We start from the raw sequence: 57129 nt of genomic DNA on the forward strand, positions 1-57129 counted from the left end.
GTTGGTCAACGTCGAGGTCCTCGGAACGAACGGTTGCTTGGTCGCTACCGATCATCGAGGACCTCGACCCATACCCGCCCTCAACTACCGCCGCGAGTCCCGCTCCCCACCAGAAGTCCGAAGAGCCAGATTAAGGTGCGCCCTCGAATCGCAGCTGTACTCAACTGAGCGTCCCGTCTACCGCCAATAGCGCGTTTCAGCGCCCAGAAGGACGTGCATGTGGTAACTCTGGCGCAATGTTGTCCGCGCCGTTCGAGTGCAGGGGGCGAGACAGCGCGGTGATCCTGCGATTGAGTCGGACCGCTGCTCTAGCCTCGTACCTGTGACCGACACACTCCTCCGCTCGCTGCGTGAGCTGATGCTTGACGAGTCCGAGCCGCTCGCAGGTCTCCTTCGTAAGTGCCTCTTGCTAGGTGCAGAGACCGGCTCTGACTCACTTCGACTGTGGGCGCGCAGCGAACTCAACGGATACGATGGCAAGGACGAGGTCCCGGAGTATCGCAAGGTCTATAACGTCCCGATCTCGATGGACTCAATCAGCGGCAACACCTGGACGAAGAATCAGGTCATCAGCCGCCTCCAGCTTCCTGAGGCGGCAAGGGAGTACGTCTCGGACGAGTTTACGTTCCGCCACCCCATGGAGGAGCTCGAACAACTCGCCGCTCACAAGTCACTTTCCTTCAGCTCACCGGGCCTGAGCATGGCAATGACTATCTGGAATCAGCAACTCGACATGTTCCAGTCCGTGGTCAACATGCACTTTGTGATGTCGGGTTCTACCGTCGCCGGAATGCTGGGCCAGATCCGCACGAAGCTCGTAGATGTCGTCGCGGACCTCACTGCTGACACACCTTTGTTTGAACTCCCCAAGAAGGATCAGGTCGACGCCGCCGTGAACCACCGCATCGGAGACATCTACAACACCGCCATCCACGCCGCTGATGGACCGGTCGCCATCGGCAAGGCGGCACACTCGAGCCAGGGCCTCAGCGCGGATGACGCCCTGCGCCTTCTTGAGCAGGTCCAGAAGGTCGCAACAGAGGATGTCGCCGACAACGAGCGCGCAGAACTCCTGGAGGCAGTAGCCGAGCTGCGAGCCGCCGTGGAGCGGGAGTCCCCTGACACCGGCGACGTGGTCAAGAAGGTGGGCAAGTTGCGCGCTATCGCGGAGAAGGTCGGAGTTGCCTCTGTAACGGCGGCCACGGGCAGCGCCACCCAGGTCCTCACGGAGCTGGCCGTCAACGGTGCCTTCGGATGAAGCTCGTGGACGCAATCCCACTGCTTCTGTCCGGCGGCTCGCTCATCGTCGCGATCACCGGGCTGGTGCTCACCTACCGGCGCTCGGGCCAAGCTGTCCGGGAGTCGCAGAAGGCAGCCGCCAGCGCTTTGTGGTCCGGAGTGCAGCAGGCGGTGCAGCAATTCATTGGATTCGACCCGTCTACCGAGCCCGTCGGCGGCCGGCTCGCGAACTTTCGGATCGCCACGATCGCCCTCGTTGACGAGTTGGACGACTGGAAGGGTCTTGACACGTGGCTGGAAACAGAGCGCAATCTCGGAACGGTCCTCGCCCGGCAGGTCATGGAGGCGGCGCAGCCGGGTGACTCGGTGGACGAGCGGCTGGCCAACCTCGACCCGTATCAGCGGTGGGCTCAGGTGCTCAGCCAGAACCTGCGGTATTTCCGCGCGGTCGGCTTCGATGCGGACAAGGCACAGGAACTCCAGGCGTCCGCCGAGAGTCAAGCCAGGGCCATCTACGAGAAGCACGGCTGGGAACCGCCGCCGACCACGATCCCCGGCGTAAAGACGCTCCGTTGAGCGATCCGTCATTACCAGCACCGACGCCCCTGAGGGCCGTTGCGCGTTCGGCCGGTGACTCAGATGTCGGTCAGTCCGCCACGACCTCCCGTCCCTATGGAGACCTCCGGCTATGTCTGATGGCTTCATTAGGGGACTCACCCAAGCGGCCCGGCCTGCAGGTGCGTGACGAGTCCGACCCGAGCAGCTCCTCGCCACCTCAAACGGCCATCGGCTGTCCAAACCCCAAGGCCAGGGGGTCAGGCCAGGTCCACCCACACCATCAGATCCGACTCGACTTTCTCGCCCGTGCCCAGACGGGCGACCGCGCGGACCCCGAGCACCGTGAACCCGGCTGCGCGAGCCACCTGCATGATGCCTCCGACCGTCTCCAATTTCGTCAGCCACCGCACCGCGTCCCCGTCCTCGAGGCGGTGTGGCAGACGCGGGTTTGAGTGGCCGAAATCGTTCCTTCCCATCAGCGTAAACGCGGAACCGTCCTTCTCCACCTCACCGATCACCACCCACAGATCAACGCCTTCCACGCTGACGGGCAAGGTTCCGGTGTTGCGAATGTTCGCGATCAGGACCTTTGGCTGCTCGGTCAGGTGGGGGTTGACCTCGAGGATTTTCCCCATGCCAGCCATGGTGCCCATCGCGGCGATGTCGGTCGGAGACATCACCAGCCCGGGATCTAGGTCGACCTCGACCTCTCTCCTTGGGCTGACCTGCGCGACGATCTGCTCCATGACCGTATCGAGCATCTCATCGGTAAGGCCGGCAGATGCAAGCGCCTCGATCCCGTCAGGCGGTTCATTATCGCGCTTCCAGTGCTCGAGAAGATCGGCCGGAAATTCATGCCGCCGTCGGCCGTCAACCAGCTTGTGGTGAGGCCCGCAGAGAAGAATCAGGTTGCCGAACGCCCGACGTTCCTCGTCGGTCATGGACGCGTCGTACCGGGCTGATCCCGGGTTCGCGCCGTAGATGTGCGCAATGTCCACCGCGACCATCGGCTCGCCCTCGACCACTTCGATGATCCGGCGCGGACAGTCCGGAAAGTAGCAGGTGCCCCTGGACAGTCGGTACAGCGCCTTTTCCACTCCGGACCCGTATGCCCGAGGTCCCCCCGCCATCTGATCACCTCACATCCAACCCGACGCCCGCTCCTGTGCCGTCGCCGAACCATACGCGCGCACCCCCGGGCACCCAAAGACACGCGAGCAGGATGTTTGTCTCGTGCCAGTGCCCCTGGACCGATGCCGGCCAGTTCCTGCTCACGCGACCCGAGCGGTCCCATGCCTAGTACCGGAGCAGGGCCACGCCGATGAGACCTAGCACCGTCGACACGATCGGGCACAATCCGCGCAGATCCACAGCGGAATCACGGGTGCGTCACTTCACCTTCGGGTCACGCCACAGATGTCCACAGAGGAGGTCCGAGCCTGGAGACAGTCGTCAGAGACAGCCTGATCGAGCCCTGCCACTGGACCGCTTGCGGACCGTTTGCGGACTGGGACGCCCCCACACCGCTCCGACCTGCGCAAACGCGCCGATTCAGACGTTGAAGCGGAACTCCACGACGTCGCCGTCCTGCATGACGTAGTCCTTGCCCTCGATGCGGACCTGACCCTTGGCCTTGGCCTCGGCCATCGACCCGGCGGCGACGAGCTCGTCGAAGGAGACGATCTCGGCCTTGATGAAGCCGCGCTGGAAGTCCGTGTGGATGACGCCAGCGGCCTCCGGGGCGGTCGCGCCCCTGGGGATCGTCCAGGCGCGGGTCTCCTTGGGGCCGGCGGTGAGGTAGGTCTGCAGGCCCAGGGTCTCGAAGCCGACGCGGGCGAGCTTGTCCAGGCCGGCCTCCTCCTGGCCGGCGTCGGCGAGCATCTCGGCCGCCTCCTCGGGCTCGAGCTCGACGAGCTCGGACTCGAACTTCGCGTCGAGGAAGATCGCCTCGGCCGGGGCCGCGAGCGCCCGCAGCTCGGCCTGCATCGCGGTGTCGGCCAGGCCCTCGTCGTCGGTGTTGAAGACGTAGATGAAGGGCTTGGCGGACAGCAGCTGGAAGGAGGCAACGTGCTCCATGTCGAGCCCCGCCTTCGGCGCGCCGGTGGAGACCGCCGTGCCCTCCTCAAGGAGGGCGAGGACCGCGCGCGCGGTGTCGAGGACAGCGGCGTCGGTCTTCTTGCCGCGGACCTCCTTCTCCAGCCGCGGGATGGCCTTCTCCACGGTCTGCAGGTCGGCGAGAACGAGCTCGGTGATGATGGTCTCGATGTCGTCCGCGGGAGCGACCTTGCCCTCGACGTGGACGACGTCCGGGTCGCCGAAGGCGCGGGTGACCAGGCAGATCGCGTCCGCCTCGCGGATGTTGGCGAGGAACTGGTTGCCCAGGCCCTCCCCCTCGGAGGCGCCGCGGACGATGCCGGCGATGTCGACGAAGGAGACCGTCGCGGGGAGGATCTTCTGCGAGCCGAAGATCTCGGCGAGCTGGTCCAGCCGCGGGTCGGGCAGCGGCACGACGCCGACGTTCGGCTCGATCGTCGCGAACGGGTAGTTCGCGGCGAGCACCGTCGCGCGAGTCAGGGCGTTGAAGAGGGTCGACTTGCCGACGTTGGGCAGTCCCGCGATTCCGATGGTGAGGGCCACGGGCACCGAGTCTACGTGCCGGTGAGCAGGGCGGCCGGTGTCCTCCCCCACCCCGCGGCTCCGCAGGACCCGGGCGCTACCCCCGGACGGTCACCCGCAGCCGGTTGAACCCCGCGATGCCGCCGATCTCGGCGCCGACGTCCACGACCTCGTAGTGGTAGAGCCAGTCGGCGATGTCCTCGCGGTGCGGCAGCTGCGCGATCGCGTCACGCATGGCCTCCTGCAGGTCCCAGCTGGTGGAGTACCCCACCGCCTCACTGCGCTCCGTCTGGGGCAGCTCGACGGGCGGCCGGCCTCCTGGCACCACACCGAGCCGCTCAGCGGTGTCCAGCTCCGTGACGTCCACTGACAGCTCACCGCCCGCGTGGTGCAGCAGGACGTTCTCCCGGTGCACCCCGACCCGGAACGCCTGGGCCACCTCGAAGCTCGCCTCCACGTCCGCGCACCTGGCCCGCGGGTCGATGCTCATCCGCGCGACGAAGCCCGGGGGCTCCACGTCGGTGAGCGTGCGCTCGAGGTTCACCAAATGGCAGGCGGTGGGGCGGGTGCCCGACACCTGCAGCAGCAGCACGTCGTCGACCTGGTAGGCGCGTGCCTGGTCGACCGTTGCCAGCTCCGACTCGACGATCCTCATGGCGGCTCTCCCTGCTCGCTCGTCCCCGATGACGGTCCGAAGATCATGGCAGCGTCCGACGGCGTGGACAAGGCCCTCCGCTACCGCACCGGCACCCGCTGTGCCACGGTGGGGGCACCCGTTCGCTCCTCAGGAGGACCGATGCCCGACCTCATGCCGCTCGTCAGCTCCCACATGCAGGCCGCCCGCGCCGACGAGCACGGCCGCAGCGCCGAGCTCGTCCTTCGCGACGGCGTGCTGCGCCAGTCCATCCTCGCGCTGCGCGAGGGCGCCGAGCTGGCCGAGCACAACGCCCCGCACGCCGCCAGCCTCCAGGTGCTCGTCGGGCGGGTCCGGGTCACCGGCGAGGACGAGCCGGTCCTCAGCGCGGGTGAGCTGCACGCCCTCACCCACCAGCGGCACGCCGTCGTCGCCCTCGAGGACTCCGTCTTCCTCCTCACCACCGTCACCAGCCAGCCCGGGGAGCCCCCGCAGGACCAGTGACCGGGTACCGGCGGGTGCCTGGGATGATGTGCCGGTGCAGCCCGCCATCGTCTTCCGCGCCGCCGCGAGCCGCGGCTACGCCGTCGCCACCTGGGTGGTCGCCGCAGCCGTGCTCGCCGCCTTCGCTGCCAACGGGGGCGCGGCCGAGGTGCTCCGCTACGGCGCCCTGCCGCTCCTGCTCGCCGTCCTCGGCTGGGCCGGGTTCTGGCGCCCCGTCGTGCGCGTGGAGCGCGACGGCGTGCAGGTGGTTAACGTCATCAGCACCACGTGGCTGCCCTGGGCCGCCATCACCGGCGCCCGCACCCGCTGGGGCCTGGAGCTCACCACCCACGGGCGCCCGGTCAGTGCGTGGGCGCTTCCCGCACGGAGTGCACTGAGCCGCTGGACCACCGGCCGGCGCGAGTCCCCCGTGCCGCCGCCGCTGCGCACCGTCGAGGTCGACGTGCCCGGCGGCAGCGACCCGCTCGTCGCGGCCCGCGTGATCGAGGAGCACCTCAGGCCGGGCTCGGCACGTCCCGAGAAGCGCCTCGAGATCGTCCCCGCAGGCCTCCTGCTCGCCACCGCGGGCCTGGCGCTCGTCTCGCTCCTGCTCTGACCTCCCGGCGATGTCAGTGGCCCCTGCCACGCTGGGGGCATGGACACGACGACGGCGATCCTCCTGGCCGTAGCCACCCTCGCCATCGGCCTCGTGCTCGGTTCGCTCCTGGGCCGGGTGCGCGCCGAGGCGGCCACCTCCCACGCCCGGCAGGAGGCTGCCGCCGCGCGGGCACGGGCCGAGGCGCTGGCCGAGGAGTGCACGGACTTGCGCGAGCGCGCCAGCCGCGACCACGACGTCCTGCGCGCCCTCGCCCCGGTGCGGGCGACCCTCGCGCAGGTCGGGGAACACGTCGCCGAGCTCGAGCGGGAGCGCACCGAGCAGTACACGGTGCTCGCGGAGCGTCTCCACGCCGCCCAGCGCAGCGACGCCGAGCTGCGCGCCACCACCGCGAGCCTCGCCGGCGCGCTGCGCTCGGGCACGGCCCGCGGCCAGTGGGGCGAGGTCCAGTTGCGCCGCGTCCTCGAGGCCTCCGGCATGCTCCGGCACGTCGACTTCCTCGAGCAGTCCACCGTCGCCTCGCTGCCGGGGGCACGCGCGGGCGCCGGGGCGGGCCGTCCGGACGTCGTCGTGCGGCTGCCCGAGGAGAAGTACCTCGTCATCGACGCCAAGGTGCCCTTTGACGCCTACCTCGAGGCCAGCGCCATCACCGCGGTCGACGACCCCGAGGCGTCCGACCGTCGCGAGCGCCTCCTCGCCGCCCACGCCCGGGCGCTGCGCGGGCACGTCGACGCCCTCGCCTCGCGCCGCTACCACGAGCAGCTCGCGGGCAGCCCGGAGCTCGTCGTCATGTTCGTTCCCTCCGAGGGCCTGCTCGCCGCTGCCCTCGAGGCGGACCCCGTGCTGCTCGAGCACGCCCTGCGCCAGGGGGTGGCCCCGACGGCACCCTCCTCCCTCCTGGCGCTGCTCCGCACGACGGCGACGATCTGGTCCTCCGCCTCGGTCACCGAGGACGCCAAGCGCCTCCTCGAGCTCGGCCGCACGCTCTACGAGCGGCTGGGCACGGTAGCCGGGCACACCGCGCAGCTCGGCCGGACGCTGGAGAGCGCCGTGCAGCACTACAACAAGCTGGTCGGCTCGGTGGAGTCGCGCCTGCTCGTCACCGCCCGCGGCTTCGAGGGCCTGGACCCGGGCGGCCTCGAGGTGCGTGAGGTGGACGCCGACCGCGTCCAGGTGCGCCGCTTCACCGCGAGCGAGCTCACCGACCCGCTCGCCGGCGAGCTCCCCGAGCAGCTCCCGCTCGGCCGCTGAGGGCGCGCGGCCCCCGCCGCGCCGCCGCCGGGCCCGCGCCGCCGCTCGCCCGGCCCCCGCGGCCCTCTCCCTCCACCCGCCTGGCCAGGGCCCTGCGCTCCTGACGCTGCGTGGCACTGCGGACACATCAGCCGCGCGGATCCGTTTCAGCCGCGGGGTGCGGCTGGGCCTGTGCCGAGGTCGAGGTGGGCGCCGGGGATCGCCCCGAGCAGCTCGCGGGTGTAGGGCTGCTGCGGCCGCTCGAAGACCTCGTCCGTCGTCGCCATCTCGACGATCTTGCCCTTCTCCATGACCGCGACCGTGTCGGCGATCTGCCGGACCACCGCGAGGTCGTGGGTGATGAACAGGTAGGTGAGGCCGAGCTCGTCCTGCAGGCGGCCGAGCAGCTCGAGGATCTGTGCCTGGACGAGCACGTCCAGCGCCGACACCGCCTCGTCGCAGACGACGAGCGAGGGCTCCAGCGCCAGCGCCCGGGCGATCGCGATGCGCTGCCGCTGTCCTCCGGAGAGCTCCCCCGGGTAGCGGCGCATCGTCGAGCGCGGCAGCGCGACGAGGTCGAGCATCTCCGCGACCCGGGCGGCACGTTCCTTGCGGCTGCCCACGCCGTGCAGGCGCAGCGGCTCCTCGATCGTCCGGAAGATCGAGTACATCGGGTCGAGGGAGCCGTAGGGATTCTGGAAGATCGGCTGGACCTTGCGGCGGAAGTCGAAGAGCTCACGCCGGGACAGCGTCGAGAGGTCGGTCCCCTCGAAGGTCACGCGCCCCGACGTCGGCTCGAGGAGGTTGAGGAGGATGTTGGCCACCGTCGACTTCCCCGAGCCCGACTCCCCCACGAGCGCCATCGTGGCGCCGCGCGGGACGGCGAAGGAGACGTCGTCGACCGCTTTGAAGGTGCTCCCGCCCCCGGGCAGAGCGCCCCGCAGCGAGAACTCCTGGACGAGGTTCTCCGCGACGAGGATGTCCGGCCGCCGGCTGACGTCCCCGTGCGTGAGCTCCTCCCCGCTCTCCTCGCCGCGCTCGTGGGCGCTCTGGATCCGCCGGGAGGTCAGGGACGGCGCGGAGTCCACGAGCCGGCGCGTGTAGGGGTGGCGCGGCTCGGTGAGGATCTGCGCCGCCGGCCCCGACTCGACGACGAGCCCCCGGCGCATGACGACGAGGTGCTCGGCCCGCTCGGCCGCGAGCCCGAGGTCGTGGGTGATGAAGAGGACCGCGACGTTCCGCTCCCGGGTGAGGCGGCCGAGGTGGTCGAGGATCCGCCGCTGGACGGTGACGTCGAGGGCGGAGGTGAGCTCGTCGGCGATGAGCAGCCGCGGGTTGCCCGCGAGCGCCACCCCGATGAGGGCGCGCTGGCGCATGCCCCCGGAGAACTCGTGGGGGTACTGCCGCGAGCGCCGCTCGGCGTCGTCCAGCCCCGCCTCGGCGAGCACCTCGTTGGCCCGCGCCCTGGCAGCCTTCCCCGTGGCGACGCCGTTCGCGGCGAGCGCCTCGCGGACCTGGAAGCCGATCTTCCACACCGGGTTGAGGTTGGTCATCGGGTCCTGCGGGACCATGCCGATCTCCCGGCCGCGCAGCCGCTCCATGTCCTTGCGGCTCGCCCGGGTGATGTCGCGGCCCCCGAACGAGATGGACCCGCCGGTCACCTTGCCCGTGCCGGGCAGGAGGTCGATGACGGCGTTCGCGAGCGTCGACTTGCCCGAGCCGGACTCCCCGACGATGGCCACGCTCTGGCCGGGGTAGACGGTGAGGCTTGCGCCGCGCACGGCGGACACGGTGCCCGTGGTGGACCGGAAGCTCACCTCGAGGTCGCGGACCTCGAGCAGCGGCTCGTCGGGGCGCTGGTTCTCGCTCATCGGCCACGCACCCTCGGGTCCAGGGCGTCACGCACGGCGTCGCCCATCATGATGAAGCCGAGCACCGTGAGCGCGAGCGCGCCGGACGGGTAGAACAGCACTCCGGGCCGGCTGCGTAGGGACGCCTGCGCCTGGGAGATGTCCCCGCCCCACGACACGACCGAGGGCGGCAGGCCGACGCCGAGGAAGCTCAGGGTCGCCTCCGCGACGATGAAGGTGCCCAGCGCGACCGTCACGTAGACGATGATCGGCGCCGCCGCGTTCGGCAGGATGTGGCGCAGCAGGACGGTGGAGCGCCCCGCCCCCAGGGCTCGGGAGGCGGTGACGTAGTCGTTGTTCTTGACGTTCATCACCGCCCCGCGCGCGATGCGGGCGACCGGTGGCCAGCCGAAGACGGCGAGGACGAGCGCCACGGTCCAGATCGTCCGGCTCGCGGTCACCTGCATGAAGACGATCGCGGCCAGGACGAGCGGGATCGCGAAGAAGATGTCGGTGAGGCGGGAGAGCAGCGTGTCGAACCAGCCGCCGAGGAAGCCCGCGAGCGCCCCGATGGTGGTGCCGACGACGAAGACGATCGCCGTCGTCACCACGCCCACCGTCACCGAGGACCGCGCCCCGTAGATGACGCGGGAGTACAGGTCACAGCCCTGCCGGTCGAAGCCGAAGGGGTGGCCACCGCCCGGGCCCTGCAGGGAGCGGGCGAGCTCGCAGTACCGCGGGTCCTGGGAGGTGAACAGCGAGGGGAACAGCGCCACCGTGCACACGAGGAGGATGAGGGTCGCGGAGGCCCAGAACAGCGGACGACGGCGCAGCTTGGACCACGCCTCACCCCACATCGTCGACGGCGCACCGGAGTCGGCGACGGCGTCGACGGCACCGAGACCGGCCTCGTCGAGCTCGGCGAAGAAGTGCTCCTGCCCGCGCCGGGTGGCACGCGCGGAGGGACCGCCCGCGGGAGGGAGCTCAGCCATAGCGGATCCTCGGGTCCAGGGCGGCGTACAGCAGGTCGACGAGCAGGTTGGCGAGGATGTAGACGACGACGAGGACGGTCGTGAGGGAGACGACGGTGACGTTCTCCCCCTGGATGATCGCCCGGAACAGGGTGCCCCCCACCCCGTTGATGTTGAAGATGCCCTCGGTGACGATGGCCCCTCCCATGAGAGAGCCGAGGTCGGCACCGAGGAAGGTGACGACCGGGATGAGCGAGTTCCGCAGGACGTGGACCGAGATCACGCGGTTGCTGCCCAGGCCCTTGGCCCGGGCGGTACGCACGTAGTCGGCGCTGAGGTTCTCCGCGACCGACGTCCGTGTCAGCCGCAGCACGTAGGCGAGCGACACGGCACCGAGCACGGCGGCGGGCATGAGCAGGGACCGGAAACCGGGGTCGCTGCCCGCCGTGACCGGCAGCCACCCGAGCTGGACCCCCACGACGAACTGCAGCACAAAACCGATGACGAAGGTCGGCACCGCGATGACGAGCAGGCTGAGGACGAGCACCGTCGAGTCGAAGATCCCGCCGCGGCGCAGGCCCGCCACCAGGCCGAGCACCACGCCGAGCACCGCCTCGAAGGCCAGCGCCATGATCGCCAGCCGGAAGGTCACCGGCAGGGCGTCCCGGATGACGTCGAGCACCTCCCGGCCGGAGAAGGTGACGCCGAGGTCGAGGGTGAGGATGCCGCGCAGGAACAGCAGGTACTGGACGACGAAGGGCTCGTCGAGGTTGTACTGCTCCCGGATCTGCTGCTGCACGGCCTCCGGCAGCCCCCGCTCCCCGCCCAGCGCCGCCACCGGGTCCCCCGGCAGCGCGAAGACCATCGCGTAGATGAGCAGCGTGGCGCCGAGGAACACGGGAACGAGCTGGAGCAGCCGCCGCCCGACGTACCTGACCATCCCGTCGTCGCTTCCGGGCGTCAGCCCTTGGTGACCTGGGGCAGCTCGACCTGCCGGTTCCAGGCGAACTCGACGTTGTCCACGGCCTCGGAGTGGCCACCGACCGCGTTCTCCACCCACAGCGGGATGCCGGGCAGATCCTCGAAGAGGATCGCCTGCGCCTGGGTGACGAGCTCGTTGGCCTGCTCGACGGACTCGGCGGCGTTGATCTGCCGCATGAGGTCGTCGAACTCGGGGTTGGAGTAGAAGGCGTCGTTAGAGCCCGCGCCGGTCGAGTAGATCGGGGCGAGGAAGTTGACGAGCGAGGGGTAGTCGGCCTGCCAGCCCGCGCGGAACACCCCGGAGATCTCCTGGTTGTCGCGGGCGTCGAGGAACTCGGAGAACTGCGGGTAGGCCTCGAACTCGGCCTCGATACCCAGGGTGTTGCGGATGGAGTTGGCCACGGCGTCGATCCAGGCCTGGTGGTCGCCGTCGGCGTTGGAGCTGATGGTGAGGGTGCCCTCCCACGGCTCGATCGCCTCCGCCTGCGCCCACAGCTCGGCCGCGCGCTCGGGGTCGTACTGGACGAGGTCGTTGCCCGGCACGTCCGGGGTGAAGCCCTCGATCGACGGGACGGTGAAGTCGGCCGCCGGCGTCACCGCGCCGGAGAAGATCGTCTCGGCGATCTGCTCACGGTCGATGGCCAGCGAGATGGCCTGCCGGCGCAGCAGGCCGGCCTCACCCGCGAGCTGCGGCAGGTAGGACGGGACGGACAGGCTCTGGTTGAGCGCGGCGGGCTGGTTGACGGCGCGGTCACCCAGCTCCTCCTCGAAGCTTCCTAGGGCCGAGGACGGCATCTCGTCCATGATGTCGAGGTTGCCGGCGATGAGGTCGTTGTAGGCGGTGTCGAGGTTGTCGTAGAAGACGACGCGCACGCCGTCGTTCTGCGCGGGGGTGCCGCCGGTGTAGGACTCGTTGGGGACGAGGTCGATCTGGACGTTGTGCTCCCAGGCGCCCTCCTCGGCCAGCTGGTAGGGACCGTTGCCGACCGGGTTCTCCCCGAAGGCCTCCATGTCCTCGAAGGCCGACTCGGGCAGTGGGTAGAAGGCGGAGTAGCCCAGCCGCTGGGGGAAGTCGAACTCCGGCTGGGACAGGCGGACGGTGAAGGTGCGGTCGTCGACGACCTCCAGGCCGGTGAGCTCGGCGTCCTCTTCCGCGGAGTAGCCCTCGATGCCCTCGAAGAAGTAGCTGCTGTTCTGGGCGTTGCTCAGCAGGGCACCGTAGTTCCACGCGTCGACGAAGCTGCTCGACGTGACGGGGGCGCCGTCGGAGAAGGTCCAGCCCTCGGCGAGGGTGATCGTGAAGTTCTGGTTGTCCTCGGTCTCGATCGACTCGGCGACCTCGTTGACGACGGTGCCGTCGGTCTCGTAGCGGACCAGTCCGGCGAAGAGGAGGTCGAGGATGTCGCCGCCGCCCACCTCGTTGGTCGCGGTGGGGATCAGCGGGTTCTGCGGCTCGGTGCCGTTGATCGACACGATCCCCGCGCCGGCGGCCGGGTCGGCGGAGGTGGCGTCACCGTCGCCGTCGCCGTCCGACCCGGAGCAGGCAGCGAGGACGAGTGAGACGGCAAGGGCCGCCGCGGCGGTGCGGCAGGCGCGGATCCTGGTCATGAAGAGCCCCCGAGGGTCGTGGTTGCTGACGCGTGACGCGGGTCACGTCCGTCGCACGATATGCCGGGGAGCCTTCCGGTGTGAAGCCTTTGGGCCTCAGGAGGGCTGGCGGGAGCGGAGCAGCTGCTCGCGGACCACCCGGCGCAGCACCTTGCCGAGCTGCGAGCGGGGCAGGTCCTCCAGGACGGTGACGGCACGCGGCATGGCGTAGGCGGAGACCCGGTCCTCGGCCCAGCGGCGCACCGCGGCGAGGTCGACGCTCGCGCCCGGCTCGAGCACGAGGGCGGCGACGACGCGCTCACCGCGCGGGCCGTCGGGGACGCCGACGACGGCGACGTCCCGCACCCCCGGCATCGAGCGAACCGCGTCCTCCACCTGCGAGGGGTAGACGTTGAAGCCGCCGGTGATGATGAGCTCCTTGCGGCGGTCGGCGAGCGTGACGAAGCCGTCCGCGCCGAGCCGGACGAGGTCACCGGTGCGCAGCCACCCGCCGTCGAGCATGACCTCGGCGGTGGCCTCCGGGTTGTCCCAGTAGCCCGCGAAGACCTGCGGCCCGCGGATGAGGAGCTCACCCACCTCGCCGGTGGGGACCTCGACGGCCGGCTCCTCGGGGTCCACGACGCGGATCTCCGTGCCGGGGAAGGGCAGGCCGAGCGCGCCGGGGCGCCGCTGCGGGCTCAGCGGGTTGCCCAGCGCCACGGGCGAGGTCTCGGTCATCCCGTAGCCCTCGATGATGAGGCCATCGGTGACGCGCTCCCAGTGGGCGGCCACCTCGGGGGCCAGGGACATCGCGCCGGAGATCGCGAAGCGCACCGCACCGAGGTCGACGTCCTTCTCCTCCGCGGCCGCCGCGAGCCGCGCGAACATCGGCGGCACCCCGCCGAAGAAGGTGACGGGCCGGCGGCGCACAGCGGCGAGGACCATGTCCGGGTCGAAGCGCGGGAAGACGAGCTGGGCGGCCCCCAGCCGCACGGCGGTGGTGAGCGAGAGCGTCATCCCAAAGGCGTGGAAGAAGGGCAGCACGGCGGAGAACACCTCGCTGCCGTAGCGCAGCTCGGAGATCCACGTCGCGTTCTGCGTGACGTTGGCGATGAGGTTGCGGTGGGTGAGGACGACCGCCTTGGGCGTGCCGGTCGTCCCGCCCGTGTGGAGGAGGACGGCGGTGTCGAACGGCTCGGGCCCGGGGGCGCCGGCGGGCAGCGGGGTGGCGCGGCGCAGCTCGCGCTCCCAGCCGAGCACCCCGGCCGGGACGGGCCCGCGCATCTCCGCCCGCTGCGCCCGGGCGGCCGGGACGGGCAGACGGAGGAGGAGGCGCGAGCGGCGGGGCAGCGCGGCGGTGAGGTCGACGGCGAGCACGGTGCGGCCCTGGAGGTCGCCGTCGGGGCACACCTTGGCCAGGGACTTCTCCCACGCGACGACGACGTGGGCACCGTGCGCGTCGAGCTGGGCGCGGATCTCGGCCGGGGACGCGAGCGGGTTGTGCTCGGCGACGACCGCGCCCAGCCGCAGCGCGGCGTAGAAGGCGACGACGTGCTGGGGGCAGTTGGGCAGCACGAGGGCCACGCGGTCCCCGGCGCGCACGCCTGCCGCGGCGAGCACCGCGGCGGCGCGGTCGACCTGCGCCGCCAGCTCTCGGTACGTCGTCGTCGCGCCGAGGAAGTCCAGGGCGACGTTGTCGGGAACCCGGCGGGCGGCGTCGGCGAGGAGGTCCGGGACGGTCATCTCGGGGACGGTGAAGTCCTCAGCGGCCATCAGTCCTCCTTCGTTCGCGCGGTGCTCCGGGTCAGTCCCTACGCCACCGTAACCTACGGGTGCGTAACCTCGCGCGACGGGAGTCCCTCAGAGCTGGACGGGCAGGGACCGGCGACCGCCACGGCGGGGAGGGGCCAGCTGGGCGCCGGTGGCCTTGAGGTCCGCGCGCAGGTTCTTCGGCAGGGAGAAGATGATGTCCTCCGTCGCCGTGCGCACCTCCTCGACCTCGCCGTAGCCGAGCTGCCCGAGGTGGGTGATGACGTCGCGCACGAGGATCTCCGGCACGGACGCGCCGGAGGTCAGGCCCACCGTCGTCGCCCCCTCGAACCACGAGTCGTCGATCTCCTGGGCGCGGTCCACCCGGTAGGAGGCACGGGCGCCTGCCTCCAGGGCCACCTCGACGAGCCGCACCGAGTTCGAGGAGTTCGCCGAGCCGACGACGATGAGGACGTCGCAGTCCGGCGCCATCTTCTTCACGGCGACCTGGCGGTTCTGGGTGGCGTAGCAGATGTCGTCGCTCGGCGGGTCCTGGAGGGCCGGGAAGCGCTCACGCAGCCGGCGGACCGTCTCCATCGTCTCGTCGACCGACAGCGTGGTCTGGGAGAGCCACACGACGTTCTCGGGGTCGCGCACGACGACCTTGTCGACCTCGTCCGGGGAGTTGACCACCTGGATGTGGTCCGGCGCCTCGCCCTGGGTGCCCTCGACCTCCTCGTGGCCGTCGTGGCCGATGAGGAGGATGTCCATGTCGTCGCGCGCGAAGCGCACGGCCTCCTTGTGCACCTTCGTCACGAGCGGGCACGTGGCGTCGATGGTCGCGAGGTTGCGGGCGGCCGCGGCGGCGTGGACGGCCGGGGAGACGCCGTGGGCGGAGAAGACGACGCGGGCACCCTCGGGCACCTCGTCGGTCTCGTCGACGAAGATCGCGCCGCGCTCGGTGAGCGTCTCGACGACGTACTTGTTGTGGACGATCTCCTTGCGCACGTAGATCGGGGCGCCGTAGTGCTCGAGCGCCTTCTCGACGGCGTCGACGGCGCGGTCCACGCCCGCGCAGTAGCCGCGTGGCGCGGCGAGGAGGATGCGCCGGCCGGGGACGGCGGCGGCTCCAGGCGTGCGCGTGGGCACGGCATCGGGGAAGGCGGACGCGCCGGCGAGGGACGGGACCTCGCGGCGGTCCGGCGCCTGGGCGCCCAGGGAAGCGTCAGAAGGCACAGTAGTCACGTTGACAGGCTACGTCGCGGGGACGGGAACGTCTGCCCCCGGTGGCATGCTGTGAGCGATGCGACCCGACCTGTCCCTCGACGAGTACCGGCCGGCCGACCGAGCCGCGCTCTACGAGGTGTGCCTACGCACCGGAAGGCTCGGGGCTGACGCGGGGCCCGAGCACGAGGACCGCGAGCTCCTCGGGCACGTCTACCTCGGCCCCTACCTTGAGCTCGAGCCGGAGCTCGCCTTCGTCGTCCGGGCCGACGGCCACCCCGAGCCGCTGGGCTACGTCGTCGGGACGGCCGACACGCTCGCCTTCGAGGCCGCCTGCGAGGAGCGCTGGTGGCCGCCGCTGCGCGCCCACTACCGCGCTCACCCGCCGCGTCCGGGCAGCGCCGACGAGCGCGTGGTCCGCCTCATCGAGGAGGGGATCCACAGCGAGGGCGAGTGGCTCGCCGAGTACCCCGCCCACCTCCACGTCGACCTCCTCGAGGACGTCCGCGGGGCCGGAGCCGGGCGCGCACTCCTCGACCGGCTCGCCACGGCGCTTGAGCAACGCGGCGTGCCGGGCCTCCACCTCGTGGTCGCGAGCGCCAACGAGGGCGCCGTCGCCTTCTATCGGCGTCTGGGTTTCGCGGTCGTCGCGGAGCGTCCCGGGAGCCTGGTCATGGCACGCCGGCTCGCGCCCGCGGCAGCGCCGGTGGTCCGGTGAGCGCTGCCCCCCTGCCGGAGCGCGCGGCCCAGACCTCCCCGGACCAGCCGTGGCCGCTGCGGCTGCTCTCGGCGAAGATCGCCGAGTACGTCGCCCGGATGTCTCCCGTGTGGGTCGAGGGCCAGATCGTCCAGCTCAACCGCCGCCCCGGCGCCGGGATGGCCTTCCTCACCCTGCGCGACGCGGACGTCGACATGTCGATGACGGTGAAGATCTTCGCCCGTGACCTGCCCGACGTGGCCGAGGGCTCACGCGTCGTCGTCCACGCCAAGCCGGACTTCTACCAGAAGAACGGCTCTCTCTCCCTGCACGCCCGCGAGGTGCGCGCCGTCGGGCTGGGGGAGCTGCTCGCGCGGATCGAGCACCTCAAGGGCGTGCTCGCGGCGGAAGGGCTCTTCGCCGCCGAGCGCAAGGTCCCGCTGCCCTTCCTCCCCGGGGTCGTGGGCCTCGTGTGCGGGCGCGAGTCCAAGGCCGAGCACGACGTCGTCGTCAACGCCCGTGCCCGGTGGCCCGGGGTGCGATTCGAGATCCGGGAGGTCGCCGTCCAGGGGCCGGGCACGGTCGCGCAAGTGAGCCGCGCGATCGCCGAGCTCGACGCCGACCCGTCCGTCGAGGTCATCGTCGTCGCCCGCGGTGGCGGCTCGGTCGAGGACCTTCTCCCCTTCTCCAACGAGCAGCTCGTGCGCGCGGCCGCGGCGTGCCGCACCCCGCTCGTGTCCGCCATCGGGCACGAGACGGACACCCCGCTGCTCGACCTCGTCGCGGACTACCGTGCCTCGACCCCCACCGCGGCCGCCAAGCGGGTGGTGCCGGACGTGGCCGAGGAGCGGCGCGGGCTGCTCGCCACCTGCCAGCGGCTGCGGGCCTCCGTGGCGGGGCGGCTGCACAGCGAGCAGGTGCGGCTGGACGCGCTGCGCTCACGCCCGGTCCTCGCCGACCCGACGACGATGGTCACCGTCCGCGCCGAGGACGTCTCCCGCCTCGTCGGCTCCCTGCGGAAGGCGACGACGGCCGGGCTGGCCAGGGACACAGCCGCCGTCGAGTCCCTGCGCGGCCACCTGCGGGCACTGTCACCGCTCGCCACCCTCGAGCGCGGCTACGCGGTCCTGCGCACGGCCGACGGCGCGGTGGTGCACGACCCCGACGCCGTCACCACCGGGGACGTGCTTGACGCGCGCGTGGCCGGCGGCCGCCTCGAGCTCGAGGTCCGGGCGGGCCACCCGCACCCGTGAGTGCGGGCGGCCCCCCCGCCGTCAGACGAGGGCCTGCGCCTCCACCGCGAGACGCGCCTCCCGCACCTGCGTGAAGGAGGTGCCGTGGTAGGCGGCCGCCATGAGGTCCTTCATGTCCTCGAGCATCGGCATGCGCGGGTTCGCCGGGGCGCACTGGTCCTCGTAGGACCGCATCGCGAGGTCGTCCAAGCCCTCGAGGAAGGCACGCTCGTCGACGCCCTGCGCCGCGAAGGACGCAGGAATCCCGACCGCGGCCCGCAGCTCCTCCACCGCCCGGGCGTAGGACTCCACCCCCTCCTCGGCGGTCCGGGCCGGCAGCCCCAGCGCCTCGGCGATCTCCCGGAAGCGCTCCGGCGCCACGTAGGACTCGTACTTCGGCCAGCTCGTCAGCTTCGTGGGGACCGTCCCGTTGTACCGGACGACGTGCGGGAGCAGGGTCGCGTTGGTCCGCCCGTGCACGAGGCCGAAGGTCGAGCCGACGGTGTGCGCCATGGCGTGGACGATGCCGAGGAAGGCGTTGCCGAAGGCCATGCCGGCGATCGTGCCGGCATTGTGCATCTTCTCCCGTGCCTCGGCGGCCCGCGGGCCGCCGTTCACGGACTCGGCGAGGTTGGCGAAGATGAGCCGGATCGCGTGCAGCGCCATCCCGTCGGTGAAGTCGTTGGCGTAGACGGACACGTAGGCCTCGGTCGCGTGGGTGAGGGCGTCGAAGCCGGAGTCCGCGGCGAGCGAGGCGGGCATCTCGCCGGTGAGGGCCGGATCGATGATCGCGACGGTCGGGGTGAGCGCGTAGTCGGCCAGCGGGTACTTCACCCCCGTCGCCGGATCGGTGATGACGGCGAAGGGCGTCACCTCCGCGCCGGTGCCCGACGTCGTCGGGATGCACACGAGCTTGGCCTTCTCCCCGAGGGCGGGGAACTTGAAGGCCCGCTTGCGGACGTCGAAGAACTTCTCACGGATGTCGGTGAAGACGACGTCCGGGTGCTCGTACTGCAGCCACATGACCTTGGCCGCGTCCATCGGTGAGCCACCGCCGAGCGCGATGATGGTGTCGGGCCGGAACTCCCGCATCGCGCTCGCCCCCCGCTCGACCGTGGTGATGGACGGCTCCGGCTCGACGTCGTCGATGATCTGGAGGGCGACCTTCCCGGGCCGGCGGCCGAGGACGTCCAGGACCCGGTCGACGAAGCCGAGGCGGGTCATCGTCGCGTCGGTGACGACCGTGACGCGGTGGACGTCGGGCATGTCCTCGAGGTAGCGGATGGCGTTGGCCTCGAAGTACGTCTTGGCCGGCACCTTGAACCACTGGAGGTTGTTGTTCCGCCGGCCGATCCGCTTGATGTTGAGGAGGTTGGCCGCCGAGACGTTGCCCGAGACGGAGTTCGCGCCGTAGCTGCCGCAGCCGAGGGTGAGGGAGGGCAGGAAGGAGTTGTAGATGTTGCCGATGCCGCCGAGGGACGCCGGGGAGTTCCAGATGACCCGCACGGCCTTGACCCGCGAGCCGAACTCCTCGACGGTGGCACGGTCCTCGGTGTGCACGGCGGCGCTGTGGCCGAGACCGTCGAGCTCGACCATCTGCTCGGCGAGCGTCATGCCGTGCTCCCGGTCCGCCGCGCGGAGCACGGCGAGCACGGGGCACAGCTTCTCGCGGGTGAGGGGCTCGCGGGGCCCCACACCGGTGACCTCGGCGAGGATGATCGAGGTGTCGGCGGGAACGGTGAAGCCCGCCTGCTCCGCGATCCACTGCGGGCTGCGACCGACGACGGCCGCGTTGAGCCGCGCCCCGGAGCAGGCCGCCTCCCCCGCTTCCTCGCCGAAGATGAAACGCTCGAGCATCGCCTTCTCGGCCGGGGTGGCGCGGTAGGCGTGGAGCCGGGCGAACTCCGCGAGCGCGGCGTCGTAGACGGAGTCGTCGATGATGACGGCCTGCTCCGAGGCGCACACCATGCCGTTGTCAAAGGCCTTGGACAGGACGATGTCGTTGACCGCCCGGGGCAGCTTGGCGCTGGCCTCGATCCACGCCGGGACGTTGCCCGCGCCCACCCCGAGGGCCGGCTTCCCGCAGGAGTAGGCGGCCTTGACCAGCGCGTTGCCGCCGGTCGCGAGGATCATCGCCACGCCGGGGTGGTGCATGAGCTCGCGGGTGGCCTCGAGCGAGGGCTCGCTCACCCACTGGATGCAGTGCTCCGGCGCCCCGGCGGCCACCGCGGCGTCCCGCACCACCCGCGCGGCCGCCACCGAGGACTCCTGGGCGGCCGGGTGGAAGGCGAAGATGATGGGATTGCGGGTCTTGAGCGTGATGAGGGCCTTGAAGATCGCCGTCGAGGTCGGGTTGGTCACCGGGGTGATCCCGGCGACGACGCCCACGGGCTCGGCGATCTCGACGATGCCGTTGAGCTCGTCGCGGCCGACGACGCCGACCGTCCGCATGCCCGACATCGAGTTCGTCACGTGCTCGCAGGCGAAGATGTTCTTCACCGCCTTGTCCTCGAACACACCACGGCCGGTCTCGGTCACGGCGAGGCGCGCGAGGACACCGTGCTGGTTGAGGGCCGCCACCGACGCCTTCTTGACGATGCGGTCGACGTCCTCCTGGGTGAAGGACTCGTAGGCGGACGCGGCCAGCGCCGCACGGGCGACGAGCCGGTCGATCTGCGGGCGCGGGCTGCTGCCCGTGTCCTGCTGTGCTGCGGGGGTCGTGTCGATGCTCACCGTGGGCTCCGTGGTCTCGGACTCATGTGCTGGCCGGGTCCGCGTCGACCCAGTTCCCACGCTACGGACGGGAACCTGACGGCTCCAGAGGCGAAGGTCCCGACGGTCGCCCGGGGCACAGCGGCGGCTCTGCCAGACTTGGGCGCATGACCACCCCCGACGTCGAGTCACTCAGCTACGAGCAGGCCCGCGAGGAGCTCCAGGACGTCGTCCGGCGCCTCGAGACCGGCGCGGCCACGCTCGAGGAGTCGATGCGCCTGTGGGAGCGCGGGGAGGCGCTCGCCGCCCGCTGCCAGCAGTGGCTCGACGGCGCGCGCGAGCGCCTCGCCAAGGCGCAGCAGGCAACGGAGGAGGACAAGTGACCGCGCCCCTCCTCGTCCTCGGCGAGAGCCTCATCGACATCGTCGAGCGCACCGGTGAGGAGCCGGTCGAGCACGTGGGCGGCAGCCCGGCCAACGTCGCGGTCGGCCTGGCCCGGCTCGGGCACGACGTCGAGCTCGCCACGTGGTTCGGCCGCGACGAGCGCGGGGAGCGGATGCGCGCCCACCTGGAGCGCGACGGCGTGTCCGTCGCCCCGGGGTCCGACGGCGCCTCGCGCACCTCCACCGCCCTCGCGCGCCTCGACGAGGCCGGGGCCGCCGACTACGAGTTCGACATCACCTGCGACCTGCCGGACCTCGCCGGGCGCGCCCCGCGCCTCGTCCACACCGGCTCGATCAGCGCCGTCCTCGAGCCGGCCGCCGCGCGCACCGCCCGCCTGCTCGACGCCGTCGCGAGCACGGCCACCGTCACCTACGACCCCAACGCGCGCCCCGCGATCATGGGCTCCGCGGCCGAGGCCCGGGCGCGGGTCGAGGCGCTCGTCGCGCGCTCCGACGTCGTCAAGGTCTCCGACGAGGACGTCGCCTGGCTCGCGCCCGGTGAGCCCGTCGCCGACGTCGCGCGCGCGTGGCTGGCCCTGGGGCCTGCCGTCGTCGTCGTGACGAAGGGCGGCGAGGGCTCCGAGGCGTACGCGGCCGACGACCTCGCCGTGAGCGTCCCCGCGCCGCGCACGACCGTCGTCGACACGGTCGGTGCCGGCGACTCCTTCATGGGCGGCATCATCGACGCCCTCGTCCGCGCGGACCTCGTCGGCGCGGACCGCCGCGAGCGCCTGCGCGCCGTCGACGCGGCAACGCTGCGGACGGTGCTCGAGCGGGCCGCCGCGGTCGCCGCCGTCACCGTCTCCCGCGCGGGCGCGAACCCGCCCACCGCCGCCGAGCTCGAGTAGCCCCCGCCCCGCCCTTTTTCGCGCCGAGAGCTGAGTCGTTCCGGGCTCGACTAACCCCAGCCCCGCCCCTCCTCGCGAGGGGCGGGGTGAGGATCAGATGACGGGCGATCCCTCCTCGAGGACCTCGGTGACGAGGGCGGCGATGGCTGAGCGCTCCGAGCGGGTGAGGGTGACGTGCGCGAAGAGCGGGTTGCCCTTGAGCATCTCGACGACGGCCGCGACGCCGTCGTGGCGCCCCACGCGGAGGTTGTCGCGCTGGGCGACGTCGTGGGTGAGGACCACCTTGGAGTTCTGCCCGATGCGGGAGAGCACCGTGAGCAGGACGTTGCGCTCGAGGGACTGCGCCTCGTCGACGACGACGAAGGCGTCGTGCAGCGACCGTCCCCGGATGTGGGTGAGGGGCAGCACCTCGAGCATCCCCTGGGCGAGCACCTCGTCCAGGACGTTGCGGTCCACGAGCGCCCCGAGGGTGTCGAAGACGGCCTCGGCCCACGGACCCATCTTCTCGGCCTCGGTGCCGGGCAGGTAGCCGAGGTCCTGGCCGCCGACGGCGTAGAGCGGGCGGAAGACGACGACCCTGCGGTGCTCGCGCCGCTCGAGGACGGCCTCCAGGCCCGCGCACAGCGCGAGGGCCGACTTGCCGGTGCCGGCGCGGCCGCCGAGGGAGACGATCCCGATGCCGGGGTCGGTGAGGAGGTCGATCGCGACGCGCTGCTCCGCGCTGCGTCCGTGGACCCCGAAGACCTCCCGGTCACCGCGGACGAGACGCAGCCGGCCGTCCGACGTCACCCGGCCCAGGGCCGAGCCGCGCCCGGAGTGGAGCACGACGCCCGTGTGGCACAGCTCCTCGGTGAGGTGGTCCGCCAGGGCGAGGCCCGCCGTCTCGAGCTGCTCCTCGCCCCACAGGGTGGCCATCTCCTCGTCGGTGAGGTCCGCCGTCGTCATCCCCGTCCAGCCGGAGGCGACGACCTGCTGGGCGCGGTACTCCTGGGCCGGGATGCCGAGCGCGGAGGCCTTGACCCGCATCGGCAGGTCCTTGGAGACGACGGCGACCTCGTGGCCCTCCGCGGCGAGGCTGGCCGCGACGGACAGGATGCGGGTGTCGTTGTCGCCCAGTCGCAGGCCCGAGGGCAGCACCTCGGGGTCGGAGTGGTTGAGCTCGACGCGCAGCGTGCCGCCGGCGGTGCCGACGGGGACCGGGACGTCGAGGCGGCCGTGGCGCACGCGCAGGTCGTCCAGGAGGCGCAGCGCGGTCCGGGCGAAGTAGCCGAGCTCGGGGTGGTGGCGCTTGCCCTCGAGCTCGGTGACGACGACGACCGGCAGCACGACGTCGTGCTCGGCGAAGCGCCCGATGGCGTGCGGGTCGGAGAGCAGGACCGAGGTGTCCAGCACGTAGGTGAGGCGCACGGCGGTCTCGGACAGCTGCGCCTGGGCGAGGTCCGCGAGCGGGTCCGGGTGGGTCAGGGTCATGACGGTTCCCTCCGGCGCACCGGCCGTGGCCGTGCCGGGCGCGGCGAGTAGGGCGAGCGGCCTGCCGGCGGGGCCGGCGGCCCCTGCGAACGTCACGTCCATCGGTGGCCTCCCGGAGGGCGGCGGGTGTGCTGCCCGTCACACCCGACGCTAGGCCCGCAGGCGCGGCGCGGGCCCCGCGACACACCCAAGGTCAGCAGAAGTCCACCGAGACTCCACCCGCCCCCCACCCCCGCATATGCGGGATTGATGCGGTGGGAATCGGCGAAAGACTGCCGATATCCCGCATATGCGGGGTTTGTGCGGGGGGTGGGGCGGGGTCAGCGGCCGAGGCGGCGCTCGCGCTGGGTGTAGTCACGCAGGCCGCGCAGGAAGTCCACCCGGCGGAAGTCAGGCCAGTAGGCCTCGCAGAAGTAGTACTCGCTGTGGACGCTCTGCCACAGGAGAAAGCCGCCCAGCCGCTGCTCGCCGGAGGTGCGGATGACGAGGTCCGGGTCGGGCTGGCCCTTGGTGTAGAGGTGCTCGGCGATGCTCTCGACGCTCAGCGCCTCGGCCGCCTCCTCCAGGCTGAGCCCCTGCGCGGCGTAGGAGTGGAGCAGGGAGCGCACGGCCGCGGTGATCTCGTACCGACCGCCGTAGCCGACGGCGACGTTGACGTGCAGGCCGCTCACGTGGGCCGTGCGCTCGACGGCGCGGGCCAGCCGCTCGGCCACGGCCTGCGGCAGCAGCTCCAGGGCCCCGACGACGCGCAGCCGCCACCGGCCGGAGTCGGCGAGCGTGTCGACGGCGGAGGCGATGATCTCGAGCAGCTCGGCGACCTCGTCGGCGTCGCGCTGGAGGTTGTCGGTGGACAGCATCCACAGGGTGACGATCTGCACGCCGGCGTCCTCCGACCAGCCGAGCACCTCGGTGATCTTGTCCGCGCCCCTGCGGTGGCCGTGGGAGGCAGGGTTTCCCAGCGCCCGTGCCCAGCGGCGGTTGCCGTCGAGGATGACCCCGACGTGCCGCGGGGTGGCGGACCGGTCGAGCCGGCGGGCGAGACGGCGCTCGTACAGTCCGTACAGCAGGCGGTGGGGCCGCATGTCCTGGGGCACTCCTGACGACGGGGCGGGACGACGGGCCCAGGCTACTCCGACGGCGGGTAGGGCACGGTGGTCCCGTCCACTACGCTGGCGTAAGTTACGGCAGCGTAGGTTGTCGCTCCGTCCCACCGGAAGGAGGTGCCGGTTGGCACCCGACACTCCCCCTGCCCGTCGTGCCGCCGAGGAGATCGCGGACGTGGCCGAGGCGGTCACGGAGGCCGTCAAGCCGCGGCTGCGCGGCTGGGTCCACGCCGGGACGGCGCCCTTCGCCCTCGTCGCGAGCATCGTCCTCGTCGCCCTCGCGCCGCCCGGCGCGGCAACCGTCTCGACGGCGGTGTTCGGGATCTCCGCCGTCCTCCTGTTCGGCACGAGCGCGGTCTACCACCGCGGCACGTGGTCCCCGCGCACCGCCGCGGTGCTGCGGCGCCTGGACCACTCGAACATCTTCCTGCTGATCTCCGGCACCTACACCCCGCTGGCGGTCCTCCTGCTCCCGGCCGACACCGCGCGGGTGCTGCTCACGGTCGTGTGGGTGGGCGCGATCGCGGGCATCCTCATGCGGGTGCTGTGGCTGGGCGCCCCGCGCTGGCTCTACGTGCCGATCTACGTCGCCCTGGGGTGGGTGGCCGTGTGGTTCCTGCCGGACTTCTCCCGCGCCGGCAGCCCGACGATCATGTGGCTCGTCATCGCCGGCGGCGCCTGCTACACCCTGGGCGCCGTCGTCTACGGCACGAAGCGACCCAACCCCAGCCCGCGCTGGTTCGGCTTCCACGAGATCTTCCACGTCGGCACGGTGGGCGGCTACGGGTGCCACTACGCCGCCGTCGCGCTCGCCGTCGCTGCCGTCGCCTGACTCAGCGGCCCGGGCCGGCCTCCCGCTCCTGGGCCTCGCGCTCCGTCCGGCGCCGGCCCTCGTGCTCGACCTTGCGCACGTGCTTGGTGAGCGAGCGGAAGAGCAGCCAGCCGATGAAGGCGAGCACGAAGAAGGCGATGAAGCCGGCGATGCCGGGCGTGACGGTGTAGATCGTCATCTCCGGGTCCGGCGCGGGCGGCGTGGGGGTCTGCGCGCTCAGCGCGAGGAGGAGCGGCGTGAGGAGGGCGGGGGTCACGCGCTCAGCCTACGCAGCCCCGCGAAGAGGTCGTCCTCGGGGATCTCCACCGGCACGCGGACCTCGGCGAGCTCGAACTGCTCCACCGGCCACACCTCCCGCTCGATGTCCCGGGGCACCTCGAAGAAGAAGCCCTCGGGGTCGATCTGCGTGGCGTGGGCCCGCAGCGCCTCGTCGCGGCGGTCGAAGTAGTCCTCGCAGCGCACGCGGGTGGTGACGGTGCGCTGAGGGCGGGTCGCCGCCCGCTCGAGCCAGTCCTCGAAGGGCGAGACGAGCCCGCGCGCGTGCATGGCCTCGGAGATCGCCTTGATCCTGTCGAGGGAGAATCCGACGTCGTAGTAGAGCTTGGACACCTCCCACGCCGGTCCGGCATCGGGGAACTGCTCCGGGTCGGCGGCCGCGTGGAAGGCCGCCACGGAGATCTCGTGGGTGCGGATGTGGTCGGGGTGGGGGTAGCCCCCCTCCTCGTTGTACGTCGTCATCACATGCGGGCGGAAGGTGCGGATCTCCCGCACGAGCGCCTCGACCGGCACCTCGAGCGGCTCGAGCGCGAAGCAGCCCTCGGGCAGCGGCGGGAGCGGGTCCCCCTCGGGCAGCCCGGAGTCGACGAAGCCGAGCCACGTGTGCTCGATCCCCAGCGCCTCGGCGGCCGCCGCCATCTCCCGACGGCGGTAGGCGAGCATGTCGGCGAGGATCGACTCGTCGTGGGCGAGCTTGGGGTTGAGGATGTCGCCCCGCTCGCCGCCGGTGCACGTCACCACCCGGACGCGGTGGCCCTCGGCCACGTACCGCGCCATCGTCGCGGCACCCTTGCTCGACTCGTCGTCGGGGTGTGCGTGCACCGCCATGAGGCGCAACTGCTCGCTCACTGTGTCTCCTCCTGATCTGGACCGGCATCGATTCTCGCCTGCCGCGACGCCCGGGGGCAACGCAGGTGACGAGAGCCATGGATGACAATGGGAGCGTGAGCACCCCTGACGACGAGCAGCGCGCCGCCCTCGAGGAGCGTTACGGAGCAGCGCCCGACGCCGCGACCCTGCGCCGTCGTCGTCTCCTCCTGGCCGTCCTGGCCGTCCTCGCCGTGGGGGCGTTCGTCGTCCTCGCCGTCGTCTCGACCGACGAGGCGGTGCGTACCGAGGGTGCCGCCTTCACCGTCGTCGACGACTCCGCCGTCGAGGTCACCTTCGTGGCCCACATGGAGCCCGGCACGACGGCGGAGTGCACGGTCCTGGCACTCAACGGGTCCTTCGCCCAGGTGGGGGTGGCACGCGTGCCCGTGGGCCCGGCGCAGGAACGGACCACCCTCGTCACCGCACGTGTCGCCACGACCGAGCCGGCCACGGGCGCGCGGGTGTCCGGCTGCCGCGAGACGGGCTCCTGAGGTACGAGAACCGCCACGTCCGGTGTCCGCCTGACGGGATTTGCTATCCTGACGCCATCGCCCCGCACGGCGAGCAGCGCAGCGTCGCCCGTCGCGGCGAGCGCGTACCCCCGAAAGCCTCGGCCCGACCAGCGGCCGAGGCTCATGATTTTATGTGTTGGATGAAGGAGGAGACGTGGCCGAGACAGCGACCACCTGGCTGACCGCCGAGGCGTACAACCGCCTCAAGGCAGAGCTCGAGCACCTCACGGGGCCCGGCCGCGCCGAGATCACCGAGCGTATCGAGGCGGCCCGCGCCGAGGGTGACCTCAAGGAGAACGGCGGGTACCACGCCGCCCGCGAGGAGCAGGGCAAGATGGAGGGCCGGATCGTCCAGCTCACCGAGCTGCTGCGCAACGCACAGGTCGGGGAGGCCCCGGCCGACGACGGCGTCGTCGAGTCCGGCATGGTCGTCACGGCCAAGGTCGCCGGTGAGCAGGAGGTCTTCCTTCTGGGCTCCCGTGAGGCCGCCCAGGACGTCGACGTCGAGGTGCTCTCCGAGCGGTCGCCGCTCGGCGCCGCGATTGTGGGCAAGAAGGCCGGCGACTCGGTGACCTACACGGCGCCGAACGGCAAGGACATCGCCGTCGAGATCGTCAAGGTCAAGCCCTTCACGGGCTGACGGCGCGACACGCCCGAGCGGGGTGCGGGTGGCTGCGGCCACCGGCACCCCGCTCCCGCGTTCTACTCGACGGACCGGACGCCGTAGCCGGCGTCGCGCAGGGCGGTGACGACCTCGTGGCAGTGGTCGGTGCCCTTCGTCTCCACCTCGACGCCGATCCGCACCTCGGCCACGCCGAGGTCGGCGGCCGTGCGGTCGTGCCGGATGCTCACGACGTTGCTGCCCGTGGCGGCGAGGACGCCGACGAGCCCCGCCAGGGAGCCGGGCTGGTCGGGGACACGGACCTCCATCTGGAGGTAGCGCCCCGCGGCCACGAGACCGTGCCGCAGGATGCGGTGGAGCACGAGGGTGTCGACGTTGCCGCCGGACAGGACGACGACGACGGGCCCCTCGAGGCCCGCGGGTCCGTCGAGGAGTGCGGCCGCCCCCACCGCGCCGGACGGCTCGACGACGAGCTTGGCCCGCTCGCTGAGGACGAGCAGTGCACGCGAGATCGCCTCCTCGCTCACCGTCCGGACCTCCGCGACGTGGCGGCGCACGATCCCGAGCGTCAGCTCGCTGGGGAGCGGGACGGCGATGCCGTCGGCGATCGTGCTCATCCGCTCCAGCGGCACCGGCCGCCCGGCGGCGAGCGAGGCGGGGAAGGCCGCCGCCCCGGCCGCCTGGACGCCCACGACCCGCACGTCCGCGCCACGCGCGTGGACGGCCGCGGCGATCCCGGCGAGCAGTCCGCCTCCCCCGGTCGGTACGAGGATCGTGCGGAGGTCCGGCACCTGGTCCAGGACCTCCAGACCGATCGTCGCCTGGCCCACGACGATGTCGCGGTGGTCGAAGGGCGGGATGAAGACCCGCCCGCTCGCCGCCGCCTCCCGCTGCGCGGCCACGAGCGCACCGGCGATGTCCGTGCCCTCCTGGCGCACCTCGGCGCCGTAGCCGCGGGTGGCCGCCAGCTTGGGCAGGGCAGCCCCCACGGGCATGTAGACGACGGCCGAGATGCCGAGTTCCCGCGCAGCGAGGGCCACGCCCTGCGCGTGGTTCCCGGCGCTGGCGGCGACGACGCCGCGTGCCCGCTCCTCCACGCTGAGCCGGGACAGGCGCACGTAGGCGCCGCGCAGCTTGAAGGACCCGGTGCGCTGGAGGTTCTCGCACTTGAGGAGCACCGGCATCCCCGCCACGCCGCTGAGCGCACCGCTCCTCTCCACCGGGGTGCGGTTCGTGACGCCGCTCAGGAGGGCGGCGGCCTCCTCGACGTCGGCGAGGCTGATCTCGCTCACGGCGACGGCGACCCTCCCGCGGGCTCCTCGTCGTCCTCGGGCTCCCCGACGGTGACGGAGGCGCTGGCGGTGGCGTCGTCGTCATGCTCGTCCCCTTCGGCCGCGGCGTAGGAGTCGGCGATGGACCGGAAGAGCGTCCCCGGCGGGCCGCCCGGCCGGTGCCAGTCCGTGGCCGCCCTCGGGTGCTTGTCGTGCCCGTGGAAGTACAGGACGACCGTGTTGATCACGGCCGCGACCGGCACGGCGAGCAGGGCACCGAGGATGCCGGCGACGCCCGTGCCCGCGGTGACGGCGAGCAGCACGGCCACCGGGTGGAGGGAGACGGCGTTGCCCATGAGCCACGGCTGCAGGACGTTGCCCTCGATCTGCTGCACGAGCAGCACGACGAGGAGCATGATGACAGCGGTCTTGGGGTCCTGGTCGACGAGCGCGACGAGCACCGCGACCGAGCCGGTGACGAGGGCACCGACGATCGGGATGAAGGAGCCGAGGAAGACGAGGACCGCCAGTGGCAGGACGAGCGGCAGGCCGAGGATCGCGGCGCCGACACCGATGCCGATGGCGTCGACGAGAGCGACGAGGATCTGCGTGCGGGCGTAGCCTCCCAGGGTGATCCACCCGCGGATGCCCGCCTCGTTGACACGCTCACGGGTGCGCGCCGGCGCGAGGCGGACGAACCACTGCCAGATGCGCCGCCCCTCCCGGAGGAAGAAGAAGAGACAGAAAAGAGAGATGACGGCACCCGCCGCGACCTGCGTCACCGAGGTCGTCGCGGCCAGCGCACCGGACACGAGCGCGCTCGAGTTCGACTCGAGCGTCGCCATCCCCTCGTCCAGCCACGCCTGCAACTGGGCCTCGTCGATCCCGAGGGGTCCGTCGGAGAGCCAGCTGAGCAGCTCGCCGAAGCCCTGCGTGGCCTGGTCGGCGAGGTCGGTGAAGCCGGCGATCACCGAACGGCCGGCCATCGTGAGCAGGCCGACGACGACGGCGAGCGTGCCGAGCAGCGTGACCATCGCCGCGAGCGTGCGCGGGACCCGCATCCGCTTGCGCAGCCACGCCGAGACCGGGTCGAGGAGCACGGCGAGGAGGATCGCGACGACGAAGGCCACGACGACCGTCTTGAACACGACGACGAGGTAGCCGACGAGAGCCGCCGCCGCGGCGATGGCCAGCACCCGCCAGGACCAGGCGGCCGCCGCGCGGACCGGGAGCGGGACGGCGAGCTCGGCGGAGTCGTCCTCCCCGAGGCGCGACTCATGAACCACGCGCGCGACGACCGGCGGCTCCTCGAGGGAGTCGCTGCGGCGGGCAGGGATCAGCCGGGAGAGCCACCCGGGTGGCGCGTTCTCGGACATGGGCCCCGCAATCGACGTGGTGAACAAGCCGAGCCACAGCCTAGAGGACCGGCCTCAGCCTCCCAGGGAATACCCAGGTGGCCGTGGTGTTGTAAATGGGCGCCGGCTGCCGTCCCCCCGCGGCAGTCGGCGTCTCTCACTGCTGGAGGTCACATGTTCTTCCGTCCCGAGCCTCGTATGGTCACCGCCGAGGAGGCGCTGCCCGGGCGCCAGGTCCCCGGCTTCACCGTGCCCGAGCGCCACGAGGTCCTCGGCACGCCGCTGCGCGGCCCCTGGCCCGCGGGTACCGAGGTGCTCTACGTGGCCATGGGTTGCTTCTGGGGCGCCGAGCGGATCTTCTGGAAGCTCGACGGTGTCGTGACGACGGCAGCCGGGTACCAGGGCGGCTTCACGCCCTACCCGACCTACGAGGAGGTGTGCACCGGCCGCACGGGGCACACCGAGGCCGTGCTCGTCGCCTACGACCCCGCACGCACCGACCCCGAACGCCTGCTCAAGGCCTTCTGGGAGAACCACGACCCGACGACGCCGAACCGTCAGGGCAACGACGTCGGCACCCAGTACCGCTCGGCGATCTACTGGACGACGCCGGAGCAGCAGCGGGCGGCCGAGTTCACCGCCGAGGCCTTCGGGCGCGTGCTGGCCGACGCCGGCCACGGCCCGGTCTCCACCGAGCTGACCCCCGCGGGCACCTTCTACTACGCCGAGGACTACCACCAGCAGTACCTGCACAAGAACCCGGGCGGGTACTGCAACCACGGCCCCAACGGCTTCAGCTGCCCCGTGGGTCTGGTGCGGCAGGACCAGGTCCCCGCCCAGCAGGACGTCCTGCCCCCGGCCTGAGCCGGTCCCCCGGCACCCACATACGACTGTGCGCCCGTCGGGCCACCATGCTCCCGGTCGACGGGGCGCATGGTGCAGCCGGCGGGCGCACAGTGCGTGAAGGGGTGAGGCGCGGCTACTCGACGCCGACGATGTCGACGACGAACACGAGGGTGTCCTCGCCGCCGATGCCTGCCTGCGGGACGCCGCGCGAGCCGTAGCCGTGCTCCGGCGGGATGGACAGGAGGACGCGCGAGCCGATCGCCTTGCCGACGAGGCCGTCGTCCCAGCCGCCGATGACCATGCCCATCCCGATGGGGAAGGAGATGGTCGAGCCGCGGGTGTAGGAGCTGTCGAAGACCGCGCCGTCCCAGACCTGGCCGTGGTAGTTGACGACGATGGTGTCGCCCGGCTCGACGGCCGCGCCGTCACCGGCCTCGAGGACCGTCACCTGCAGGCCGTCGGGCGCCGGGGTGCCCGGGAAGGTGAGGGCCGGCTCGTCACCGAAGGAACCGGACGCGATGGGGAGGTTTGCGCTCATCCCACCAGCCTACGGGGCGAGCCGCGGCCCGCCCGCGCAGCCCTCCGGCAGGCACCCGTCCTCACGGCTCGCCTTGGCCTCGACAGCCGCCCACATGGCTCCCAGGCCGCGCGCGAGCGCCCGGAGGTCCTCCGGGTCCAGGGTCTGGAGGATCTCCATCCCCACCCGCCACCCGGCGGCGTCGTGCTCGGCGACGAAGGCCTGACCTGCGGGGCTCAGCGCCGTGAGCCGCACGCGCCGGTCGGTGGGGTCCTCGCGCCGCTCGACCATCCCCCGCTCGACGAGACGGTCGACGATGCCGGAGACCGTGGGCATCGAGACGTCCAGGTGCCGGGCGAGGTCGTGGCCACCGAGCGGGCCGTGGCTCGCGAGGAGCGCGACGAGCCTGAGCTGCTGCATGGTGAGCGTCGAGCCGAGGATCGGGCCCAGCTGCTCGTGGACGAAGAACTTCGCGACCATCTCACCGGTCGCCCGGACCTCGTCGATGAGGCGATGACGCTCACCCGGGCGCTGCTCGTCCACCGTGTTACCTTACTTTGGGTTTACCTAACAATTAGGCCTCCCACTACATTACTCCACGCCGTCAGACGGAGACCTCGTGTCGTCACTCGCCCGGTTCAGCCTCGCCAACCGCGCCCTCGTCGCCCTCGCCACGGTGCTCGCCGTCCTCGGCGGGCTGTGGGCGACGACGACGCTCAAGCAGGAGCTCATCCCGCCCCTGGACCTGCCGATCGTCGGTGCGGTCACGACCTACCCGGGCGCCTCGCCGGAGGTCGTCGAGCAGCAGGTGAGTGATGTCGTCGAGCAGGCCGCGGGCGTCGTCGCCGGGCTGGAGGGCACGACGTCGACGTCGAGCGCCGGCTCCTCCGTCGTCCTCCTCGAGCTCGCCTACGGCACCGACGTCACCAACGCCCAGCAGGAGTTCCAGGCGGCGCTCACGCGACTGGAGCCGGTCCTGCCGGAGTCGGCCGACACCCAGGTCATCAGCGGCGGCATCGACGACCTCCCGGTCATCCAGCTCGCCGCCGCGACGAGCGGGGACCAGGAGCAGGCCGCCGAGGTGCTGCGCACCGTCGTCGTGCCCGAGCTCGAGCGCCTCGAGGGCGTGCGCGACGTCCAGCTCAGCGGCGTCCAGGACCGCTTCGTCCGCATCGACGTCGACCTCGCCGCACTCGCGGCGGCCGGTGTCGACCCGACCGCGATCGCCGACGCGCTGCGTGCCAACGGGGCCGTCGTGCCGGGCGGCACGATCACCGAGGACGACCGGACCCTGTCCGTGGAGACCGGTGCCCGCCTCACCTCCGCCGAGGACGTCGCCGCGCTGCCGGTGCCCACCGAGGCCGGTCCCGTCCTCGTCGGTGACGTCGCCGAGGTCAGCGCCGAGCGCGCCGAGGCGACCTCCTTCAACCGCACCGACGGTGACCCGAGCTTCGGTCTGGCCGTCACCAAGACCCCCGACGGCAACACGGTCGACGTCTCCGAGGGAGTCCAGGAGCTCCTGCCCGAGTTCGAGACCGCGCTCGGTGACGGCGCCGAGATCACCGTCGTCTTCGACCAAGCGCCCTTCATCCAGGACTCCATCAAGGACCTCGCCACCGAGGGTCTGCTCGGTCTCGTCTTCGCCGTCGTCGTCATCCTGCTCTTCCTGCGCAGGTGGCGGCCCACCGGGGTGACCGCGCTGTCGATCCCGCTGTCCCTCATCGTCGCCCTCATCGGCCTGCGCACGGTCGGCTACACCCTCAACCTCTTCACGCTCGCGGCCCTCACGGTGTCGGTCGGGCGCGTCGTCGACGACTCCATCGTCGTCATCGAGAACATCAACCGGCACCTGTCCTACGGCAAGGACCGCCGCACCGCGATCCTCGACGCCGTGCGCGAGGTCGCCGGGGCCGTCACGTCGGCGACGATCGCCACCGCCGCGGTCTTCGTCCCGATCGGTCTCGTCGGCGGCATGGTCGGTGAGCTCTTCCGGCCCTTCGCCTTCACCGCGGCCCTGGCGCTGCTCGCCTCGCTCTTCGTCGCGCTGACGATCGTCCCGGTGCTCGCGTACTGGTTCGTCCGGGGGCCCAAGCCCGGGGAGGACGCCACCGCCGTCCGGGAGGCGGCCGAGGCCAAGGAGCGCTCCGGCGCCCTCCAGCGGACCTACGTCCGGACGCTGCGGACCGCCCTCGCGCGGCCGTGGGTCGCGGTGCTCGTCGCCGTCGCCGTCCTGGGCGGCACGGTGGGCCTGGCCACCCAGCTCGAGACCGAGTTCATCGGCGACACCGGCCAGAACACCCTGTCCGTCACGCAGGCCCTGCCGGCGGGCACCTCCCTCGAGTCCGCCGACGCCGCTGCGCAGGAGGTCGAGGAGGTCGTCGCCGGCCTCGACGCCGTCGACACCTACCAGGTGACCGGTGGCTCCGGGGACTCCGCCATGGCCTTCTTCGGGGCGGGTGGTGAGACGACCTTCTCCATCACCCTCGACCTCGAGGCCGACGCCGTCGCCGCCGAGGACGAGCTGCGCTCGCGCCTGGAGGAGCTCGACACCGCGGGCGAGCTCACCGTCGCCACGGGCATGGCCGGCTTCTCCGGCAGCCTCGAGGTCGTCGTGAGCGGCGCCGACGGCGAGGACGTCGAGTCCGCCGCCGCGGACGTCCTCGCGGCCGTCGAGGGCATCGAGGGCACGACCGACGTCGCCTCCAACCTCGCCGCCGAGCTGCCCACGCTGCTCGTCGAGGTCGACCGCGAGGCCGCCGCCGCACTCGGGCTCAGCGAGGCCCAGGTCGGGCAGACGGTGTCCACCGCCCTCCAGGGGACGACCGTCGCCTCGATCAACACCGAGTACGGGCGCAACGACGTCGTCATGGACGTCGGCGAAACACCGAGCACCCGCGAGGAGCTCGCCGCCCTGCCGCTCACCACCCCGCTGGGCCCGGTCCCCCTCTCCGAGGTGGCCGAGGTCCGCGAGGTCGAGCAGCCGGTCTCCATCACCCGCGCCGACGGGCTGCGCAGCGCGACCATCAGCGCGACGTCCACCGCCTCGGACCTCGGCAGCGTGACGAGCGAGCTCCAGGCCGCCGTCGACTCCCTCGACCTGCCGGACGGCGTGGCCGCCGAGGTGGCCGGCGTCAGCGCCGAGCAGGAGGAGGCCTTCGCCAACCTCGGCCTGGCCCTGGCGCTGTCGATCGCCATCGTCTACCTCGTCATGGTCGCGACCTTCAACTCCCTCGTGCAGCCGCTCGTCCTCCTCGTGTCGGTGCCCTTCGCGGCCACCGGCGCCGTCGGGATGCTCGTCGTCACCGGGAGCCCGCTCGACGTGCCGGGCCTCATCGGTGCCCTCATGCTCGTCGGTGTCGTCGTCACCAACGCGATCGTCCTCATCGACCTCATCAACCAGTACCGCAAGCAGGGCATGCCGCTGGGGCAGGGCATCGTCGAGGGCGGCCGCCACCGGCTGGCGCCCATCCTCATGACGGCCGCGGCCACCATCGCCGCGCTCACTCCGATGGCGATCGGCGTGACGGGCGGGAGCGCCTTCATCTCCCGGCCGCTCGCGCTCGTCGTCATCGGCGGCCTCATCACCTCGACGCTGCTCACCCTGCTGCTCGTGCCGGTGCTCTACCTCCTCGTCGAGCGCCGCCTGGAGAAGCAGCGGGCCAAGCGGGCCGAGAAGCAGCCCGACCTCGTCGCGGCCGCGGCCGACTGACCAGCGGGACGACGAGAGCCGGGCACCCACGAAGGTGCCCGGCTCTTGCCGTTCTCAGCCCAGCCGCTCGGCGAGCCAGCCCAGCTGGCGCTCGCGCTGGAACTCCGTGCCGCCCTCGTGCTCGTTGAAGGGGTAGACCTCGACGTCGACGTCCCCGCCCCACACGTTGGCCGCGGCGTAGACGGTGGATGGCGGGCAGACCGGGTCCATGAGCGCGACGGAGTACAGCGCGGGCGCCTGGGCGCGCCGGGCGTGGTTGACGCCGTCGACGTAGGACAGCGTGCGGAAGGCGTCCTCGACGCGGTGCCGGTGCGCGGACAGGTAGGTGCGCACCTCCGCGAAGGGGCCGGCGGGCGCGCGCTCGACGCCGCGGCGGATGTGGGACAGCCACGGCACGTCCGGCATCGCGGCGGCGACGTCGATGAGCCCGGCGACGGCGGTGGTGATCGCCCCGCCCTGACTCACGCCGGTGACGGCGACCCGTGCGGGGTCCACACCCGGCAGCTCGCGAACCGCCTCGACGGCGCGCACGCCGTCGGTGTAGACGCGCCGGTAGTAGTGGTCGTGGGGGTCCTCGATACCCCGGGTCAGCGTGCCGGGTGCGGCGACGCCGGCGCCCGCAGGGTCGGGGGTGGCGCCGAAGCCGTTCGTCGGCGCGGTGCCCTGTCCACGGGTGTCCATGACGACGTAGGCGTAGCCGGCCGCGGCCCACGTGAGCCGGCTGTGGGCGAGGCCGCGCCCACCCCCGTAGCCGAGGTACTCGACGACGGCGGGCAGCTGCTCGCCCGCACGCCCGGCGGGCCGCAGGTACCAGCCCTTGACGCGGTGCCCGTCGAAGCCGGAGAAGGTGAGGTCGAAGGTCTCGATCGCGGTGAGGTGGGCGTCCACGGGCGTGGCCTCGACGGCGAGGTCGTGGGCGCGAGTCTCGGCCAGTGTCCGGGCCCAGAAGGCGTCGAAGTCGGCCGGCTCGGCGACGTCCGGACGGTAGTGCGGCAGCTCGGCGGCATCGATGTCGAAGAGGGGCACGGCCGGAAGCCTAGCGTCGTCCGCGCGCTCCGGACATGTCGACAGCCGGCCACACCAGACGCCGAGAGCCGGATTCCTCCAGGGAGGAGTCCGGCTCTCGGCTAGGGTTCGGGTGGACTAGTCGCTGCCGCGGAGGATGGCGAGCAGGCGGAGGAACTCGATGTAGAGCCACACGAGCGTGACGATGAGACCGAAGGCGGCCGACCACGCGAAGCGGGCCGGGATGCCGCCCTCGACGCCCCGCTTGATCGCGTCGAAGTCCATGATGAGGCAGATCGCGGCCAGGCCGACGGCGAAGACGCCGACGATGACCCCGAGCGGGATGCCCATGATCTCCACGCTCGAGCGCAGGCCGAAGGCGGCGTCGCCCGAGCCGAAGAGCATGACGCCGAGGTTGACGAGGGAGAAGAGGGCGTAGCCGACGAGCGCGATGAGGACGAACCGCGTGAGCTTCGGGGTGACGCGGACCGCACCGCTCGAGAAGAGCAGGAGCGTGGCGACGAAGGTGGCACCGGTCGCGAGGACCGCCTGGAGGACGATGCCCGGGTAGATGGTCTCGAAGACCATCGAGATACCACCGAGGAAGAGCCCCTCGGCCGCGGCGTAGACGGCGATGAGCGCCGGGCTCGGCTCCCGCTTGAACGCGTTGACCAGACCGAGCACGAATCCCACTGCGAGACCGCCGTAGGTGGCCAGCGGGTTGCCGTCCAGGACGAACCAGTTGAGCGCCCCCATCGCGACGACGAGCGCGAGCAGCCCGCCGGTCTTGATGATGACGTCGTCGTAGGTCATCCGGCCCGTCTGGGCCGGGCCGGCGGCCGGCTGCTGGTAGGCGTTCTCGAGGTGCTGGACCTGGTAGGGGTCAGCCGCCGGCGGCTGCTGGTAGGTGGTCCCGCCCTGCGGCGCGTAGCCCGGGTGGGTGGGGTAGCCGTTCGGGGTCGTCGCCCGCTGCTGCCGGCGCTCGCCGAAGTACGGGCTGTTCTCGAAGACTGGATTGCTCACTCAGTGCCTCCTGGTCGCAGCGCGGCTCGAGCCGGCGCCATGGTCTGTCCGCGGCCCATCCTAGGGGGGGTGCCGTGGGACGGCCCGCATCATGACAACGTGCGCCTGCCCCGCCGTGTTCCCGCCTCGTGCGCGGGACTGAGCCCTGCCTCCCCCACGAGCGGGAGGACGTGGCGCCGCAATCTCCCCCTTCGGGGCGTCGCGGCGCACCCCCGCCGACCTCTACGGTGGAGGCCGGACAAGGAGGTACGCATGATCGAAGCCCACGAGCTCACCAAACGGTACGGGGATAAGACCGCCGTCGACCGGGTGAGCTTCACCGTACGACCGGGCACCGTCACCGGCTTCCTCGGCCCCAACGGCGCCGGGAAGTCGACAACGATGCGCATGGTCGTCGGACTGGACCGGCCGACGTCGGGCACGGTCACCGTCAACGGTCGGCCCTACGCCCAGCACCGCACCCCGCTGCGCGAGGTCGGGGTGCTGCTGGACGCCAAGGCCGTCCACACCGGCCGCTCGGCGTACCAGCACCTGCGTGCCCTCGCCGCCACGCACGGCATACCGACGGCCCGGGTGCGGGAGGTCATCGAGATGACCGGCCTGCAGGCGGTGGCCCGCAAGCGGGTCGGCGGCTTCTCCCTCGGCATGGGCCAGCGGCTGGGCATCGCCGCAGCCATGCTCGGCGATCCGCGCACCCTCATCCTCGACGAGCCCGTCAACGGCCTGGACCCGGAGGGCGTCAAGTGGGTGCGCACGATGGTGCGCCAGCTCGCCGCCGAGGGCCGCACCGTCTTCCTCTCCTCCCACCTCATGAGCGAGATGGCCCAGACCGCCGACCAGCTGCTCGTCATCGGGCGCGGGCGCATCATCGCCGCCGGGCCGGTGCAGGAGATCATCGACGCGACCCGCGGCGTCACCGTCCGCGTCCGCTCGCCGCGCGCCGGCGAGCTCGGGGACCTCCTCAGCAGGGCGGGTGCCACGCTGCGACCGGCCGAACCGGGGCTCATGGAGGTCACCGGCCGCACCGCCGAGGAGATCGGCGACCTCGCTGCCGCGTCCGGCATCCCGCTCCACGAGCTGACGCCCGTCCGTGCCTCCCTCGAGGACGCGTACATGACCCTCACCCAGGACGAGGTGGAGTACCACTCCGAGCCGCAGCACGGCAACGGCACATCCGCCCGCACCGAAGGAGCCGCCCGATGAGCGCCGCCACGTCCGCCGCCACCCCCACCGTCCCCGTCCGGCCGGTGGGCCTGGGCCGCGTCCTGCGCTCGGAGTGGGTCAAGCTCTGGTCGCTGCGCTCGACGTACTGGACCATCGCGCTCACGCTGCTGGCGATGCTCATGCTCGCCGTGCTCATGGCCTTTGCCGCGGGTGCGGTGGCCTCCGACGGCTCCTTCGCCCCCGAGGAGGTCGGGCTGGACGGGCTCACCGTGCTGGGCACCGCCTACGGGATGGCGCAGCTCGTCATCGCGGTCCTCGGGGTGCTCGTCGTCACCGGCGAGTACTCCACCGGGATGATCCGTTCCTCGCTCACCGCGGTGCCCACCCGGCTCCCGGTGCTCGCCGCCAAGGCCGTCCTCGTCGCGCTCGTGTCCTTCGTCGTCGGCGTCGTCGGGATCGCCCTCGCCTACGTCCTCACGATGCCGATGCTCGCCGACGCGGGTGGGGCCGCGGATCTCGGCGACCCCGACACCCTGCGGATGTTCTGGGGCACCGGCCTCTACCTCGCCGCCGTCGGTCTCTTCGGCCTGGCGATCGGCACGCTCGTGCGCCACTCCGCCGGAGCGATCGCCGTCGTCGTCGGGATCCTGCTCATCCTGCCCACCGTCCTGCAGCTGGCGATGAACGGCCTGGACTGGCTCCGCGACATCTACCCCTACCTGCCGACGGCGGCGGGTGACCGGATCATCACCGCCGGCGGGTCCACCGAGGCCATGTCGGGGATGCCGGGCATGCCCGAGCTGCTCGACCCGTGGGTCGGCTACGGCGTCTTCCTCGGCTACGTCGCCGTGGCCCTGCTCGCCGCGGCCGTGCTGCTGCGCCGCCGCGACGCCTGACCCCACGCGGGGCTGGGCCACCTCACTCCTTGGCCGCGGACGGCGAGGGCTGCTTCTTCTGGTCGTTGGTCGCCGCGGCGACAAAGGACGCGCGCGGGCTCTGGAGCGAGCCGAGGGCGACGAGCTCGCGACGGAAGAAGAGCGCGGTCGTCCAGTCGAGCACGATGCGCACCTTGCGGTTGAGGGTCGGCATCGCCCACATGTGGTAGCTGCGGTGCATGAACCAGGCGATCGGGCCGCGGAGCTTGAGCCCGCCGACGTTCGCCACGCCCTTGCCCAGCCCGAGCGACGCGACGGTCCCGATGTTCTTGTGCTTGTAGTCCTCCAGCGGCTCACCGCGCAGGGCCCGCACGAGATTCGCCGCGAGGTGCTTCGCCTGGCGCACGGCGTGCTGGGCGGTCGGGCCGGTCGTCGCGCCGTGCTCGCCGGTGAGGTCCGGGACCGCGGCACAGTCACCGGCGGCCCACACACCCTCGACCACGCCGTCGTCATCGACCACCTGGAGCGTGGGCAGCGCCCGCACCCGGCCACGCTCGTCGAGCGGGAGGTCGGAGCTGCCGAGGACAGGGTTGGCCTTGACGCCGGCGGTCCACACGACGGTGTCCGCCTCGAACTCCTCGCCGGTGGACAGCTTGATGTCCCCGTCGACGCAGGAGTCGAGGAAGGTGTTGAGGTGGATCTCGATGCCGCGGGCACGCAGCTGCTCCATGGCGTAGCCACCGAGCTCCTCGCCCACCTCGGGCAGGATGCGGCCGGCACCCTCGACGAGGATGAAGCGCATGTCCTCCCGTCGGATGCCGTCGAAGTTCTTGGACGCAGCCCGGGCCATGTCCTCGATCTCACCGAGCGCCTCGACGCCGGCGAAGCCACCCCCGACGAAGACGAAGGTGAGCTTGCGACGGCGCAGCTCGGGGTCCCAGGTGGACGCGGCGACGTCCATCTTGCCGAGCACCTGGTTGCGCAGCGCCGTGGCTTCCTCGACCCACTTGAAGCCGATGGCGAACTCGGCGAGACCGGGGATCGGCAGGGTGCGGGCCACGGACCCGAGGCCGATGACAAGCTCGTCGTAGGACAGCTCGTAGGGCTCACCCTCCTCGACCGGCTCCACGACCACACGACGCTCGGCGTGCCGGATCTCCGAGACGCTGCCGGTGACGAGCGTGCAGCCGCGCAGCTCGCGGCGCAGCGGCGCGACGACGTGGCGGGGCTCGAGGGCGCCGGCGGCGGCCTCCGGCAGGAAGGGCTGGTAGGTCATGTAGGAGCGCGGGTCGACGATCGCGATCTCGACCTCCTCGCGACTCATCCGCTTGCGCAGACCGAGCGCGGTGTACAGGCCGATGTACCCGCCCCCGAGGATGAGGATGCGCTTCGTGCGGCGCGGGCGCGGCGTGCTGGCAGGGGCCGTTCCGGTCGAGGCAGTCATGAGTCGATCGTAGGTCGACGGCGTCCGCTTTGCGCGGTGCGGACCCGTACTGTCCCCCAACTCACGCTTCCGGCTACAGGAACTCCTCGAGCGAGTCCTCCAGCAGGGAGGTGGTGGGACGGACGCCGTTGTCCGTGCCGTCCCGCTCCTCCTGCCGCGTACTCTCGAGCACCGCGGACACGTCCATCGTGATCTCCATTCCTCGAGCCGCCCGCCCGAGCTGGTGGATCAAGTCTGCGCGAGTTCACGCGCGTGGGCATCCGCCGCGAGAACGGGGACGCGTGGACCAAAGGACGACTGGGTCCGGACGTCGGTGCCCCCAGCGGGACTCGAACCCGCACTGAGCCGATTTTAAGTCGGCTGCCTCTGCCGATTGGGCTATGGGGGCGGCGCCCGGCCATCCTAGGCGGGCGGCCGCCTCACACCGTCGCCCGGCAGCGTGCCAGGACGTCGTCGAGCATGGCCTCGGTGAGCCGGCCGGTGAAGGTGTTCTGCTGCGACACGTGGTAGGAGCCGACGAGCCTCACCCTCCGCCCGCCCGGGGAGGTGACCTCCGTCTCGGCGCCGTGCCCGAAGGCCGGCCGCGGCCGCGGGACCTGCCAGCCGAGCGCGACGAGCGCGACGAGCGTGGCCTGCCAGGCGATCCCGCCCAGCGCGAGCACCGCCGTCGTCGTCGGCTCGAGGAGGGTGATCTCCCGGTGCAGCCAGCCGGCGCAGGCGACCCGCTCGTCGGGGGTGGGCTTGTTGTCGGGCGGGGCGCAGCGCACGGCGGAGACGATGCGTGCGCCGGTGAGCGCCAGGCCGTCGTCCGCGGCCACGGACGTCACCTGGTTGGCATAGCCCGCGCGGTGCAGCGCCGCGAAGATCCAGTCGCCGGAGCGGTCGCCGGTGAAGAGCCGGCCCGTGCGGTTGGCGCCGTGCGCGGCGGGCGCGAGACCGACGACGAGCAGGTGGGCGGCCGGGTCGCCGAAGCCGGCCGCGGGTCGGCCCCAGTAGGTCTCCTCGGCGAAGGCGCGGCGCTTGACGTCGGCGACGTGCTCGCGCCACTCGACCAGGCGCGGGCAGGCGCGGCAGACGGTGGAGCGGGCATCGAGGGTGAGGAGGTCCCGGCTCCCCGCGGCGAGGCGGCGCACGCCTGCCGCGGAGCGGGCCACGGGGGTCTGCGGGGTGGCGCGGTCGCCCGGCCAGCCGCTTCCCGGCGGGACATGACTCATCCCGCCATCATGGACGATCCGGCTGCGCGGGGCAGGTCAGCGCAGGCTGAGCGCGATCCCGTCGAGGATGTCGTGCTCGCTCGTGCGGACCGTCGGCAGGGTGCCGGTGGCGCGCTGGACGGCGCCGACGACCTCGCCCCAGATGAGGGCGCCGGCGCCGATGACGTCGATGCGCCCGGGGTGCATGAAGCCCATGGCGGCCCTTTCCTCGCGGGTGGCCTGGAGCAGTGCCTCGCAGGACGCCAGCACCGCCGGGGTCGGCAGCTCGGCGCCGTCGACGCGGGCACGGTCGTACTCAGGCAGGCCGAGGGCGTGGGCCGTGACGGTGGTGACCGAGCCGGCGACGCCGACGACGGTGCGCACCTCCGCGAGCGGCACCTCGGCAGCCGCCTCGGCGAGCGCGTCGCGGACGTCCTGGCGGGCCGCCTTCACCTGCTTGCCGGTGGGCGGGTCGGCGCGCAGGTGCCGCTCGGTGAGCCGGACGCTGCCCATGTCGAGGGAGACACCGGCGCGGGGCACGTCGTCCCCGATGACGAGCTCGGTAGAGCCGCCACCGATGTCGACGACGAGGAGCGGGCGCGCCTGCTCGGCGTCGATGACGCTCGCGGCGCCGGCGAAGGACAGCGCGGCCTCCTCCTGCCCGCTCACGACCTCCGGCTCCACCCCGAGGAGCGTGCGGACGCCGTCGACGAAGGTGTGGCGGTTGCCCGCGTCGCGGGTGGCGGAGGTCGCGACGAAGCGGGTGGCCTGGACGCGGTGCTCGGCGCAGATCTCGGCGTAGCGGCGCACCGCGGTGAGGGTGCGCTCGAGCGCCGCGGGGTCGAGCATGCCGGTGCGGTCCACGCCCTGCCCCAGACGCACGACCTCCATCTCGCGGACGACCTCGACGAGCGGGCCACGGCGCGAGACGTCGGCGATGAGGAGGCGGATCGAGTTGGTCCCGCAGTCGATGGCGGCGACCCGGCTCATCGCTCGCTCCCCTCGCCGCAGGTGCACCGGTCGGCCCGCCAGCGGGGGCGGATGAGCTCGAGGGCCTCGTCACCCAGCGGGTTGACGCCGGGGCCGGCGGCGAGGGCGTGGCCGACGAGGACGTGGAGGCACTTGACCCGGCTGGGCATGCCGCCGGCGGAGATGCCGGCGATCTCCGGCACCTCCCCGAGCTCGGCGCGGCGCGCGAGGTAGTCCTCGTGGGCCACGGTGTACGCGGCGGCGAGCTCCTCGTCCTGTGCCAGGCGCTCGGTCATCTCGCGCATGACGCCCTCGGCCTCGAGGGTGCTCACGGCGCGCACGGCGCCGGGGGCGGTGAGGTAGAAGGTCGTGGGGAAGGGCGTGCCGTCGTCCAGGCGCGGGGCGGTGCGCACGACGAGCGGGCGTCCGCACACGCACCGGGCGGCGATGTCGACGACGCCGCGGGGCAGCCGGCCCAGCTGCTCGGCCAGGACCTCGAGGTCCTCGGGCGTCACGGTCGGGGAGACGGGGTGCGCGTCGGTCACCGGGAGATTGTCACCCACGGACCCGCGGGCGACGAAACCCTCAGTCCCCCGGCGCCGGCTTCTCCCCGGGGACCGCCTGGCCGGCCATCGAGACCGACTCCCACAGCGCCAGGTACCAGGGGGCGTCGGCCATCCCGGGCACGCCGGACTGCTCGGGCTCGGCCTCGGCGTCCTCCCCGAGGACGGTCTCGGGATCCACGACGCGGAAGGTCTGCTCGCCGGGCATGACGTAGCCGAGCCGGTCGCGGGCCTGTGCCTGGACGAAGGTCTCGTCCTGCCACTGCTCCAGCTCGAGCTCGAGGGCGGAGTTGCGCTTCTCGGCGGCGACGATGTCCGCGTTCAGCTGGCGCAGCTGCTCCTGCTGCTCCACCGCGTGACGCAGGGTGGGCGCCAGGACGATGAAGGCGACGAGGATGACGACGAAGAGCCCCAGGCCGCGCAGGGTGATGGTGGGGCTGGTCGCCTCCTCGCCCGGGTCCTGCCGTGCGGCGCGCGCGACCGGGGCGGTCGGGGAGGGCCGGGTGGGCCCGGTGGGCCGGCTGGGGCCGGTGGGGCGGCTCGGCGCGGCCGGCCGGGGTGCGCTGGTGCTCAGGCGCGCGGGAAGGCGGAGCGTCCGGCGTAGACGCCGGCCTCGTCGAGCTCCTCCTCGATGCGCAGGAGCTGGTTGTACTTGTTGATGCGCTCGCCGCGTGCCGGCGCGCCGGTCTTGATCTGGCCGGCGTTGACGGCGACGGACAGGTCCGCGATCGTCGTGTCCTCGGTCTCACCGGAGCGGTGGGAGACCATGGCGGTAAAGCCGTTGCGCTGGGCGAGGGATACGGCGTCCAGGGTCTCGGTCAGCGTGCCGATCTGGTTGAGCTTGACCAGCAGGGAGTTGGCCGAGCGGAGCTCGATGCCCTTGGCGAGGCGCTCGGGGTTGGTGACGAACAGGTCGTCGCCGACGATCTGGGTGCGGGTGCCGATGGAGGCGACGAGCTCGGACCAGCTGCCCCACTCGTCCTCGCTCAGCGGGTCCTCGATGGACACGAGCGGGTAGTCCGCGACCAGCTGGGTGTAGTAGGCGACCATCTGCTCGGGCGTGGTGGCCGTGCCCTCGAACTGGTAGGCGTCGTCCCTGAAGAACTCGGTGGCGGCGACGTCCAGGGCCAGGGCGATGTCCTCGCCCGGGGTGAAGCCGGCCTTCTCGATGGCCTCGAGGATGAGGTCGAGGGCGGCGCGGTTGCTCTCGAGGTTGGGGGCGAAGCCACCCTCGTCACCCAGGCCGGTGGCCAGGCCACGGCTCTTGAGGACCGACTTGAGGGAGTGGTAGGTCTCCGCACCCCAGCGCAGCGCCTCCTTGAAGGTCGCGGCGCCGATCGGGGCGACCATGAACTCCTGGATGTCGACGTTGGAGTCCGCGTGGGAGCCGCCGTTGAGGATGTTCATCATCGGGACGGGCAACACGTGGGCGTTGGGCCCGCCGACGTAGCGGAAGAGGGGAAGGCCGGCGCTCTGGGCGGCGGCGCTGGCGACGGCGAGGGAGACGCCGAGGATGGCGTTGGCGCCGAGCTTGCCCTTGTTGGCGGTGCCGTCGAGCTCGATGAGGGTCTGGTCGATGAGGCGCTGCTCGCTCGCCTCGAGGCCGAGGACCTCGGGGGCGATGTCGTCGACGACGGCGTTCACGGCGTCCTGGACGCCCTTGCCGAGGTAGCGACCCTTGTCGCCGTCACGGCGCTCGACGGCCTCGAACGCGCCGGTCGAGGCGCCCGAGGGCACTCCGGCGCGGGCGATCGTGCCGTCGTCCAGTGCGACCTCGACCTCCACGGTGGGGTTTCCACGCGAGTCGAGGATCTCGCGTGCTCCTACGGCCTCGATGCTGGCCACGGATGTCTCCTTCATGTCGACGTCTGACTTGTCGGGTCCACGATAGTCCCGGTGCCGCGCATGCGACCGGGACCTCCGTCAGCTGGGACCCCGCCCGCGGGCGTCCTGGAGCGTGCGCAGGTGCGCGCGCAGGGCGGCCTCGGCGTCGACGCCGGCCTCCTCGGCGCGCAGGACCATGCCCATGAGCTCGCGTCCCACCGCGGCCTCCTCGTCGACGACGGAGGGCGAGGAGTCCTCGCCGAGCAGCGCGTCGTCGGCCGTGCCCTCGCGGCGCAGGCGCCGGGTCACCTTCTGCGCGCGGGCGAGGGCGGGCAGGGCGAGCGGGATGCCGGCGAGGACGTCCTCCCCGGTCCGCTCGCGCTTCTTGATCTCGTGCCAGGCGGCCTCGACGTCGGCCGCCGAGCTGATGTCGTCGGCCTCGGCGAAGACGTGCGGGTGACGGCGGACGAGCTTGTCGAGCAGGACCTGGGCGACGTCGTCGAGGTCGAAGGGGTCGCTGGGGTGCTCCTCCGCGACGCGGGCGTGGAAGAGGACCTGGAGGAGGAGGTCGCCGAGCTCGCCGCGCAGCGCGTCACGGTCGTCGGACTCGGCCGCCTCGGCGAGCTCGAAGGCCTCCTCGACGGCGTAGGGCGCGAGCGATCGGTGGGTCTGCTCGGCGTCCCAGGGGCAGCCACCGGGCGAGCGCAGCCTGTCCATGGCCGCGACGACGGCGGCCATGGCGCCCCCACGGGCGGTCACCCGAGCGGGGTGGCCGGCGGGGTGGTGGTGGCGATCCAGGGCAGGGCCTGCGGGACGATCTGGCCGCTCGGGTCGAACTCGCCGTAGCGCGGGCTGACCTCGACCTCGGCCTCGCTGATGCGCTCGGTGATGGCCTGCGCCGCGGCCGCACCCTCGGGGGCCTGGGCGAGGCGCTGGTTGATGAGGGTCATGCGGGCGACGTCGATGACGCCGCTGCCGTAGCCGTCCTTCGGAGTGGTGAGCCCGGCGACCTCGGCCTGCTGGTCGAGGAGGGCGACGGCCTCGTCCTCCGAGGCGCCCACGCCGTGCTCGGCGCCGACCTCGATGAGAACGGGGGCCACGACGAGGGTGCCGAGCATGGCGACCGAGTCGACCTCCTGGCCGGTGACGGCGGCGAAGTCGGAGACCGCGCGGGCGAGCTCTGCCTCGGTGATGCGCTCTCCGTCCACCACCGCGGCGGCGCCGGGGTGCGCGGAGCAGCCTCCGAGCGCGAGTGCGGCCAGCAGCGTGGCTGCGGCAATGCCGCGGCTCAGCCTCGTCGATGTCACCGTGTTACCTCCCTCGTCCGGCCGGCGGCGCACCGGCCCGCACCATCGTACGGGAGCCGCGGAGCGCTCCTGCCCCGCCACGGCGGGGCAGGACGGCTCGTCAGAGGAGGTCGTGGTCGGGGGCGCCGCAGCACTCGCAGAAGTAGTGGCGGGTGCGCGTGGCGCCGCGGGCCTCGGGGCAGTAGACCTCGATGCCGTCACGGTCGATGTCCTCGGCCGTGCGGGTGGTGGTGCGTTCTGCGGTCGCAGTGGTCATCTCGTCTCCTTCCGTCACTTCCACTCTCACACCGACCACTGACATCGCCGCGGCTGCCACGCCGCGCGGGCCGCCACGCCCGCGCACCCGAGCCGGGACGCACTCCCCGCCCGACGTCGACAGCCGGATCCCTCCGGTCAGGAGGTGGCGACCTGGGCGGCTGCGGCGACCGAGGAGGTGAGCACGGCCTCGATGAGCTCCCCCGCCCACACGAGCAGGGCGGCGTCGTGCAGCGGCTTGCCCGCGACCTTCGCCGTCATCGGGAACGGGACGAGGATCGAGCGGACGGCGGGCTTGAGCACGGTGCCCGGGTAGAGGCGCTTGAGGCGCAGCTGGGCCGACTCGGGCAGCTCGACCGGCGCGAAGCGGACGTACTTGCCCTGCGCGGTGATGTCGCTCAGGCCGACCGCGCGGGCCCGCATGCGCAGCGCCGCGACCGCGAAGAGGCGCTCGACCTGCTCGGGGACGGGCCCGTAGCGGTCGGCGAGCTCGGTGCGGACGGCGTCGATGGCGGCGTCGTCGTCGGCCGCGGAGATCTTCGCGTAGGCCTCCAGGCGCAGCCGCTCGTGCTCGATGTACTCGTGGGGCACGTGCGCGTCGACCGGCAGCTCGATGCGGACGTCGGCCTTCTCCTGCTCCTTCTCCCCACGGAACTCCGCGACGGCGTCGGCCACCATCCGGATGTACAGGTCGAAGCCGACCCCGGCGATGTGGCCGGACTGTTCCCCACCGAGGAGGTTGCCCGCCCCGCGGATCTCGAGGTCCTTCATCGCCACCTGGATGCCTGCGCCGAGCTCGGTGTGCGAGGCGATGGTCGTCAGGCGGTCGTGCGCCGTCTCGGTGAGCGGCTTCTCCGGCGGGTAGAGGAAGTAGGCGTAGGCGCGGTCGCGGCCACGGCCCACCCGGCCGCGCAGCTGGTGCAGCTGGGACAGGCCGAAGGTGTCGGCGCGGTCGACGAGCAGGGTGTTGGCGTTGGAGATGTCCAGGCCCGTCTCGACGATCGTCGTGCAGACGAGGACGTCGAACTCCTTGTTCCAGAAGTCCTGGATGACCTTCTCCAGCTGGTGCTCACCCATCTGTCCGTGGGCGACGGCCACGCGAGCCTCGGGGACGAGCTCGGCGATCCGCGAGGCGGCGCGCTGGATCGAGGAGACCCGGTTGTGGACGAAGAAGACCTGCCCCTCGCGGAGCATCTCGCGCCGAATGGCGGCGGCCACCTGCTTCTCCTCGTAGGGGCCGACGTAGGTGAGGATCGGGTGGCGCTCCTCCGGCGGCGTGGCGAGCGTCGACATCTCCCGGATACCGGTGATCGCCATCTCCAGGGTGCGCGGGATCGGCGTCGCGCTCATCGCGAGGACGTCGACGTTCGTGCGCAGCTGCTTGAGCGTCTCCTTGTGCTCGACGCCGAAGCGCTGCTCCTCGTCGATGATGACCAGGCCCAGGTCCTTGAAGTGGATCTCCCCGGTGAGGAGGCGGTGGGTGCCGATGACGACGTCGACCTTGCCCGTGCTCAGGTCCTCACGGGTCGCGGCGGCCTCGGCGTCGCTCTGGAAGCGCGACAGGGCGCGCACCTCGACGGGGAAGCCGGCGTAGCGCTCGGAGAAGGTGTCGAAGTGCTGCTGGACGAGCAGGGTGGTGGGGACGAGCACGGCCACCTGCTTGCCGTCCTGGACTGCCTTGAAGGCGGCCCGGACGGCGATCTCCGTCTTGCCGTAGCCGACGTCGCCGGACAGGAGGCGGTCCATGGGCATCTGCCGCTCCATGTCCCTCTTGACCTCGTCGATGGTGACGAGCTGGTCGGGGGTCTCGACGTAGGGGAAGGCGTCCTCGAGCTCCCGCTGCCAGGGCGTGTCCGGGGCGAAGGCGTGGCCCTTGGTCGAGGCGCGGGCGGCGTAGAGACGGATGAGCTCCGCCGCGATCTCCTTGACCGCCTTGCGGGCGCGGCTCTTGGTCTTCGCCCAGTCACCGCCGCCCATCTTGTTGACGCTGGGCGCCTCCCCACCGGAGTACTTGGTCACCTGGTCCAGGGAGTCGGTGGGGACGAAGAGCCGGTCCCCCGGCTGGCCCCGCTTGGACGAGGCGTACTCGATGACGAGGTACTCGCGGGTGGTGGCGTCCTTGCCGCGGCCCACGGTGCGCTGGATGAGCTCGATGAAGCGCCCGACGCCGTGCTGCTCGTGGACGACGTAGTCGCCCGGCCGCAGCGCCAGCGGGTCGACGACGCCGCGCCGCCGCGAGGGCATCTTGCGCATGTCCCTGGTCGAGGTGCCGGCACGGCCGGTGAGGTCGGACTCGGTGACGACGGCGAGCCGCAGCCCCGGGGCGACGAAGCCGCGCGGGACCGACGCCGTCGTGACGAGGACGACGTCGGCGGGCGGCTCCTCGACGACGTCCTCGACCTGACGGGCGGGGACGTCGGCCTCGGCGAGCTGCTCGACCATGCGGCGGGCCTGGCCCGGGCCCTGGGTGGTGATGAGGAGCCGCCACCCGTCCTGGGTGAGGGCGCGCAGGTCCGCCAGGGCGCGCGGGACGTCGCCGCGGTAGGGCTCGACGTCGCGGGCGGCGACGGCGGAGGTGCCCTCGTCCGCTGCGCCGTCGTCGTCGGGGGCGTCGGGCATCTCCGCGGAGAGGCTGGTGAGGTCCCACCAACCCAGGCCGCGGCTGCGCGAGAGGTCGTGGGTGTCCTCGAGCGTCGCGAACGAGGCGCTGCGCAGCTCGACGGGCGTCGTGCCGCCCGCGGCGGCGGAGGCCCAGGCCGCGGCGAGGAACTCCTCGGTGGTCGCCACGAGATCGTGCGCGCGGCGACGGATGCGCTCGGGCTCGGACATGAGGACGAGGGCATCGTCGGGCACGAGGTCGAGGACGGGCTGGAGGCCGTCGACGAGGAGCGGGACGAGGGACTCCATGCCCTCGACCGCGATGCCTTCGGCGAGCCGCTCGAGCATGTCCGCGGCCCCCGGCATCTGCGCGACGAGCGCCTTGGCGCGGGCGCGGACCGTGTCGGTGAGGAGCATCTCGCGGGCGGGCGGCGCCCACAGGCCGTGCTCGGCGACGTCCAGGCTGCGCTGGTCCCCGACGGAGAACCAGCGGATCTCCTCGACGGTGTCGCCCCAGAACTCCACCCGCATCGGGTGCTTCTCGGCCGGCGGGAACACGTCGAGGATGCCGCCGCGAACGGCGAACTGGCCACGGGACTCGACCATGTCGACGCGCGAGTAGGCAGCCGCGGACAGGCCGGCGGCGACGTCCTCGAGGCTGCGCTCGTCACCGACCTCGAGCTCGACCGGCTGCAGCTCTCCGAGGCCCCTGATGACCGGCTGCAGCAGTGCCCGCACCGGCATGACGAGCACCCGGATCGGGCCGGTGCGCCCGGTGCCCGGGTGTGCCAGACGGCGGAAGACCGCGATACGGCGGGCGACGGTGTCGCTGCGCGGGGAGAGCCGCTCGTGCGGGAGGGTCTCCCACGAGGGCAGCACCGCGACGTCGTCGGCGGGGAGGAAGTTGCGGACGGCTGCCACGGCGTCGTCGGCCTCCCTGCCGGTGGCCGTGACGATGACGACGGGCCGGTCGGCGTGGGCGATCGCGGCGACGAGGGCGGCACGCACGCCGAGCGGGATGCTCACGGCCCGCTCGCCCCCCTGGGAGGCCGCAGCGACCGCCTGGGCGAAGGCGGGGTCGGCGAGGAGCGGAGGGATGAGTCCGGTGAGTCGCATGGGTCCTTCGCGGGTGGGCAGCACAGGCGCCCCGCATCCTCGTCCGGAGCGGGGGAACCCCACGATTCTACGGCGGCTCGGCGAGCACCTCCCGGCGAGCGCGCACTGTTCCGCTGCCGGCCGAGGCGACCTGCGGCACACTGGGCCGATGGCGCGCTACGTCGAGCTCCACCCCCAGGACCCCCAGCCGCGCCGCCTCGCGCAGGTCACCGAGGTGCTGCGCGACGGCGGCCTCATCGCCTACCCGACCGACTCCGGGTACGCGCTCGGTGCGCGGCTGGGCAGCAAGGAGGCCCTCGACCGGATCCGCACGATCCGCCGCCTGGATGACAAGCACCACTTCACGCTCATGTGCGCGACCCTCGCGCAGGCCGGCACCTTCGTCATCCTCGACAACGCCGGGTTCCGCCTGGTGAAGTCGCTGACCCCCGGGCCCTACACCTTCATCGTCAGAGCGACGAAGGAGGTGCCTCGGATGATGCTCCAGCCGAAGAAGCTCACCGTGGGCGTGCGGGTGCCCGACCACCGCGTGGCCCTGGCGATCCTCTCCGACCTCGGGGAGCCGATGCTCACGTCCACGCTCATCCTGCCGGACACCGCGGAGACGATGTCGGAGGGCTGGGTCGTCAACGACGAGATCGGGCACCTTGTCGACGTCGTCGTCGACGCACCCGTCGCGTCGGTCGAACCGACCACCGTCGTCGACCTCACCGGCGGCGCGCCCGAGGTGGCACGGGCCGGGGCGGGCGACACGTCTCGCTTCGAGTGACCCTCAGGCGGTGTGGAGGCGCAGCTGCGCCTTCTCCAGACCCTCGGTGACGACCTGCTCGACGGCGTCCGCCGCCTCCTCCAAGGTGACGAGGAGCTCGGGCCGCTCGGCAGGGGCAAAGTCACGCAGGACGAAGTCCGCGGCGTCCATCCGGCCCGGAGGGCGCCCGATGCCCACGCGCAGTCGCACGTAGTCCCTGGTCCCGGTCAAGGCGGAGATGGAGCGCAACCCGTTGTGCCCGCCCTCGCCGCCGCCGCGCTTGACGCGCAGCGTGCTCGGTGGGAGGTCGAGCTCGTCGTGGACGACGAGGAGCCGCTCCGCGGGGATGTCGTAGAAGCGCAGGAGCGCGCTGACGGGCTCGCCGGAGAGGTTCATGTACGTGCCGGGGATGGCGAGGACCACTCGCGGGCCGGGGGCGCCGCCGGGCAGCACGCCGAGGCGCGCGTCGGCCACGTGGGCGCGCGCCTTGTGACTGGTCAGCGAGCTGCCGGCGCGGCGCGCGAGGACGTCGATGACCATGCGACCGACGTTGTGCCGGTTGCCCGCGTACTTCGGGCCGGGGTTGCCGAGCCCGACGACGAGCCAGGTGTCGTTCATGTCTCTCCCTGCACAGACGTGAGCCCACGTCACGCCCGGCGGTCCGGGCGTGACGTGGGCTCAGGGCATCAGGCCTCGGAGGAGTCCGCGCCGGCGGAGGCGCCGGCCTCGGCGGACGCCTCGTCGGCGGCGAGGTCGTCGGCCGACACACGCGGCGTCGAGACGATGACGACCTCGTGCTCCGGGTCGACGTCGATCGTCGCGCCCTCGGGGCGGGGGATGTCGCTGACGCGGATGATCGCGCCGTCCTCGAGGCCCTCGATCGAGACCTCGACGAGCTCGGGGATGCTCGTGGCGGGGACGGTGACCGTGAGGCTCTGCAGCTCGACCTGGTAGATCGTGCCGGGAGCCGACTCGCCGACGACGTGGACCGGGACCTCGACGGTGACCTTCTCGCCCTTGCGGACGATGACGAGGTCGACGTGGTCGATGGTGCGGCGGACCGGGTCGCGCTGGATGTCCTTGGCGAGGGCGGTCTGCTCCTTGCCGTCGATGACGAGGGTGAGGAGCGCGTTGGCGTTGTCCTTGAGCGCGAGGAAGGTCGCATGGGACTCGAGCGCGAGGTGCTGGGGGGCCTCGCCGTGCCCGTAGAGGACGGCCGGAATGCGGTTCGCGCGGCGTGTGCGGCGGGCGGCGCCCTTGCCGAACTCGGTGCGGGTCGTTGCGGTGAGGGTCTGGTTGTCGGCCACGAGGGTCTCCATGTCTGGCGTCGGACGGCGGCAGCACCTGGGCGCGGGAGGACACGCGGCACCCGGAGGCGCCACCGCGTCGATCACGGAGCCGGTGTCCGAACTCCCTCGCCGAGGCAACCTGTCGATGGTACCCGACCCCGGCGCCCCGCCGGTAGGCCGCCCGACCGAGCGCAGGCGAACGTGACGACCGCTACCCGAACCGCAGGCGCGCTCGGCGGTTTCACCTGCGGTCGCTGCCCGGCGCGAGGCCGGCCGATGCCATCAGGCGCGCGAACGTCTCGAGGCGGTAGGCCTCGTCCCAGATCCAACGGGCCACACCGTTGCCCAGCCGGCGCAACCGGTCCTCGCGCTGCTTCTCCTTCCAGAGCGCTTCGCGCGCGTCCTCGTCGGAGGACGCGAGCTCGCGTCCGAACTTCACGAAGCCGTCGAACTCACCGCAAAGGCCTAGCTCCGGCCACCAGAAGTCGGTGCGGCCGATGAAGCCGTTCTCGTCGAAGAACTCCTCCTGCAACACGGGCAGGGGCACCGCCAATGTGATCATCTGCGCGCGACTCAGTGACTCACCGACAGACTCTGCACGTCCGTCCGCATGCTCGATGACGGCGCGGGCACGCTGGATGCCACGGGTCCCGGCGAGCCGCTGGACTTCGGCCTCAAGCTCCGCGGTGGTCACCAGGCCGTGCCGCAGGGCATGGTCAGCGCTCGCCAGGCCGGAGGCGAAGCTCCGCACCCGTGCCAGATCAACGACGGTGCGCGCCGCCGATGTCATGGCGATGGCGTCGACGAGAATCACCTCGGGCAGGTACCGGGTCCCATGGCGCACCACGTGGGCGCTGCCCCGACCTCCTGACCCGGCCTCCTCCACGACGTGTGTGACCGTCGGCCACCCACCGATGACCGGGAGCCCGAGGAGGACCGCTGCGGACTCGCGGGCCAGGGGTGCCGTGATCTTCATGGACTCGACGGTTGCCCGAACGTAGAGCTCGTACCGCCGCTCCTTCCCGGCGGCTTCCCACTCCTCACGTGGCAGATAGGTCCCGTGCCGGACCTTGACGAACTGGGAGGCAGGTTTCCTGGGGTCGACTCCCCGAGAGACTGCCTGTCGGGTCCGAAGCAGTGTGGGAAGTGGCTGGTTCATCGGGCCAGAGTGGAGCACCTCCCGCCCGCCCGGTGCGGGCGAGGCGCGGCCCGGTGGAGCGCTCGCCACTCGCCCGCCACTGTGGAGCACCACCCGATCCTCGACCGCAGGCCCCCCCGATCCGCGACCGCAGGCGAAAGTGACGACCGCGGGTGTCGTTTCCCCCGCGGTCGTCACTTTCGCCTGCGCTCGGCCCGGCGGAGGTGGAGGTGGAGGTGGAGGTGGGGCGGCTGGCGGCGGGCGCGGGCGGGCGCCCGGGTCCGGCGGCTTAGGCGTTGCCGTCGAAGAGGCTGGTGACCGAGCCGTCGTCGAAGACCGCGCGGATCGCGCGGGCCAGCAGCGGGGCGATGGGCAGCACCGTGAGCTGGGGGAAGTGCTTGCTCGCGTCCAGCGGCAGGGTGTCGGTGATGACGACCTCCCGCGCCCCGCACTCGCTCAGCCGCTGGGCGGCGGGGTCGGAGAGCACGCCGTGGGTCGCCGCGACGATGACGTCCCGCGCCCCGGCCGCCTTGACGACCTTGACGGCCTCGGCGATCGTGCCGCCGGTGTCGATGAGGTCGTCGACGAGCACGCAGGTGCGCCCCTCGACCTCACCGACCACCCGGTTGGCCACCGCCTGGTTGGGCCGGGTGATGTCGCGGGTCTTGTGGACGAAGGCGAGCGGCCCGCCGCCGAGCTTCTCGGCCCACTTCTCGGCCACCCGGATGCGGCCGGCGTCCGGGGAGACGACGGTGACGTTGCTCGTGTCGACCCGCGAGCGCACGTAGTCGGTGAGGATTGGCATCGCCCACAGGTGGTCGACCGGCCCGTCGAAGAAGCCCTGCACCTGCGCAGCGTGGAGGTCCACCGACATGAGACGGTCCGCGCCGGCGGTCTTGAACATGTCGGCGATGAAGCGCGCAGAGATCGGCTCGCGGCCCTTGTGCTTCTTGTCCTGCCGGGCGTAGGGGTAGAAGGGCGCGATGACCGTGATCCGCTTGGCCGAGGCGCGCTTGAGCGCGTCCACCATGAGCAGCTGCTCGATGAGCCACTGGTTGATCGGCGCCGTGTGCGACTGGAGCACGAAGGCGTCCGAGCCGCGCACACTCTCCTCGAAGCGGACGTAGATCTCACCGTTGGCGAAGTCGTAGGCGGTGGTGGGGACGAGCTCGGTGCCGAGCTCGCGGGAGACGGCGTTCGCCAGGGCGGGGTGCGCCCGTCCGGACACCAGGACGAGTCGCTTCTCGCCGCGTGAGGTGATGCCTGTCATCGCTCGGTGCCGCTCCCGGTCGTGTCGGTGGAGGCGTCGCCGTCGCGGGGGACGGCGCTGCCGTGGTTGCCGCGGGCCAGCTCGGCCCGTGCCTGGGGGGAGAGCTCCCGCTCCTCGTCGGCCCCGAGCGCCTTGCTCGCGGCCTCCGCGGAGGGGGTGCCGGGCCGGCGCCGCAGCACCCAGCCCTCGATGTTGCGCTGGGCCATGGAGTTGACGGCCAGCGCGCCGGGCGGGACGTCCTTGAGCAGGACGGTGCCGGCACCGGTGTAGGCGCCGTCACCGACGGTCACCGGCGCGACGAACATGTTGTCCGAGCCGGTGCGCGCCCCGTTGCCGACCTTCGAGCGGTGCTTGTGCACGCCGTCGTAGTTGACGAAGACGGAGGCGGCGCCGATGTTCGTGCCCTCCCCGATCTCCGCGTCCCCGACGTAGGACAGGTGCGGGACCTTGGAGCCGGCGCCGATCTTGGCGTCCTTGGTCTCGACGAAGGTGCCGATCTTGCCGCCCTCGCCCAGGACGGTGTCCTGGCGCAGGTAGGCGAAGGGGCCGACCGTGGCGCGCGGCCCGACGATGGCGCTGAAGCCGTGGGTGCGCACGATCGTGGCCTCGGCGCCGACGACGACGTCACGCAGGGTGGTGTCGGGACCGATCTCCGCGCCGTCGTCGACGGTCGTCGTGCCGTGCAGCTGGGTGCCGGGGTGGATGGTCACGTCACGGCCGAGGCGGACGTCGACGTCGACCCACGTGGTGGCGGGGTCGACCACGGTGACGCCGGCCCGCATCCACTCGGTGACGATCCGGCGGTTGAGCTCGGTGCCGAGCGCCGCGAGCTGGGCGCGGTCGTTGACGCCGGAGACGAGCCACTCGTCCTCGACGACGAGCGCACGCACGCGCTTGCCGTCGCCGTGGGCGAGGGCGACGACGTCGGTGAGGTAGACCTCGCCCTGGTCGTTGGCGTCGTCGACGCGGGTGAGGGCGTCGCGCAGCACGTCGGCGTCGAAGACGTAGATCGAGGCGTTGATCTCGTCGATCTCACGCTGCTCCGCGGTGGCGTCGCGTTCCTCGACGATCGCGACGACGTCGCCGCTGTCGTCGCGCACGACGCGCCCGTAGCCGTAAGGGTCGGGCAGTCGGGTGCTGAGGAGGGTGATGGCGTTGCCGTCCGCCTCGTGCGCCGCCAGCATCTGCTGCAGGGTGGCGGAGTCGAGGAGCGGGACGTCGCCGGCGGTGACGACGACGGGGCCCTCGAGCCGTCCGCCGCCGGACGCGCTGGCGCCGGACAGGAGCGCCGCGCCGGCCTCCTCGAGGCCGTCGAGGACACCGAGGGCGCACTGGACGGCGCGGCCGGTCCCGGGCACGGCGTCCTGGTCGACGACGACGACACCGGGCAGCTGCTCCTCGGCGTGCGCGGCGACGGTCTCCCGCTCGTGGCGCACGACGACGGCGAGGCGCCGCGGGTCGAGCTCGGCGCCGGCGCGGAGTGCGAAGCCCAGAAGGCTGCGGCCGGCGATGCGATGGAGGACCTTAGGGGTCCTGGACCTCATCCGGGTGCCCTCACCTGCGGCAAGGACGATGACGGCGGCTGGCTGGGCACTCACGCGTGTCGGCTCCCTCGTCGGGTCCTGCTCGGGTGGTCCCCGGGCTTTGTGCGCTCACCACTCTATCCCGGCGCACGAGCGGCCGGTCCCGTGCCGGTCCTGTCATGCTGAGACGTCTGGGCGCTCCGCCCCCAGGATTCGAACCCGGACCTCAAGGCACCAAAGGCCTGTGTGCTGCCGTTACACCAGGGCGGACCGCGCCGCGGGCGGCGCAGCGCCTAGTGTGCCAGGCCGCGTGGGCAGCCGGCCCGCCTGTCGGACCCGCCAGGCATGATGGGCGGGTGACCAGTGACCGATCTCGCACGTCCCGCGCCCGGATGACCGCCGGACAGCGCCGGGAGCAGCTGCTCGACGTCAGTCGCGAGCTCTTCGCCGAGAAGGGCTTCGAGGGCACGAGCGTCGAGGAGATCGCGTCCCGTGCGAAGGTCTCCAAGCCCGTCGTCTACGAGCACTTCGGCGGCAAGGAGGGCGTGTACGCCGTCATCGTCGACCGCGAGCTGCAGCAGCTGCTGGCCGCGCTGAGCGGTGCGCTCGAGACCGGTGGGCACCCCAAGCGGATCGTCGAGCGCACCGCGCTGGCCCTGCTCGAGTACATCGAGCTCAACACCGACGGCTTCCGCATCCTCGTGCGCGACTCCCCCGTCGCGCAGGCCACCGGCACCTTCTCCTCCCTCATTGGGGACGTCGCCACGCAGGT

At 72.1% G+C, this 57129-nt stretch carries 52 protein-coding genes, 2 tRNA genes and 1 pseudogene; 18 read left to right on the forward strand and 37 right to left on the reverse strand.

Going from position 1 to position 57129, the window contains the following annotated elements:
* Positions 1-322 precede the first annotated feature (322 nt).
* Positions 323-1258, forward strand: a complete 936-nt coding sequence (locus M3148_RS15505) for an AbiTii domain-containing protein (protein WP_251305636.1) — start codon at positions 323-325, stop codon at positions 1256-1258.
* Entirely contained in the window at positions 1255-1815 is a 561-nt protein-coding gene (locus M3148_RS15510) for a hypothetical protein (RefSeq protein ID WP_251305637.1), read from the forward strand. The genes M3148_RS15505 and M3148_RS15510 overlap by 4 nt, the downstream gene beginning before the upstream one ends.
* Positions 1816-2054: 239 nt before the next feature.
* Here M3148_RS15510 and M3148_RS15515 read toward each other — a convergent pair whose 3' ends face one another.
* The 3 genes from M3148_RS15515 to M3148_RS15525 form a co-directional block, all read right to left on the reverse strand.
* Positions 2055-2894 (reverse strand): hypothetical protein, encoded by an 840-nt coding sequence (locus M3148_RS15515; RefSeq protein ID WP_251305638.1) that lies wholly within the window; start codon positions 2892-2894, stop codon positions 2055-2057.
* Between the two features lie 454 nt (positions 2895-3348).
* On the reverse strand, positions 3349-4434 hold the full coding sequence (gene ychF, locus M3148_RS15520; protein WP_251305639.1) for a redox-regulated ATPase YchF: 1086 nt from the start codon (positions 4432-4434) through the stop codon (positions 3349-3351).
* Positions 4435-4510: 76 nt separating this feature from the next.
* The gene (locus M3148_RS15525) at positions 4511-5068 is read right to left on the reverse strand and encodes a hypothetical protein (RefSeq protein WP_251305640.1); all 558 of its coding nucleotides are present in this window, start codon (positions 5066-5068) and stop codon (positions 4511-4513) included.
* Between the two features lie 141 nt (positions 5069-5209).
* On the opposite strand from M3148_RS15525, the gene M3148_RS15530 reads away from it, so the two are divergent.
* Genes M3148_RS15530 through M3148_RS15540 form a run of 3 tightly spaced genes read left to right on the forward strand, consistent with a single transcriptional unit; the run spans position 5210 to position 7397 of the window.
* Complete coding sequence (locus tag M3148_RS15530; protein ID WP_251305641.1) at positions 5210-5551, forward strand: cupin; 342 nt, start codon at positions 5210-5212, stop codon at positions 5549-5551.
* Positions 5552-5585: 34 nt separating this feature from the next.
* On the forward strand, positions 5586-6146 hold the full coding sequence (locus tag M3148_RS15535; protein ID WP_251305642.1) for a PH domain-containing protein: 561 nt from the start codon (positions 5586-5588) through the stop codon (positions 6144-6146).
* 39 nt (positions 6147-6185) lie between these two features.
* On the forward strand, positions 6186-7397 hold the full coding sequence (locus tag M3148_RS15540; protein ID WP_251305643.1) for a DNA recombination protein RmuC: 1212 nt from the start codon (positions 6186-6188) through the stop codon (positions 7395-7397).
* A gap of 146 nt (positions 7398-7543) precedes the next feature.
* On the opposite strand, the gene M3148_RS15545 is transcribed toward M3148_RS15540, so the two are convergent.
* From M3148_RS15545 to M3148_RS15570, 6 genes are all read right to left on the reverse strand, one after another.
* On the reverse strand, positions 7544-9247 hold the full coding sequence (locus M3148_RS15545) for a dipeptide ABC transporter ATP-binding protein (protein WP_251305644.1): 1704 nt from the start codon (positions 9245-9247) through the stop codon (positions 7544-7546).
* Positions 9244-10218 (reverse strand): ABC transporter permease, encoded by a 975-nt coding sequence (locus M3148_RS15550; RefSeq protein ID WP_251305645.1) that lies wholly within the window; start codon positions 10216-10218, stop codon positions 9244-9246. Before M3148_RS15550 ends, M3148_RS15545 begins: the two co-directional genes overlap by 4 nt.
* On the reverse strand, positions 10211-11137 hold the full coding sequence (locus M3148_RS15555; RefSeq protein WP_251305646.1) for an ABC transporter permease: 927 nt from the start codon (positions 11135-11137) through the stop codon (positions 10211-10213). Before M3148_RS15555 ends, M3148_RS15550 begins: the two co-directional genes overlap by 8 nt.
* A 20-nt stretch (positions 11138-11157) precedes the next feature.
* Positions 11158-12786 carry a peptide ABC transporter substrate-binding protein gene (locus M3148_RS15560; protein WP_251305647.1) on the reverse strand — a complete coding sequence of 543 codons (1629 nt, stop codon included), beginning with the start codon at positions 12784-12786 and terminating at the stop codon, positions 11158-11160.
* Positions 12787-12882: 96 nt separating this feature from the next.
* Positions 12883-14538, reverse strand: a complete 1656-nt coding sequence (locus tag M3148_RS15565; protein ID WP_251305648.1) for an AMP-binding protein — start codon at positions 14536-14538, stop codon at positions 12883-12885.
* An 87-nt stretch (positions 14539-14625) separates the two neighbouring features.
* Entirely contained in the window at positions 14626-15663 is a 1038-nt protein-coding gene (locus M3148_RS15570) for a 4-hydroxy-3-methylbut-2-enyl diphosphate reductase (protein ID WP_251305685.1), read from the reverse strand.
* Positions 15664-15817: 154 nt separating this feature from the next.
* On the opposite strand from M3148_RS15570, the gene M3148_RS15575 reads away from it, so the two are divergent.
* Together M3148_RS15575 and xseA are read left to right on the forward strand one after the other, a co-directional pair.
* Complete coding sequence (locus tag M3148_RS15575) at positions 15818-16456, forward strand: GNAT family N-acetyltransferase (RefSeq protein ID WP_251305649.1); 639 nt, start codon at positions 15818-15820, stop codon at positions 16454-16456.
* Positions 16453-17688, forward strand: a complete 1236-nt coding sequence (gene xseA, locus M3148_RS15580; protein WP_251305650.1) for an exodeoxyribonuclease VII large subunit — start codon at positions 16453-16455, stop codon at positions 17686-17688. The genes M3148_RS15575 and xseA overlap by 4 nt, the downstream gene beginning before the upstream one ends.
* Positions 17689-17709: 21 nt before the next feature.
* On the opposite strand, the gene adhE is transcribed toward xseA, so the two are convergent.
* Positions 17710-20394, reverse strand: coding sequence for a bifunctional acetaldehyde-CoA/alcohol dehydrogenase (gene adhE, locus M3148_RS15585; protein WP_440136961.1), 2685 nt, complete (start codon positions 20392-20394; stop codon positions 17710-17712).
* 152 nt (positions 20395-20546) lie between these two features.
* Here adhE and M3148_RS15590 point away from each other — a divergent pair, with 152 nt between their 5' ends.
* Together M3148_RS15590 and M3148_RS15595 are read left to right on the forward strand one after the other, a co-directional pair.
* The gene (locus M3148_RS15590) at positions 20547-20762 is read left to right on the forward strand and encodes an exodeoxyribonuclease VII small subunit (RefSeq protein WP_251305652.1); all 216 of its coding nucleotides are present in this window, start codon (positions 20547-20549) and stop codon (positions 20760-20762) included.
* Positions 20759-21670 (forward strand): carbohydrate kinase family protein, encoded by a 912-nt coding sequence (locus tag M3148_RS15595; protein ID WP_251305653.1) that lies wholly within the window; start codon positions 20759-20761, stop codon positions 21668-21670. Before M3148_RS15590 ends, M3148_RS15595 begins: the two co-directional genes overlap by 4 nt.
* 93 nt (positions 21671-21763) lie before the next feature.
* On the opposite strand, the gene M3148_RS15600 is transcribed toward M3148_RS15595, so the two are convergent.
* A complete protein-coding gene (locus M3148_RS15600) occupies positions 21764-23140 on the reverse strand; it encodes a PhoH family protein (protein WP_440136962.1) in 1377 nt (458 codons plus the stop codon).
* A 320-nt stretch (positions 23141-23460) separates the two neighbouring features.
* Positions 23461-24222: an isoprenyl transferase gene (locus M3148_RS15605; RefSeq protein WP_251305655.1), complete on the reverse strand. Its 762-nt coding sequence runs from the start codon at positions 24220-24222 to the stop codon at positions 23461-23463.
* A gap of 145 nt (positions 24223-24367) precedes the next feature.
* On the opposite strand from M3148_RS15605, the gene trhA reads away from it, so the two are divergent.
* Positions 24368-25075 carry a PAQR family membrane homeostasis protein TrhA gene (gene trhA / locus M3148_RS15610; RefSeq protein ID WP_251305656.1) on the forward strand — a complete coding sequence of 236 codons (708 nt, stop codon included), beginning with the start codon at positions 24368-24370 and terminating at the stop codon, positions 25073-25075.
* A gap of 1 nt (position 25076) precedes the next feature.
* Here the strand turns inward: trhA and M3148_RS15615 are convergent, their stop codons facing one another.
* The gene (locus M3148_RS15615; RefSeq protein WP_251305657.1) at positions 25077-25331 is read right to left on the reverse strand and encodes a hypothetical protein; all 255 of its coding nucleotides are present in this window, start codon (positions 25329-25331) and stop codon (positions 25077-25079) included.
* Entirely contained in the window at positions 25328-26200 is an 873-nt protein-coding gene (gene mca / locus M3148_RS15620; RefSeq protein WP_251305658.1) for a mycothiol conjugate amidase Mca, read from the reverse strand. The genes M3148_RS15615 and mca overlap by 4 nt, the downstream gene beginning before the upstream one ends.
* Positions 26201-26295: 95 nt before the next feature.
* Here mca and M3148_RS15625 point away from each other — a divergent pair, with 95 nt between their 5' ends.
* Together M3148_RS15625 and greA are read left to right on the forward strand one after the other, a co-directional pair.
* Positions 26296-26712: a DUF4307 domain-containing protein gene (locus M3148_RS15625; protein WP_251305659.1), complete on the forward strand. Its 417-nt coding sequence runs from the start codon at positions 26296-26298 to the stop codon at positions 26710-26712.
* Positions 26713-26887: 175 nt separating this feature from the next.
* Positions 26888-27373, forward strand: coding sequence for a transcription elongation factor GreA (greA, locus tag M3148_RS15630; RefSeq protein WP_251305660.1), 486 nt, complete (start codon positions 26888-26890; stop codon positions 27371-27373).
* A gap of 62 nt (positions 27374-27435) precedes the next feature.
* Here the strand turns inward: greA and ilvA are convergent.
* Positions 27436-28638: pseudogene (gene ilvA / locus M3148_RS15635) on the reverse strand (threonine ammonia-lyase); the annotation flags it as partial.
* Between the two features lie 5 nt (positions 28639-28643).
* Positions 28644-30002 (reverse strand): AI-2E family transporter, encoded by a 1359-nt coding sequence (locus M3148_RS15640; RefSeq protein WP_285884992.1) that lies wholly within the window; start codon positions 30000-30002, stop codon positions 28644-28646.
* 153 nt (positions 30003-30155) lie between these two features.
* On the opposite strand from M3148_RS15640, the gene msrA reads away from it, so the two are divergent.
* Positions 30156-30845 (forward strand): peptide-methionine (S)-S-oxide reductase MsrA, encoded by a 690-nt coding sequence (gene msrA, locus M3148_RS15645; RefSeq protein ID WP_251305662.1) that lies wholly within the window; start codon positions 30156-30158, stop codon positions 30843-30845.
* A 115-nt stretch (positions 30846-30960) separates the two neighbouring features.
* Here the strand turns inward: msrA and M3148_RS15650 are convergent, their stop codons facing one another.
* On the reverse strand, positions 30961-31365 hold the full coding sequence (locus M3148_RS15650) for an FKBP-type peptidyl-prolyl cis-trans isomerase (protein WP_251305663.1): 405 nt from the start codon (positions 31363-31365) through the stop codon (positions 30961-30963).
* Between the two features lie 9 nt (positions 31366-31374).
* Complete coding sequence (locus tag M3148_RS15655) at positions 31375-31887, reverse strand: MarR family winged helix-turn-helix transcriptional regulator (RefSeq protein WP_251305664.1); 513 nt, start codon at positions 31885-31887, stop codon at positions 31375-31377.
* Between the two features lie 76 nt (positions 31888-31963).
* Here M3148_RS15655 and M3148_RS15660 point away from each other — a divergent pair, with 76 nt between their 5' ends.
* Positions 31964-35053 (forward strand): efflux RND transporter permease subunit, encoded by a 3090-nt coding sequence (locus tag M3148_RS15660; protein WP_251305665.1) that lies wholly within the window; start codon positions 31964-31966, stop codon positions 35051-35053.
* Between the two features lie 54 nt (positions 35054-35107).
* Here the strand turns inward: M3148_RS15660 and M3148_RS15665 are convergent, their stop codons facing one another.
* Positions 35108-36079, reverse strand: coding sequence for an acetylxylan esterase (locus tag M3148_RS15665; RefSeq protein WP_251305666.1), 972 nt, complete (start codon positions 36077-36079; stop codon positions 35108-35110).
* 117 nt (positions 36080-36196) lie between these two features.
* Positions 36197-37081, reverse strand: a complete 885-nt coding sequence (locus M3148_RS15670; RefSeq protein WP_251305667.1) for a Bax inhibitor-1/YccA family protein — start codon at positions 37079-37081, stop codon at positions 36197-36199.
* 252 nt (positions 37082-37333) lie between these two features.
* Between M3148_RS15670 and M3148_RS15675 the strand changes: the two genes are divergently transcribed.
* Together M3148_RS15675 and M3148_RS15680 are read left to right on the forward strand one after the other, a co-directional pair.
* On the forward strand, positions 37334-38284 hold the full coding sequence (locus M3148_RS15675; RefSeq protein ID WP_251305668.1) for an ABC transporter ATP-binding protein: 951 nt from the start codon (positions 37334-37336) through the stop codon (positions 38282-38284).
* Positions 38281-39141, forward strand: a complete 861-nt coding sequence (locus M3148_RS15680; RefSeq protein WP_251305669.1) for an ABC transporter permease subunit — start codon at positions 38281-38283, stop codon at positions 39139-39141. Before M3148_RS15675 ends, M3148_RS15680 begins: the two co-directional genes overlap by 4 nt.
* A 22-nt stretch (positions 39142-39163) precedes the next feature.
* On the opposite strand, the gene M3148_RS15685 is transcribed toward M3148_RS15680, so the two are convergent.
* From M3148_RS15685 to mfd, 11 genes are all read right to left on the reverse strand, one after another.
* Complete coding sequence (locus M3148_RS15685; protein ID WP_251305670.1) at positions 39164-40564, reverse strand: NAD(P)/FAD-dependent oxidoreductase; 1401 nt, start codon at positions 40562-40564, stop codon at positions 39164-39166.
* A gap of 314 nt (positions 40565-40878) precedes the next feature.
* Positions 40879-40952 (reverse strand) — tRNA-Leu (locus tag M3148_RS15690).
* A gap of 31 nt (positions 40953-40983) precedes the next feature.
* Positions 40984-41778, reverse strand: a complete 795-nt coding sequence (locus M3148_RS15695) for a uracil-DNA glycosylase (RefSeq protein ID WP_251305671.1) — start codon at positions 41776-41778, stop codon at positions 40984-40986.
* 36 nt (positions 41779-41814) lie between these two features.
* Positions 41815-42747 (reverse strand): Ppx/GppA phosphatase family protein, encoded by a 933-nt coding sequence (locus M3148_RS15700; protein ID WP_251305672.1) that lies wholly within the window; start codon positions 42745-42747, stop codon positions 41815-41817.
* Entirely contained in the window at positions 42744-43271 is a 528-nt protein-coding gene (locus M3148_RS15705; RefSeq protein WP_251305673.1) for a DUF501 domain-containing protein, read from the reverse strand. Before M3148_RS15705 ends, M3148_RS15700 begins: the two co-directional genes overlap by 4 nt.
* A gap of 40 nt (positions 43272-43311) precedes the next feature.
* A complete protein-coding gene (locus M3148_RS15710) occupies positions 43312-43863 on the reverse strand; it encodes an FtsB family cell division protein (RefSeq protein WP_306470007.1) in 552 nt (183 codons plus the stop codon).
* Entirely contained in the window at positions 43860-45134 is a 1275-nt protein-coding gene (gene eno, locus M3148_RS15715; protein ID WP_251305675.1) for a phosphopyruvate hydratase, read from the reverse strand. The genes M3148_RS15710 and eno overlap by 4 nt, the downstream gene beginning before the upstream one ends.
* A 78-nt stretch (positions 45135-45212) precedes the next feature.
* Positions 45213-45872, reverse strand: a complete 660-nt coding sequence (locus M3148_RS15720; RefSeq protein WP_251305676.1) for a MazG family protein — start codon at positions 45870-45872, stop codon at positions 45213-45215.
* Positions 45869-46420 carry a hypothetical protein gene (locus M3148_RS15725; protein WP_251305677.1) on the reverse strand — a complete coding sequence of 184 codons (552 nt, stop codon included), beginning with the start codon at positions 46418-46420 and terminating at the stop codon, positions 45869-45871. The genes M3148_RS15720 and M3148_RS15725 overlap by 4 nt, the downstream gene beginning before the upstream one ends.
* Positions 46421-46520: 100 nt before the next feature.
* Positions 46521-46676, reverse strand: coding sequence for a hypothetical protein (locus M3148_RS15730; RefSeq protein ID WP_251305678.1), 156 nt, complete (start codon positions 46674-46676; stop codon positions 46521-46523).
* Between the two features lie 137 nt (positions 46677-46813).
* Entirely contained in the window at positions 46814-50389 is a 3576-nt protein-coding gene (mfd, locus tag M3148_RS15735) for a transcription-repair coupling factor (protein ID WP_251305679.1), read from the reverse strand.
* A gap of 148 nt (positions 50390-50537) precedes the next feature.
* On the opposite strand from mfd, the gene M3148_RS15740 reads away from it, so the two are divergent.
* Positions 50538-51158 (forward strand): L-threonylcarbamoyladenylate synthase, encoded by a 621-nt coding sequence (locus M3148_RS15740; RefSeq protein WP_251305680.1) that lies wholly within the window; start codon positions 50538-50540, stop codon positions 51156-51158.
* A gap of 3 nt (positions 51159-51161) precedes the next feature.
* Here M3148_RS15740 and pth read toward each other — a convergent pair whose 3' ends face one another.
* From pth to M3148_RS15770, 6 genes are all read right to left on the reverse strand, one after another.
* Entirely contained in the window at positions 51162-51755 is a 594-nt protein-coding gene (gene pth, locus M3148_RS15745) for an aminoacyl-tRNA hydrolase (RefSeq protein WP_251305681.1), read from the reverse strand.
* Positions 51756-51823: 68 nt separating this feature from the next.
* The gene (locus M3148_RS15750) at positions 51824-52444 is read right to left on the reverse strand and encodes a 50S ribosomal protein L25/general stress protein Ctc (protein WP_251305682.1); all 621 of its coding nucleotides are present in this window, start codon (positions 52442-52444) and stop codon (positions 51824-51826) included.
* A gap of 223 nt (positions 52445-52667) precedes the next feature.
* Positions 52668-53402, reverse strand: a complete 735-nt coding sequence (locus M3148_RS15755; protein ID WP_251305683.1) for a hypothetical protein — start codon at positions 53400-53402, stop codon at positions 52668-52670.
* A gap of 451 nt (positions 53403-53853) precedes the next feature.
* Positions 53854-54834, reverse strand: a complete 981-nt coding sequence (locus tag M3148_RS15760; RefSeq protein ID WP_251305684.1) for a ribose-phosphate diphosphokinase — start codon at positions 54832-54834, stop codon at positions 53854-53856.
* A complete protein-coding gene (gene glmU, locus M3148_RS15765) occupies positions 54831-56432 on the reverse strand; it encodes a bifunctional UDP-N-acetylglucosamine diphosphorylase/glucosamine-1-phosphate N-acetyltransferase GlmU (RefSeq protein ID WP_308203260.1) in 1602 nt (533 codons plus the stop codon). The genes M3148_RS15760 and glmU overlap by 4 nt, the downstream gene beginning before the upstream one ends.
* A 123-nt stretch (positions 56433-56555) precedes the next feature.
* Positions 56556-56627, reverse strand: a tRNA-Gln gene (locus M3148_RS15770).
* 122 nt (positions 56628-56749) lie between these two features.
* Here M3148_RS15770 and M3148_RS15775 point away from each other — a divergent pair.
* The coding region (locus M3148_RS15775; protein ID WP_251305688.1) for a TetR/AcrR family transcriptional regulator at positions 56750-57129 on the forward strand (380 nt) is incomplete at its 3' end.

Source organism: Georgenia satyanarayanai, from assembly GCF_023715365.1.
Taxonomy (GTDB): domain Bacteria; phylum Actinomycetota; class Actinomycetes; order Actinomycetales; family Actinomycetaceae; genus Oceanitalea; species Oceanitalea satyanarayanai_B.

Excerpts from the sequence above, each read along its gene's own strand:
- M3148_RS15545 (WP_251305644.1), bottom strand. The coding sequence starts at position 9,247 with ATGAGCGAGAACCAGCGCCCCGACGAGCCGCTGCTCGAGGTCCGCGAC.
- M3148_RS15605 (WP_251305655.1), bottom strand. The coding sequence starts at position 24,222 with ATGCGGCCCCACCGCCTGCTGTACGGACTGTACGAGCGCCGTCTCGCC.
- M3148_RS15650 (WP_251305663.1), bottom strand. The coding sequence starts at position 31,365 with ATGAGCGCAAACCTCCCCATCGCGTCCGGTTCCTTCGGTGACGAGCCG.
- M3148_RS15730 (WP_251305678.1), bottom strand. The coding sequence starts at position 46,676 with ATGACCACTGCGACCGCAGAACGCACCACCACCCGCACGGCCGAGGAC.
- pth (WP_251305681.1), bottom strand. The coding sequence starts at position 51,755 with ATGAACGACACCTGGCTCGTCGTCGGGCTCGGCAACCCCGGCCCGAAG.
- mfd (WP_251305679.1), bottom strand. The coding sequence starts at position 50,389 with ATGCGACTCACCGGACTCATCCCTCCGCTCCTCGCCGACCCCGCCTTC.
- M3148_RS15695 (WP_251305671.1), bottom strand. The coding sequence starts at position 41,778 with ATGAGTCATGTCCCGCCGGGAAGCGGCTGGCCGGGCGACCGCGCCACC.
- M3148_RS15540 (WP_251305643.1), top strand. The coding sequence starts at position 6,186 with ATGGACACGACGACGGCGATCCTCCTGGCCGTAGCCACCCTCGCCATC.
- msrA (WP_251305662.1), top strand. The coding sequence starts at position 30,156 with ATGTTCTTCCGTCCCGAGCCTCGTATGGTCACCGCCGAGGAGGCGCTG.
- M3148_RS15700 (WP_251305672.1), bottom strand. The coding sequence starts at position 42,747 with ATGAGCCGGGTCGCCGCCATCGACTGCGGGACCAACTCGATCCGCCTC.
- M3148_RS15510 (WP_251305637.1), top strand. The coding sequence starts at position 1,255 with ATGAAGCTCGTGGACGCAATCCCACTGCTTCTGTCCGGCGGCTCGCTC.
- M3148_RS15760 (WP_251305684.1), bottom strand. The coding sequence starts at position 54,834 with ATGACAGGCATCACCTCACGCGGCGAGAAGCGACTCGTCCTGGTGTCC.
- M3148_RS15685 (WP_251305670.1), bottom strand. The coding sequence starts at position 40,564 with ATGACTGCCTCGACCGGAACGGCCCCTGCCAGCACGCCGCGCCCGCGC.
- M3148_RS15550 (WP_251305645.1), bottom strand. The coding sequence starts at position 10,218 with ATGGCTGAGCTCCCTCCCGCGGGCGGTCCCTCCGCGCGTGCCACCCGG.
- M3148_RS15555 (WP_251305646.1), bottom strand. The coding sequence starts at position 11,137 with ATGGTCAGGTACGTCGGGCGGCGGCTGCTCCAGCTCGTTCCCGTGTTC.
- M3148_RS15755 (WP_251305683.1), bottom strand. The coding sequence starts at position 53,402 with ATGAAGATCACGGCACCCCTGGCCCGCGAGTCCGCAGCGGTCCTCCTC.
- M3148_RS15560 (WP_251305647.1), bottom strand. The coding sequence starts at position 12,786 with ATGACCAGGATCCGCGCCTGCCGCACCGCCGCGGCGGCCCTTGCCGTC.
- M3148_RS15565 (WP_251305648.1), bottom strand. The coding sequence starts at position 14,538 with ATGGCCGCTGAGGACTTCACCGTCCCCGAGATGACCGTCCCGGACCTC.
- M3148_RS15640 (WP_285884992.1), bottom strand. The coding sequence starts at position 30,002 with ATGTCCGAGAACGCGCCACCCGGGTGGCTCTCCCGGCTGATCCCTGCC.
- M3148_RS15740 (WP_251305680.1), top strand. The coding sequence starts at position 50,538 with ATGGCGCGCTACGTCGAGCTCCACCCCCAGGACCCCCAGCCGCGCCGC.
- M3148_RS15525 (WP_251305640.1), bottom strand. The coding sequence starts at position 5,068 with ATGAGGATCGTCGAGTCGGAGCTGGCAACGGTCGACCAGGCACGCGCC.
- M3148_RS15675 (WP_251305668.1), top strand. The coding sequence starts at position 37,334 with ATGATCGAAGCCCACGAGCTCACCAAACGGTACGGGGATAAGACCGCC.
- M3148_RS15530 (WP_251305641.1), top strand. The coding sequence starts at position 5,210 with ATGCCCGACCTCATGCCGCTCGTCAGCTCCCACATGCAGGCCGCCCGC.
- M3148_RS15590 (WP_251305652.1), top strand. The coding sequence starts at position 20,547 with ATGACCACCCCCGACGTCGAGTCACTCAGCTACGAGCAGGCCCGCGAG.
- M3148_RS15575 (WP_251305649.1), top strand. The coding sequence starts at position 15,818 with ATGCGACCCGACCTGTCCCTCGACGAGTACCGGCCGGCCGACCGAGCC.
- M3148_RS15680 (WP_251305669.1), top strand. The coding sequence starts at position 38,281 with ATGAGCGCCGCCACGTCCGCCGCCACCCCCACCGTCCCCGTCCGGCCG.
- M3148_RS15600 (WP_440136962.1), bottom strand. The coding sequence starts at position 23,140 with ATGACCCTGACCCACCCGGACCCGCTCGCGGACCTCGCCCAGGCGCAG.